At 57.2% G+C, this 57,401-nt stretch carries 54 protein-coding genes, 2 tRNA genes and 1 pseudogene (1 of these 57 cut by a window edge); 18 read left to right on the top strand and 39 right to left on the bottom strand.

Annotated elements, in window-relative coordinates:
* The 6 genes in view from ACP15S_RS00885 to ACP15S_RS00860 are tightly spaced (at most 38 nt apart) and all read right to left on the bottom strand, a layout consistent with a single transcriptional unit that may run on beyond the window.
* Positions 1-101 carry the 5' end (the start) of an HPr family phosphocarrier protein gene (locus tag ACP15S_RS00885; protein WP_425037569.1) on the bottom strand. Its footprint begins 178 nt before the window's first position, so the window shows 101 of its 279 coding nt (coding positions 1-101); its start codon is at positions 99-101; its stop codon lies beyond the left edge, outside the window.
* Positions 102-109: 8 nt separating this feature from the next.
* Positions 110-502 carry a PTS sugar transporter subunit IIA gene (locus tag ACP15S_RS00880; protein WP_425037567.1) on the bottom strand — a complete coding sequence of 131 codons (393 nt, stop codon included), beginning with the start codon at positions 500-502 and terminating at the stop codon, positions 110-112.
* Complete coding sequence (gene rapZ, locus ACP15S_RS00875; RefSeq protein WP_425037565.1) at positions 499-1,422, bottom strand: RNase adapter RapZ; 924 nt, start codon at positions 1,420-1,422, stop codon at positions 499-501. The genes ACP15S_RS00880 and rapZ overlap by 4 nt, the downstream gene beginning before the upstream one ends.
* A 17-nt stretch (positions 1,423-1,439) precedes the next feature.
* Positions 1,440-1,871 (bottom strand): HPr kinase/phosphorylase, encoded by a 432-nt coding sequence (locus tag ACP15S_RS00870; protein ID WP_425037563.1) that lies wholly within the window; start codon positions 1,869-1,871, stop codon positions 1,440-1,442.
* A 4-nt stretch (positions 1,872-1,875) separates the two neighbouring features.
* Entirely contained in the window at positions 1,876-3,546 is a 1,671-nt protein-coding gene (locus tag ACP15S_RS00865) for a sensor histidine kinase (protein ID WP_425037561.1), read from the bottom strand.
* Between the two features lie 38 nt (positions 3,547-3,584).
* Positions 3,585-4,286 carry a response regulator transcription factor gene (locus ACP15S_RS00860; RefSeq protein WP_425037559.1) on the bottom strand — a complete coding sequence of 234 codons (702 nt, stop codon included), beginning with the start codon at positions 4,284-4,286 and terminating at the stop codon, positions 3,585-3,587.
* A 341-nt stretch (positions 4,287-4,627) separates the two neighbouring features.
* Here ACP15S_RS00860 and ACP15S_RS00855 point away from each other — a divergent pair, with 341 nt between their 5' ends.
* Positions 4,628-6,226: a phosphoenolpyruvate carboxykinase gene (locus ACP15S_RS00855; RefSeq protein ID WP_425037557.1), complete on the top strand. Its 1,599-nt coding sequence runs from the start codon at positions 4,628-4,630 to the stop codon at positions 6,224-6,226.
* 52 nt (positions 6,227-6,278) lie between these two features.
* Here ACP15S_RS00855 and ACP15S_RS00850 read toward each other — a convergent pair whose 3' ends face one another.
* The 19 genes and pseudogenes from ACP15S_RS00850 to ACP15S_RS00760 form a co-directional block, all read right to left on the bottom strand.
* Positions 6,279-6,587 carry an H-NS family nucleoid-associated regulatory protein gene (locus ACP15S_RS00850; protein ID WP_425037555.1) on the bottom strand — a complete coding sequence of 103 codons (309 nt, stop codon included), beginning with the start codon at positions 6,585-6,587 and terminating at the stop codon, positions 6,279-6,281.
* 192 nt (positions 6,588-6,779) lie between these two features.
* Positions 6,780-7,568 carry an inositol monophosphatase family protein gene (locus ACP15S_RS00845; RefSeq protein WP_425037553.1) on the bottom strand — a complete coding sequence of 263 codons (789 nt, stop codon included), beginning with the start codon at positions 7,566-7,568 and terminating at the stop codon, positions 6,780-6,782.
* A 93-nt stretch (positions 7,569-7,661) separates the two neighbouring features.
* The gene (locus ACP15S_RS00840) at positions 7,662-7,919 is read right to left on the bottom strand and encodes a hypothetical protein (protein WP_425037551.1); all 258 of its coding nucleotides are present in this window, start codon (positions 7,917-7,919) and stop codon (positions 7,662-7,664) included.
* A gap of 115 nt (positions 7,920-8,034) precedes the next feature.
* Complete coding sequence (locus ACP15S_RS00835) at positions 8,035-8,211, bottom strand: DNA gyrase inhibitor YacG (protein ID WP_425037549.1); 177 nt, start codon at positions 8,209-8,211, stop codon at positions 8,035-8,037.
* Positions 8,208-9,206, bottom strand: a complete 999-nt coding sequence (locus tag ACP15S_RS00830) for a ribonuclease E/G (protein WP_425037547.1) — start codon at positions 9,204-9,206, stop codon at positions 8,208-8,210. Before ACP15S_RS00830 ends, ACP15S_RS00835 begins: the two co-directional genes overlap by 4 nt.
* Positions 9,203-9,790, bottom strand: a complete 588-nt coding sequence (locus ACP15S_RS00825) for a Maf family protein (protein WP_425037545.1) — start codon at positions 9,788-9,790, stop codon at positions 9,203-9,205. Before ACP15S_RS00825 ends, ACP15S_RS00830 begins: the two co-directional genes overlap by 4 nt.
* A gap of 84 nt (positions 9,791-9,874) precedes the next feature.
* A complete protein-coding gene (gene infA, locus ACP15S_RS00820) occupies positions 9,875-10,093 on the bottom strand; it encodes a translation initiation factor IF-1 (RefSeq protein WP_008186030.1) in 219 nt (72 codons plus the stop codon).
* Positions 10,094-10,161: 68 nt separating this feature from the next.
* A complete protein-coding gene (locus tag ACP15S_RS00815) occupies positions 10,162-11,052 on the bottom strand; it encodes a carbon-nitrogen hydrolase family protein (RefSeq protein ID WP_425037542.1) in 891 nt (296 codons plus the stop codon).
* Between the two features lie 61 nt (positions 11,053-11,113).
* On the bottom strand, positions 11,114-12,121 hold the full coding sequence (locus ACP15S_RS00810) for an endonuclease/exonuclease/phosphatase family protein (RefSeq protein ID WP_425037540.1): 1,008 nt from the start codon (positions 12,119-12,121) through the stop codon (positions 11,114-11,116).
* Between the two features lie 12 nt (positions 12,122-12,133).
* A complete protein-coding gene (locus ACP15S_RS00805) occupies positions 12,134-12,823 on the bottom strand; it encodes a TerB family tellurite resistance protein (protein ID WP_425037538.1) in 690 nt (229 codons plus the stop codon).
* Between the two features lie 75 nt (positions 12,824-12,898).
* Positions 12,899-13,378, bottom strand: coding sequence for an N-acetyltransferase family protein (locus ACP15S_RS00800; protein WP_425037536.1), 480 nt, complete (start codon positions 13,376-13,378; stop codon positions 12,899-12,901).
* Positions 13,375-13,980: a VOC family protein gene (locus tag ACP15S_RS00795; protein WP_425037534.1), complete on the bottom strand. Its 606-nt coding sequence runs from the start codon at positions 13,978-13,980 to the stop codon at positions 13,375-13,377. The genes ACP15S_RS00800 and ACP15S_RS00795 overlap by 4 nt, the downstream gene beginning before the upstream one ends.
* A gap of 65 nt (positions 13,981-14,045) precedes the next feature.
* Positions 14,046-14,753: an urea ABC transporter ATP-binding subunit UrtE gene (gene urtE / locus ACP15S_RS00790; protein WP_425037532.1), complete on the bottom strand. Its 708-nt coding sequence runs from the start codon at positions 14,751-14,753 to the stop codon at positions 14,046-14,048.
* Positions 14,743-15,483: an urea ABC transporter ATP-binding protein UrtD gene (gene urtD / locus ACP15S_RS00785; protein WP_425037530.1), complete on the bottom strand. Its 741-nt coding sequence runs from the start codon at positions 15,481-15,483 to the stop codon at positions 14,743-14,745. The genes urtE and urtD overlap by 11 nt, the downstream gene beginning before the upstream one ends.
* Positions 15,480-16,814 (bottom strand): urea ABC transporter permease subunit UrtC, encoded by a 1,335-nt coding sequence (gene urtC, locus ACP15S_RS00780; RefSeq protein WP_425037528.1) that lies wholly within the window; start codon positions 16,812-16,814, stop codon positions 15,480-15,482. Before urtC ends, urtD begins: the two co-directional genes overlap by 4 nt.
* 4 nt (positions 16,815-16,818) lie before the next feature.
* Positions 16,819-18,780 (bottom strand): urea ABC transporter permease subunit UrtB, encoded by a 1,962-nt coding sequence (gene urtB / locus ACP15S_RS00775; RefSeq protein WP_425037526.1) that lies wholly within the window; start codon positions 18,778-18,780, stop codon positions 16,819-16,821.
* Positions 18,781-18,854: 74 nt separating this feature from the next.
* Positions 18,855-20,132 carry an urea ABC transporter substrate-binding protein gene (urtA, locus tag ACP15S_RS00770; RefSeq protein WP_425039623.1) on the bottom strand — a complete coding sequence of 426 codons (1,278 nt, stop codon included), beginning with the start codon at positions 20,130-20,132 and terminating at the stop codon, positions 18,855-18,857.
* 314 nt (positions 20,133-20,446) lie between these two features.
* Positions 20,447-20,824: a hypothetical protein gene (locus ACP15S_RS00765; RefSeq protein WP_425037524.1), complete on the bottom strand. Its 378-nt coding sequence runs from the start codon at positions 20,822-20,824 to the stop codon at positions 20,447-20,449.
* Positions 20,825-20,937: 113 nt separating this feature from the next.
* Positions 20,938-22,449, bottom strand: a pseudogene (locus ACP15S_RS00760) (trimethylamine methyltransferase family protein).
* A 96-nt stretch (positions 22,450-22,545) separates the two neighbouring features.
* Between ACP15S_RS00760 and ACP15S_RS00755 the strand changes: the two are divergent.
* Together ACP15S_RS00755 and ACP15S_RS00750 are read left to right on the top strand one after the other, a co-directional pair.
* A complete protein-coding gene (locus ACP15S_RS00755; RefSeq protein WP_425037522.1) occupies positions 22,546-24,981 on the top strand; it encodes an FAD-dependent oxidoreductase in 2,436 nt (811 codons plus the stop codon).
* Positions 24,982-25,123: 142 nt separating this feature from the next.
* The gene (locus tag ACP15S_RS00750) at positions 25,124-27,133 is read left to right on the top strand and encodes a DEAD/DEAH box helicase (protein ID WP_425037520.1); all 2,010 of its coding nucleotides are present in this window, start codon (positions 25,124-25,126) and stop codon (positions 27,131-27,133) included.
* Positions 27,134-27,411: 278 nt separating this feature from the next.
* On the opposite strand, the gene ACP15S_RS00745 is transcribed toward ACP15S_RS00750, so the two are convergent.
* The 5 genes from ACP15S_RS00745 to ACP15S_RS00725 form a co-directional block, all read right to left on the bottom strand.
* Positions 27,412-27,486: transfer RNA gene (locus ACP15S_RS00745), tRNA-Gly, on the bottom strand.
* 166 nt (positions 27,487-27,652) lie between these two features.
* Positions 27,653-28,462 carry a phosphodiesterase gene (locus ACP15S_RS00740; RefSeq protein WP_425037518.1) on the bottom strand — a complete coding sequence of 270 codons (810 nt, stop codon included), beginning with the start codon at positions 28,460-28,462 and terminating at the stop codon, positions 27,653-27,655.
* A gap of 255 nt (positions 28,463-28,717) precedes the next feature.
* Positions 28,718-29,392 (bottom strand): SH3 domain-containing protein, encoded by a 675-nt coding sequence (locus tag ACP15S_RS00735; RefSeq protein ID WP_425037516.1) that lies wholly within the window; start codon positions 29,390-29,392, stop codon positions 28,718-28,720.
* 180 nt (positions 29,393-29,572) lie between these two features.
* Positions 29,573-33,016, bottom strand: coding sequence for a pyruvate carboxylase (locus ACP15S_RS00730; RefSeq protein ID WP_425037514.1), 3,444 nt, complete (start codon positions 33,014-33,016; stop codon positions 29,573-29,575).
* A 129-nt stretch (positions 33,017-33,145) separates the two neighbouring features.
* Complete coding sequence (locus ACP15S_RS00725) at positions 33,146-33,967, bottom strand: hypothetical protein (RefSeq protein ID WP_425037512.1); 822 nt, start codon at positions 33,965-33,967, stop codon at positions 33,146-33,148.
* 186 nt (positions 33,968-34,153) lie between these two features.
* Here ACP15S_RS00725 and ACP15S_RS00720 point away from each other — a divergent pair.
* From ACP15S_RS00720 to ACP15S_RS00690, 7 genes are all read left to right on the top strand, one after another.
* A tRNA-Thr gene (locus ACP15S_RS00720) sits at positions 34,154-34,229 on the top strand.
* Between the two features lie 222 nt (positions 34,230-34,451).
* The gene (locus tag ACP15S_RS00715; RefSeq protein WP_425039622.1) at positions 34,452-34,649 is read left to right on the top strand and encodes a helix-turn-helix transcriptional regulator; all 198 of its coding nucleotides are present in this window, start codon (positions 34,452-34,454) and stop codon (positions 34,647-34,649) included.
* Positions 34,650-34,751: 102 nt separating this feature from the next.
* Positions 34,752-36,341, top strand: coding sequence for an ATP-dependent nuclease (locus ACP15S_RS00710; RefSeq protein WP_425037510.1), 1,590 nt, complete (start codon positions 34,752-34,754; stop codon positions 36,339-36,341).
* Positions 36,328-37,419 (top strand): UvrD-helicase domain-containing protein, encoded by a 1,092-nt coding sequence (locus ACP15S_RS00705; RefSeq protein ID WP_425037508.1) that lies wholly within the window; start codon positions 36,328-36,330, stop codon positions 37,417-37,419. The genes ACP15S_RS00710 and ACP15S_RS00705 overlap by 14 nt, the downstream gene beginning before the upstream one ends.
* 229 nt (positions 37,420-37,648) lie before the next feature.
* A complete protein-coding gene (locus tag ACP15S_RS00700) occupies positions 37,649-38,158 on the top strand; it encodes a hypothetical protein (protein WP_425037506.1) in 510 nt (169 codons plus the stop codon).
* A 1-nt stretch (position 38,159) separates the two neighbouring features.
* A complete protein-coding gene (locus tag ACP15S_RS00695) occupies positions 38,160-40,304 on the top strand; it encodes a type IV secretory system conjugative DNA transfer family protein (RefSeq protein WP_425037504.1) in 2,145 nt (714 codons plus the stop codon).
* On the top strand, positions 40,301-41,254 hold the full coding sequence (locus tag ACP15S_RS00690) for a replication-relaxation family protein (protein WP_425037502.1): 954 nt from the start codon (positions 40,301-40,303) through the stop codon (positions 41,252-41,254). Before ACP15S_RS00695 ends, ACP15S_RS00690 begins: the two co-directional genes overlap by 4 nt.
* On the opposite strand, the gene ACP15S_RS00685 is transcribed toward ACP15S_RS00690, so the two are convergent.
* Positions 41,251-41,736, bottom strand: a complete 486-nt coding sequence (locus ACP15S_RS00685; RefSeq protein ID WP_425037501.1) for a hypothetical protein — start codon at positions 41,734-41,736, stop codon at positions 41,251-41,253. The genes ACP15S_RS00690 and ACP15S_RS00685 overlap by 4 nt on opposite strands.
* Positions 41,723-42,070 (bottom strand): helix-turn-helix transcriptional regulator, encoded by a 348-nt coding sequence (locus tag ACP15S_RS00680; RefSeq protein WP_425037499.1) that lies wholly within the window; start codon positions 42,068-42,070, stop codon positions 41,723-41,725. The genes ACP15S_RS00685 and ACP15S_RS00680 overlap by 14 nt, the downstream gene beginning before the upstream one ends.
* A 457-nt stretch (positions 42,071-42,527) precedes the next feature.
* Here ACP15S_RS00680 and ACP15S_RS00675 point away from each other — a divergent pair, with 457 nt between their 5' ends.
* Complete coding sequence (locus ACP15S_RS00675; RefSeq protein ID WP_425037497.1) at positions 42,528-43,403, top strand: exonuclease domain-containing protein; 876 nt, start codon at positions 42,528-42,530, stop codon at positions 43,401-43,403.
* A 41-nt stretch (positions 43,404-43,444) separates the two neighbouring features.
* Here the strand turns inward: ACP15S_RS00675 and ACP15S_RS00670 are convergent, their stop codons facing one another.
* Entirely contained in the window at positions 43,445-43,975 is a 531-nt protein-coding gene (locus ACP15S_RS00670; protein WP_425037495.1) for a DUF3768 domain-containing protein, read from the bottom strand.
* A gap of 235 nt (positions 43,976-44,210) precedes the next feature.
* Here ACP15S_RS00670 and ACP15S_RS00665 point away from each other — a divergent pair, with 235 nt between their 5' ends.
* From ACP15S_RS00665 to ACP15S_RS00650, 4 genes are all read left to right on the top strand, one after another.
* Positions 44,211-45,326, top strand: coding sequence for a type IV secretory system conjugative DNA transfer family protein (locus ACP15S_RS00665; RefSeq protein ID WP_425037493.1), 1,116 nt, complete (start codon positions 44,211-44,213; stop codon positions 45,324-45,326).
* Positions 45,327-45,370: 44 nt separating this feature from the next.
* Positions 45,371-45,517, top strand: a complete 147-nt coding sequence (locus tag ACP15S_RS00660; protein WP_425037491.1) for a hypothetical protein — start codon at positions 45,371-45,373, stop codon at positions 45,515-45,517.
* On the top strand, positions 45,514-47,007 hold the full coding sequence (locus ACP15S_RS00655; protein ID WP_425037490.1) for a recombinase family protein: 1,494 nt from the start codon (positions 45,514-45,516) through the stop codon (positions 47,005-47,007). The genes ACP15S_RS00660 and ACP15S_RS00655 overlap by 4 nt, the downstream gene beginning before the upstream one ends.
* Positions 47,008-47,117: 110 nt before the next feature.
* On the top strand, positions 47,118-48,053 hold the full coding sequence (locus ACP15S_RS00650; RefSeq protein WP_425037489.1) for a 5'-nucleotidase: 936 nt from the start codon (positions 47,118-47,120) through the stop codon (positions 48,051-48,053).
* A gap of 27 nt (positions 48,054-48,080) precedes the next feature.
* On the opposite strand, the gene ACP15S_RS00645 is transcribed toward ACP15S_RS00650, so the two are convergent.
* The gene (locus ACP15S_RS00645; protein WP_425037487.1) at positions 48,081-49,073 is read right to left on the bottom strand and encodes a four-carbon acid sugar kinase family protein; all 993 of its coding nucleotides are present in this window, start codon (positions 49,071-49,073) and stop codon (positions 48,081-48,083) included.
* 42 nt (positions 49,074-49,115) lie between these two features.
* On the opposite strand from ACP15S_RS00645, the gene ACP15S_RS00640 reads away from it, so the two are divergent.
* The 3 genes from ACP15S_RS00640 to ACP15S_RS00630 are packed head-to-tail and all read left to right on the top strand — an operon-like array spanning position 49,116 to position 51,224.
* A complete protein-coding gene (locus ACP15S_RS00640) occupies positions 49,116-49,898 on the top strand; it encodes a hypothetical protein (protein WP_425037485.1) in 783 nt (260 codons plus the stop codon).
* 4 nt (positions 49,899-49,902) lie between these two features.
* Positions 49,903-50,499 carry a dTMP kinase gene (gene tmk, locus ACP15S_RS00635; protein ID WP_425037483.1) on the top strand — a complete coding sequence of 199 codons (597 nt, stop codon included), beginning with the start codon at positions 49,903-49,905 and terminating at the stop codon, positions 50,497-50,499.
* On the top strand, positions 50,478-51,224 hold the full coding sequence (locus tag ACP15S_RS00630; RefSeq protein ID WP_425037481.1) for an NTP transferase domain-containing protein: 747 nt from the start codon (positions 50,478-50,480) through the stop codon (positions 51,222-51,224). The genes tmk and ACP15S_RS00630 overlap by 22 nt, the downstream gene beginning before the upstream one ends.
* Before the next feature lie 7 nt (positions 51,225-51,231).
* On the opposite strand, the gene ACP15S_RS00625 is transcribed toward ACP15S_RS00630, so the two are convergent.
* The 5 genes from ACP15S_RS00625 to ACP15S_RS00605 form a co-directional block, all read right to left on the bottom strand.
* Positions 51,232-52,149: a radical SAM protein gene (locus tag ACP15S_RS00625; protein WP_425037479.1), complete on the bottom strand. Its 918-nt coding sequence runs from the start codon at positions 52,147-52,149 to the stop codon at positions 51,232-51,234.
* Positions 52,130-53,296, bottom strand: coding sequence for a tyrosine-type recombinase/integrase (locus tag ACP15S_RS00620; RefSeq protein ID WP_425037478.1), 1,167 nt, complete (start codon positions 53,294-53,296; stop codon positions 52,130-52,132). Before ACP15S_RS00620 ends, ACP15S_RS00625 begins: the two co-directional genes overlap by 20 nt.
* 391 nt (positions 53,297-53,687) lie before the next feature.
* Complete coding sequence (locus tag ACP15S_RS00615; RefSeq protein ID WP_425037476.1) at positions 53,688-54,761, bottom strand: DUF1513 domain-containing protein; 1,074 nt, start codon at positions 54,759-54,761, stop codon at positions 53,688-53,690.
* Between the two features lies 1 nt (position 54,762).
* Complete coding sequence (locus ACP15S_RS00610) at positions 54,763-55,770, bottom strand: imelysin family protein (RefSeq protein ID WP_425037474.1); 1,008 nt, start codon at positions 55,768-55,770, stop codon at positions 54,763-54,765.
* Entirely contained in the window at positions 55,767-57,320 is a 1,554-nt protein-coding gene (locus tag ACP15S_RS00605) for a di-heme oxidoredictase family protein (protein ID WP_425037472.1), read from the bottom strand. The genes ACP15S_RS00610 and ACP15S_RS00605 overlap by 4 nt, the downstream gene beginning before the upstream one ends.
* Between the last annotated feature and the right edge of the window lie 81 nt (positions 57,321-57,401).

The raw sequence follows: 57,401 nt of genomic DNA, 5'->3' as shown, positions 1-57,401 counted from the left end.
GCATCAAAACCTTCTACAACTTCCACAAGTTTTGCGGATGCGCGCGCGTGCAAACCCTTCTCATTCACGATGGGCAATGTGCGGTGTGTTGTCTCGGACATTGGCAAACTCACTCCGGGGCCACGTTTTGGCTGTCGATATATTTGCGGCCAGCTTCGATCGCTACGCGTGCGGCATCGGGCACGCTCATCTTGCGGCTCTTGGCGAGCTTGATCAGCATGGGCAGGTTTGCCCCGTAAAGAATGCGGCGATCATCGGGACGACACGCCTGCAGAGATAAATTGGACGGCGAGCCGCCGAACATGTCCGTGACAATCACGACGCCCTGCCCATCGTCGACCCCGTCGGCGGCTTGGCAAATTTCGGATTGCTTTGAAGCGCGATCATGATCCGGCTCAATCGAAACGGCCACGACACCCAATTGTGCCCCCACAACGTGCTCTATGGCAGCAAGGTATTCCTGCGCCAATTGCCCGTGAGCCACAATTACAATGCCGATCACTCTGCGGCACTCCCCTGAACTTCCGGTGCGTGGTCGCTGAGTTCCGCGCGCCGGTCCAATTCACGATGCCTAATTGACACGCGCCAGCCCGCATTCGCAAGAGCGGACCCCGCCGCTTCCGCAACGGCAACCGAGCGGTGTTTGCCGCCGGTGCATCCAAATGCGACCAGCGCATGAGCCTTGCCCTCATCCATCATGGCCGGAAACTGGAACAGCAGAAGGTCCGTCACTTTTTCCAGAAACGGGCGGTAGTGGTCATCTGTCGCGATGTAGGACACGACATCTTCGTTCTGTCCGGTAAAGGCGCGCAGTTCCTCCTGCCAATGGGGGTTGAGCAGGAAACGGCAATCAAACACCAGATCCGCACCGCGCGGCAGGCCGCGCTTGTAGGAAAAACTGTTTATTGAGATCACCAAAGGCTGGTCAGAGGCGATGCCGAACGCGGCTTGTATTTCTGACCGCAAGTCATGGGGCGAGAGATCATTTGTCTCAATCAGGCGAGACGCCATGGCCCGCAAGGGCGCCAGAAGTTCCATCTCTCGTTCGATACCGCTTTGCGGTGAACCATCCGGCGCGAGAGGGTGTCTTCGGCGCGTTTCAGAGTACCGCCGCAACAAGACATCCATCGGCGCATCCAGATAGAGCAATTCGGGCCCGTAGCCCTCGGAATTGGCCAGATCGACCATCACGGCAGACAGGGTATCAACGCTGAAGTCGCGATTTCTGACATCAATGCCAAGCGCGAGCGACCCAATCTGAGCCCCGCGATCAAACAAGCGCGGGATCAATCTGAGGGGGATATTGTCGATCGCTTCAAATCCCAGATCTTCCAACGCGTTGAGCGCAGTAGACCGCCCCGCGCCGGAAGGGCCGGTCACCAAAACCAGTCGCGGATGGTCGGAGGGTAGGAGAAGTGACATTTATCCGGCGGTCTCAATCAGTCGTCTCTACAGCCATCGAGATAGGCCCAAATCGCCATCGGAAAATACTCTTGTTCCACCTTGTGAAGCAATGGGACCTTGTGTCCGAGAAACACGCGCGTTTTTTCGCGGGGGAGCCGGTCTGTTTCAACGTGATCCATGTCGATCACCAAACGCAACGGCACGCCCCCTTTCATCACAGGCACGGGGATCAATCCTACGCCACGGGCTTCCAAGCGCGGCGGCAAAGATTCGGGGCGAGACAGCAAGAGACCTCCTTTTGAAAGGCGAAGCTCGGTTTGATCATCTGCAATCAAAGTGCCTCCAAGCGCGATGAGCCGCCAGGCAAGGGTTGATTTTCCTGTTCCAGAGGCGCCGCAAATCAGAACGGCTACCGCACCACATGCAACAGACGTGGCATGCAGAATTTCGCTTTCCGATTTGGGCATTGTGCTAAAGCGGCAGACCCACGACAAACCGCGCACCGAGCGGCTCTGACGTGATGTCAGCCTCTGTCGGGCGAATATTCTCGGCCCAGATTACACCGCCGTGGGCCTCCACAATCTGCTTGGAGATCGCAAGACCGAGGCCCGAGTTGTTGCCAAAATCGCTTTCGGGGCGATGCGAATAGAAGCGCTTGAAGATTTTGCCCAACGCTTCTTCGGGAATGCCAGGCCCGGTATCCTCGACCACAACCAACACGCGCGTTTCGCGTTGCCGTGCCCAGATGCGGATCGCATCTCCATCCTGACCGAAAGATATTGCGTTTGTGATCAGATTGACGAAGACCTGCGCCAAACGCGCCTCGAGTCCATGAACATGGATCGGGTCTGAAGGCAGGTCGGTAATGAATTCGATACCACGTTTTCGAGCGTCTTCCCCCAAAAACTGCCCGAGATTGTCGAGCATATTGAGCAGGTTGAACTCAGTTTGCTCTTCTTTGACGAGCTCGCTGTCCAGACGCGAAGCATTGGAAATATCGCTGACTAACCGATCGAGGCGACGCACGTCATGCTCGATCACGTTCAAGAGCTTTTCGCGCTGATCCTCACGTTTGGCGACACGCATCGTGCCCACAGCGGACCTCAATGATGCAAGCGGGTTTTTGATTTCATGCGCCACGTCCGCCGCAAATTGCTCATTGGCATCAATCCGGTCGTACAAGGCGTTGACCATGCCGCGCAGAGCACCGGACAATCGCCCTATTTCATCAGGGCGCGCGGTCAAATCAGGAATGCGGACCCGTCCACCGTTGGCTTTTCCGCGGTCACGATCTCGGCCCAGCTCCGCGGCATCCGCCAAATCGGAAATCGGGTTCGATATCGTAGAGGCAAGCACCAAAGACAAACCTATCGATACGATGGTCGCGATCACAAACATCTGCAAAACGCGTTCGCGCTCGGATCGTACGAGCTTGTCAATTTCACCCGCGGCCGAAACGAGAGCTACAGCACCAACAACATCGCCATTTTGCCACACCGGGGTAGAAACAGAGAACACGGTTGACCCGTCCACCGCCTCACCGGTTTCAACCCGGGTATCGCCGTTCAGGCTGACACTCACCAGCTTCTCGATGTCTTTCACAAAGCGCTGTTCGGGGTCTATGGCCTCCCCGCGCAGCATTGTGGTCAATCCATTCCAAACTGCACTCAGAAAGTCAGTTATCAGCGTCGGCGAGGCTTCCTCGTCGTCTGCCTGTGGCTCGGATGCGCGAATGGCGCCCACCTGGTTTCGGGAAACATCGTAGACGAAGACATCCACACCAGATCGCAAATCAAGTCCGGACAGGGTCTGGCCGACATCGATTCCGTCACCGGTTGCAAAGCTAACTGGGGCCCCGACGGGCAGTTGAGCTTCAAAGACATCGGCGATGAGCTCAGCCTCGCCCACCAATGCCGTCGCGCGTTGCGTCGCCAGACCGTCCCGAGAGCTGTTGAGATATAAGATCCCAGCAACGAGAATGTTCAGCGCAATCAGATTGAACGTGATGATCTTGCGCGTCAGGGGCGAGCGACGCAAAGGGATCCAGCCCCGCCGCGCACGGCTGGCCTGGAGTTCCTTTTCAACGGTGCCATTGGGCGCAACCCAGTCGTCTCCCAAGACGACATCGCCGTTACGCCGCATGCCGGTGTCCGTCACGCGTCAGCCCTCAATTCGAGCAGTTACTCTTCGTTATACCTGTAACCGATGCCGTACAGGGTTTCGATCGCCGAGAATTCAGAATCCACAGTGCGCATTTTCTTGCGCAAGCGTTTGATGTGACTGTCGATGGTCCGGTCATCAACGTAGACCTGATCATCGTAGGCGACATCCATCAGCTGATCGCGGCTTTTTACAAAACCGGGCCGCTGAGCGAGCGCTTGCAGGAGAAGAAACTCCGTGACCGTCAGTGAGACTTCCTGCCCCTTCCAGCTTACGGAATGGCGCAGCGGATCCATGCGCAACTCGCCGCGCTCCATGATCTTCGTTTCTTCGGTATCACCAACTTCGTCGCCGGCGACCGCATCTTGCCTGCGCAAGAGCGCACGAATGCGCTCTACCAGCAAACGCTGTGAAAAGGGCTTTTTGACGTAATCGTCGGCGCCCATGCGCAACCCCAAGACCTCATCGATTTCATCATCCTTCGACGTCAGGAAGATGACGGGCATCGATGTTTTCTGGCGAAGCCTCTGGAGCAAATCCATGCCGTCCATACGCGGCATCTTGATATCCAGCACGGCCATGTCAGGCAGTTTGCGATTAAACGCATCCAAAGCCTGCTGGCCATCATTATAGGTTTCAACCTCAAAGCCTTCCGCTTCGAGGGTCATTGCTACGGATGTCAGAATATTTCTGTCATCGTCCACAAGGGCGATCTTAGACATTTTGCTGTCCTTATACTACTCGGCTGCCTTATTTTTAGGCCACACTCACCTCTTTTTCCGGGGCAATCAATACCCAACCACGAATCGCGCCGCCGATCCGTGACCAGAAAACCTCAAAAGTACGAACGAATGCCTAAAAACAGGCCGCGCCAGAACACATGAGAACAGCGGGCGAACATGATTGCGCTAAACTTGTTGGTGGTGGCGCTAACTGTGCGTTTGCGTCCTATTCATGCCACAAAACGGCATGATAAGACCGGCAAATCAGGCGACATCGCTAAAGCCGAATTCTCGGTGCCTGAAGGTTCAATCGCGCAGAGCGCACCTTAGGAGACATCACAATGACACTTGGACGGGTAAACCCGAATTTCCGGCTTGAAGATCAGGGGATCAAAGGTCTGGGCCAAGTCTATTACAACTTGATGGAACCGAGCCTGATCGAAGAAGCCCTGCGGCGCGACGAAGGGACTTTGGGCAATGGAGGCGCCTTTCTGGTGTCTACTGGCAAATATACAGGCCGCTCTCCCAAGGACAAACACGTCGTCAAAACCGCTTCTGTCGCCGACAATATCTGGTGGGAGAACAATGCCGCGATGAGCCCCGAGGGCTTTGATGCGCTTTACGAGGATATGCTGGCGCATATGCAGGGGCGCGATTATTTCGTGCAAGACCTGATTGGCGGCGCCGATCCCGCGCATGCTATTGACGTTCGGGTTATCACTGAATTGGCTTGGCACGGGCTTTTCATTCGCCACATGCTGCGCCGTCCTGACCGCGAAGAGCTCAACGAATTCACAGCCGATTTCACGGTCATCAATTGCCCGACCTTTAAGGCAGACCCGGAGCGTCATAATTGCCGGTCGGATACCGTGATTGCGATGAATTTTGATCGCAAGCTCATCTTGATTGGCGGGACGGAATATGCCGGTGAGAACAAGAAGTCTGTCTTTACTCTTCTGAACTATCTCTTGCCCGAGAAAGGCATCATGCCGATGCATTGCTCGGCCAATCACGCTGTTGGCAATCCCGTCGATACCGCGATTTTCTTTGGCTTGTCCGGGACCGGCAAAACGACATTGTCTGCCGATCCTGCCCGTATCTTGATCGGTGACGACGAGCACGGCTGGTCAGATCGCGGGACGTTCAATTTTGAGGGTGGCTGTTACGCCAAGACAATCAATCTCAATCCCGAAGCAGAGCCAGAGATCTTTGCAACGACATCCAAGTTCGGCACTGTCATCGAAAACATGGTTTTCGACGAAGAGACGAAAGAACTGGATTTCGAGGATGACAGTCTGACGGCCAATATGCGCTGCGCTTATCCGCTGGAAAACATTTCCAACGCGTCAACCTCTGCCTTGGGCGGGCACCCGAAAAACATCATCATGCTGACATGTGATGCCTTCGGTGTTCTGCCTCCCATTGCACGCCTGACGCCTGCACAGGCCATGTACCACTTCCTGTCCGGTTTCACCTCGAAGGTCGCCGGGACAGAGCGCGGTGTCACGGAGCCGGAACCCACGTTCTCGACCTGCTTTGGCGCGCCTTTCATGCCCCGCAGACCGGAAGCCTATGGTCGATTGCTGCGGGAGAAAATCGCAAAACACGGTGCGACCTGCTGGCTGGTCAATACCGGCTGGACAGGGGGCGCATACGGGCAAGGATCCCGGATGCCAATCAAGGCAACGCGCGCACTTCTGACAGCTGCATTGGATGGATCCCTGGCAGAAGCCGCCTTTCGCAAAGACGCCAATTTTGGTTTTGATGTACCGGTCGATGTTCCGGGTGTGCCGGATGTTCTGCTGGATCCGCGCCGAACTTGGGAAGACAAGGCGGCTTATGATGTACAGGCTGGAAAGCTGGTGCAAATGTTTGCGGACAACTTCGAACAATACCTGCCGTATATTGACGAAGACGTCAAAGCCGCAGCCATTGGCTGAGCCGATAGCATAGCTTTAGAAAAAAGCCCCGCTGAGCGGGGCTTTTTTTAATTCAGGCGATCAACAAGTCTTCCGCAGATTGACCAGATTCAAGAGCGTTCTTGAACCAGACCGGTTGCCTGCCCCGGCCCGACCAGGTCTGCGACGCATCATCGGGATTTCGATACTTGGGCGCCGATGCGCTCCGCGTGGATTTGCCGGTCAGTTCCGACAAGGAAAAACCCATCTCGCTCGCTTTGGCTTCCAAAGCCGCAAGGGCTTCCTTCCGCTTGCGCGCCTCAAAACTCACGATAGCTTTGTCGACATCTTTGCGAAGTTTCTTGAGCTCCGCGAGATCCATTGAATTCAGGTCCATCATCATTTTCCCCAGTTGTCTGGCGAACGCTAAATGCGATTGCGCAGCTTCAGTCAATAGGACACCAAAAACTGGTTAATGAATTGGCGATCTTTCGCGGAATGAGGTTAATAAATCCTTAATAAGTGACGCAATATAGCGCCAATTCAATCGATACGTTAATTGAAATTCTCAAAGCGCGTTTAAGTCGAAAACGACTTAATTGTTTCTCAGCACCTTTGCGAAATTCGTGAAAATCGCTTCATTGGCGCCAACAACCTCACCGTCTTCAAGGATATCGCCGTCCGGATTCATGGGCTCGATCAGGCCTCCGGCTTCCTTGAGGATGATGACACCTGCCGCAATATCCCAAGGCTGAACACGGCGCTCCCAGTAGCCCTCATAGCGGCCCGCAGCCACATAGGCCAAATCGAGAGCTGCCGCCCCCCAACGCCGTACCCCGGCGCAGGCCGGCATCAGGCGTGCGAGATCCTGCAAGGTCTCGGGCAGATCAGAGCGGCCACCAAACGGCAGCCCCGTCGCAAAGATCGACTCAATCATGCGCGATCGCCCGGATACGCGCAGACGCGATTCATTCATCCACGCGCCTTCCCCTTTTTCGGCGAAGAACATCTCGTCTTTTGCAGGATCAAACACAACGCCGGCCACGACTTTGCCCTTATGCTCGAGGGCAATGGAAACGGCCCAGTGTGGCAGGCCATGCAAAAAGTTTGTCGTGCCGTCCAACGGGTCGACGATCCAGCGGCGCGTGGGATCTTCACCATCTTCGGCGCTGCTTTCTTCGGCCAGCCACCCATAGGTCGGACGTGCGCCGCGCAGCTCTTCGCGCAGGATCTCTTCAGCCGCCAGATCCGCCCGGCTTACGAAATCGCCCGCGCCCTTCATGGACACCTGCAGGTTTTCCACCTCCCGGAAGTCCTTGACCAACGAGCGCCCGGCTTTGCGAGCAGCTTTCATCATGATGTTGAGATTTGCACTGCCGACCATGACAAGACCCTTTTCAAACGAAATCAGGCCGCGCGTATACGCGGCCCGCTCAGGCTTGCCAATAGGGTATTCAGCCCCGACTGGCCACCGGTTTCAGTGGGTTTTGGTCTTACCCTTCTTGGGCATGGACATTTGAACGGGCTGATCCGCCGTCCCGCAACAAATCACACCGCCCATAACGATCGGCTGCAAACCGGCCGGACAGTAATTCGGCCCGTGATACGCCTGCACGGGCATCGAGTTCGGATTGTTTTCCGTTTGATCGCCCATGTACATGTCGCCCCATGCCATGGCTTGCGTTGCGCCCAGAGCAAGTACCCCTGCCAAACCGGCTGCTTTGAGAATCTTCATGAGCGTCCCCGCGTTCTGTGTTCATTAACCTTGTTACAAAGCTACGCGCGAGTGAAGTCATGTCAATGAAAAGCCGCAAGAGATGCGAAGTTTCAAAGTGGCGTATCGGTAAACTTTAATGCTTTCGCGTTTGATCCAGCTCATCCATCGCGCGCTCGGCATCCTCGGGATCGGTCGACGGCACAGCGTAGGACCCTGACATCCACTTCGCCAAATCAACATCGGCACAGCGTTTCGAGCAAAAGGGCCGGTAGTCTTTTTGAGTGTCCTTGGCGCAGATCGGGCAGCTCATAGTACCTCCGAAAGCGGGACGCGCAGACGCGCGCGGTTCAGTTCAAAATGTCCCATAGTTGTCCAGCCGACAAGGGTCGTCTCAACGGGATCGGCGCGGAAAGCGGAGCGCAACGCGCTCTCAACGGCGCGACGATCTTTCTTGGGCATGGGCGCAAAATCCACGACAATTTGCCCCCCCAGCCCGCGCAACCGGAGCTGCCGGGCAAGACCCCGCGCGCAGGCGAGATTTGCCTTGAGACCTGCGGCGGGCGAGCTGTCGCCCCCGGTGTTCACGTCCACGGCTACAAATGCGCGCGTGGGCTCAATAAACATCGCGCCTGCCTTGGCCCGCTGGAGCGCGTCGATCTCTTCGAGGACACCATGCTCGGCAAATGAGCCCGGCTCCGTGATCACTTCATCCGCCTGCCATTCGCGCCATGCCAGCGCATGAGGGCCATCGCCTTCTACCAGAAGATCTGGCGCGCCCGACGTATCCTGGCTCACATTCTGCGCCAGATCGCGCATAGCGAGAACGTCATCGGCAATGTCATCTGCATCGGCCTCTGCGCAGGAAGAGCGCAGAATGAGCCCCATCGCGCTGCCCTCCATCGCGTCATGGGCAATCTCGAGCAGAGTATCTCGCAGCGCTTCATCCTTGATTTGCCGCGAGATATTCAAGCCCGGCGCGTCAGGCGTCACAATGGCATAGCGTGATTTGAAGAGGACCTTTTGCGTTACCGCGGGTGCTTTGCCGGGTTCCGGCCGCGCATTGACCTGCACCAAAAGCGTCTCACCCTGCTTCAAGCCCTTGATCTGACGCAAAAACAACGGCCCGTCCGGCGCACTCAAAAAGACACCACCCTGCCCTTTCATGGGACGATCCGCCTTCGCGCGGTAGATAGCCCCGGGGCGCACGTCCACGCCATCGAGCAAGAGGTCTTCCAGCCTGCCATTCACGAGCAAAGCCGCGGCTTCAACCTCGCCCAGATGATCCAATAGCACTTGCCGGGTCATGCCTGTCTCCACATCGGATAGCCCGCTGCTGCGAGCAATTGCGCCGTTTCCGCCAGAGGCAGGCCCATGATGGCGGGGTAAGATCCCTCGATCCATGGAATAAAGGCGCCTGCGGGCCCCTGAATACCGTAGCCGCCTGCCTTTCCCTGCCAGTCGCCGCTGGCGAGATAGGCGTTAATTTCCAGATCAGACAGGCGTTTCATCCGCACCGTAGAGACCACATCCCGAAACCAGACCTGATCCCCACGCCGCACCGCAACGGCGGTGATGACCTTATGGCGGCGCCCCGAAAGCATGTGAAGAAACTGCGCGGCTTCTCCGGCATCGGCAGGTTTGCCCATGATGCGTCGTCCAAGCGCCACAGTTGTGTCTGCGCAAAGCACGATCTCATCATCCGTAAGCGACATGGCCTGCGCCTTTTCGCGGGCGATGCGCGCGCAATAGGCCCTCGGCAGCTCGCGCGGGTGCGGGTCTTCGTCAATGTCGGGAGGGCGCACCTCTGAGATCGCAACACCCAGAACACCCAATAATTCGCGCCTGCGCGGACTGCCGGAGCCGAGCACGAGTTTTGGTTGGGATGTCATGTGCGTCCCCTGACCTTCAGCGCCGTCATGCCTTTGCCGCAACGCCTCGGGCGCTCCAATGCAATGGATTGGAGCGCAAACAGCTTATTTGAATCGATAGTTGATGCGACCCTTGGTCAGGTCATACGGTGTCATTTCCACCTGAACCTTGTCACCCGCCAAAACGCGGATCCGGTTCTTACGCATCTTACCTGCCGTATGAGCGATGATCGTATGGCCGTTTTCCAGCTCGACCAGGAATGTCGCGTTCGGCAGGAGTTCCTTTACGACACCGGGGAATTCGAGCAGTTCTTCCTTGGCCATGGTCTCTCCTTGGTTACAGTTGCGCCAATCAGGCGCGTGCGCCTAAGTGAGCGCTTGGCGCCCGGTTTTCAAGGCTTTTGTGGCGTCATGGGCACAATTGTGACCTCACCGTCACGCCCCTGTTGTTCTGTCCAATGCGCGCGCCCGGCCACCGCGCCATGACGGCGAACCGCTGCAATCGCCTCCGGATCAATCTCGGCATAGGTCCAGCCCGGCACATTCAGCGCACCCTCTGCGAGAACGCCCGTTTCCGGAAAGCCGAGATCAGGCGGCCCAAACACGCCGCCTGCGCCTGAATTCAAATCAACCGATTCCGACCACGGACATGCCCCGACGGTCGATGCCATAACCGAGACGCATTGGCTCTCCAACGCACGTGCCATCGCGCCAATGCGCACACGCCAATACCCCGAGAGCGCTTCGGTACAGGAGGGGACAAGCAACAGGTCCGCTTCTTTTAGCGCGCGGCCCAGCAGGGGGAATTCACTGTCATAACAAATCAAAATGCCAATGCGGCCCAAGGACGTTTCGAAAAGGCGCAGCGGACCACCGGCTTCAATGCCCCAGGGGTCGCGCTCAAACTTGGTCATGATCTGTTTGTCTTGCACACCAACAGCGCCCTCGGGCGTGATCAATCGCGCACGGTTGACCGGGCGCTTGCCCCCGTCAAACACAGGCGCAGACGCCGCAAGGATATGCACGCCGTATTCCATGGCCAGCATGACATGCAGGGCGTCCACCTCCGGGACACGGTCGCTCACAACATGGAGGCTACGCTCAAGATCCAGCGCTGCCTCGCGCCCGTCAAGCGTGGCCAGCTCCATGGCACCATATTCGGGAAATACCAGAAGCTCCGCCCCGGCCTCCGCAGCCTCGCGGACATGCGACGACAGCTTGTCCTCGTACGCGTTCCACGATCCCAGAAAATCCATTTTATAGGCCGCTGTGGCGACTTTCATGGCCATTGTCCTCTTGTCTGATACTCACGGCGCGCGCCGTTGCAGAGCGGCCCGGGCAGCGTCATACGTCTATGTCCAAAGTGACCGGAAAGTGATCCGACGCTGTCAGCAAAGCCTCGCGCAGCTCTGGCGTGCGCCAGCATCCGGGATCATCAAACGGATGCCAAACTCTCCACGTGCCGCCAAGACCCTTCAGATCAGGAGACACGAAAACATAGTCCAACAAAGCCTGAAGATAGCGCTCTTCTTCGCGAATGTAGAACCGCGCGGTGGTGGGCTGTGCGGCCAGACGTCTTTGCAAGGCACGGGCCGCGTGGGGGTCGTACAAGAGACTGGCGTCGTCGGTCTCTCCGCGCACAATCTCGACAGAAGAGCGACCAAACAAGGCCTCATACTCATCAAGCCCAGGACCATCGTTCAGATCCCCCATCACCATGAGGGGTCGCTTGGCATTCAGATGTGATGTGATCCTGCGGCGCAGCCAGATCGCCTGAGCCAATTGCTTGCGCCGATTGGCAATGGCCGCGCGCATGACCTGATCTCGCGTACGCGCGCCATGGGGGGCTTTGGATTTGAGATGCGCGCCAATCAGATGCATCTCCGTGCCTTTGGCGGTGGTGACCGCCAGCTCCAGAGGGGGTTTTGAGAAGGTGACCTTGTCCTGTCTCGCGTCCACATCGAGATCGATGGCAAATGTCCCGTCAAACCGGGGGGCATCCGCGCTCTCAAGCGGTGTGTGCCTGACGCTGATCGCATCGGGATCGTAGAGCAGCATGATTTCCTGCTGCGTCGTGTTCTCGAACCCGAGGATAGCGCGGCGCGCGCGCAAATCGACCGCGGCCGCGAAGGTCTCAAGCGCTTTCACGCCGTCACGCGTGCGGTGTGTGTCCGGCGCTTCGATAATCATGATGGCATCCGCATCCAGCGCGGTGAACACGATCCCCAGCGCCTCTGTTTGGGCCGCCCGGGTCACGTCATGGCGCGCAGACCACGTGTCGTCATTGTGCAATTGACCTGCATCATCGAAGAGCGCGTCGAACCACTCGACGTTATAAGTGGCAAATCGCACGCGCCCTTTGCCTCACGCAGGTTCTGAATGGCGCGCGGAAATCTCTTCCCAGGCCTGATTGATATCCTGCATGCGCCGCTCCGCCATCTGAACAGCCTCTTCCGGAACGCCGCGGGCCAGCATGCGGTCGGGATGACTTTCCTTGACCGCTTCGCGCCAGACTTTGCGAATATCGCTGAGCGCCATGTCAGGGCGCACGCCAAGAACCGTGTAGGGATCCTTGGGCGCATCGGGCACGAAACGGGCGCGCAAGGCCATGAACTCCGCATCTGGCAGGCCGAAGATCTCGGCCACACGTTCCAAAAACGCATCTTCGTTGGGGTGATACACCCCATCGGCCACCGCGATGTGAAACAGCCCCTCCATCAGATCGCAGATCGCCGGGCCACCCTGATCATACATCGCGCGAATGCGCCGCGCATAATCCTCGAACCCGGCCACGTCCTGCCGCGCCAGATTGAATACGCGCGCGGCCTGCGGCTCATCCTCCTGCGCGATCCGGAACACCTCCCGGAACGCCGTCACCTCATCCCGGGTCACGAGGCCATCGGCCTTGGCCATTTTCGCCCCAAGTGCGATCACCGCAATGGTAAAGGCCACGCTGCGCTCAGGCGGCGTGCGCAACCGCTCAAAGACGGCTGACAGGCTTTCACCGCTCGTCAGAGCGGAAAGAGCATCCGATATCCGGGTCCAAAGTGACATGGGGACAGTATAAGACGTCGGTGCAGGCTTGTCAGAGACAATTTCTTACTGAGGAGACAAGGACCACGCTCCGGCCTACAGGAATTTCTGCATGAGGATCAGATCCATCCAGCGATCAAACTTGCGCCCGACCTGCGGCAAGCGCCCTATCTCCTGAAATCCGATGCTGGCGTGAAACGCGACGCCGGCCGGATTTTCCCCTGAAACACCCGCAAAGAGAGAATGCACGCCGGCACCCCGCGCATGCGCTTCAAGCGCTGCCATCAAAGCGCGCCCGGCACCATGACCGCGGGCCTCGGGTGCCAAAACGATGGAATGCTCTTTAGTATGGGCATAGCCCGGCCCGTTGCGAAACGGAAAATAGCAAGCGTAGCCAACAACTTGCCCATGCAGCTCGACCACGTGATAGCTGCTCCCGGGCGCGTCAATGGCTTGGGCGAGGCTCTCCGGATTTTTCTCTTCGGTCGTGAACGTGATGCTGGTGTCCCGGACAACGGGATTTATCAGCGCTGCAATGGCCGCGGCATCTGCGACCCGGGCCTGACGCACGATCATCGCAAGGTGACCTTGCCCTGTGGCGTCTCGAAATCCGCCTCAAGCCGGGCCGGACCCGGCAGAAATTCAATGAGCGGCGCGTTGAGCCAGGGCTGCAACGCCTGAGCAATCTCACTGACTTGCGGATGGAAAACCCGCAACGCTGTCAGCGCGACCCCTTGTTGCGTCAAACGCGGCGCCGGGTGGGGGCCATCCCATTGGATCAATGCGGGAAACATGCCCTGATAGGGCAACATCCCGTCCTGTGGAACAGCCATGCGCCAGCGCAGATCGCCACGCGTCAAGGCAACGATCTCTCCCGCGTCCGGCAGGGCCGCGACCACTGCTTCGAGATCATCCACGCGGCAGATCCAGTTGGTCAGGCGCGGCTCCCCGGCAAAGGCATCCAGACCGAACCAGCGCGCGTGAGGCAAAGGCGCTGCGGCCGGATCCACGGCAATTGCCTCAAGATAGAGCCCATCCTCCAGCCCGAGCAGCGTGTTGTGCGTTCCGAAATGCGGATGCTCTCCCCCCATTTGCAGCGGCACGCCCAACAACTGCGCCACATGCTGTGTCGCCGCGTCGCGCGTTTGGCCGGAAATTGCGATATGATCGAGTTCCATGGGTCTCTGCCTCGCACTGCTTTCGATGCGGTTTTGGCAAGAAATGTGGGCTATGTCACGGGGTCTTACACAGAGACCGCCTCGAGCAGCTCCTGACGCTTGATCTCACCGGTACGGGCCGAAATCCGTGTTGTGCCGCGCTCCATGACGAGAAACCGATCGCCCAGATCAAAAGCGAAGTCAAAATACTGTTCCACCAGAACAATCGCCATCTCGCCTGCATCGCGGAGCTGGGAGATGACCCGGCCGATTTGCTGGATGATGTTTGGCTGAATGCCTTCGGTCGGTTCATCCAACAGCAATAGTTTGGGTTTTGTGACAAGAGCGCGCGCGATGGCCAATTGCTGTTGTTGCCCCCCCGACAGATCGCCGCCGCGCCGATGGAGGAAGTCCTTCAGGATCGGAAAGAGATCAAACACCTCTTCAGGAACCTTGCGTTCGGGGCGCGGCAAACAAGCAAACCCGGTTTCAAGGTTTTCCTGTACGGTCATGAATGGAAAGATTTCCCGCCCTTGGGGCACATACGCGACGCCTTTCTGGGCCAAAGCGTGGGCGCTGGCTTTTCCGATTTCCTCCCCATCGAGAAGATATCGACCCGACGAGCGCACATGGGTGCCCGATATGGCCTTCAGCAGGCTCGTTTTACCCACACCATTGGTCCCCATGACGCAGGTGACCTCGCCGCGCGCAGCCGCGAGATCAATACCGTGAAGGATTTGGCTTCCGCCGTAGTGAAGCGTGAGCGCTTCGGTCTGCAGGACATTATCTGCCAAGATACACCTCAATGACTTTCTCGTCGGATGTGACGTGATCGATGGATCCTTCGGCAAGGACCGAGCCTTCGTGCAGCACCGTCACCTTGCAATTGAGACGACGCACAAATTCCATGTCATGCTCGACCACAACAACCGCACGTGTCTTGGCTGCCTCCACAAGGATGTCCGTCGTCTGTTCACGTTCCGCAGGTGTCATGCCCGCCGCAGGTTCATCGACGAGCAAAAGCCTCGGCTCTTGCGCGAGCAGCATGCCGATCTCAAGCCATTGCTTTTGACCATGGCTCAACTCACCGGCCTTGCGGCTCAAAGCGGGTGCCAGGCCGATCTCTGCAGCCAGGCTTTCAACGCGCTCGTGATCTTCCGCTGAGGGTTTGAAAAACAAGACAGCCAGCGGGCTGCGGTTCTTCTTCAGCGCCAGCATCAAGTTGTCGGCAACGCTCTGGTCCTCAAAGACCGTGGGGCGTTGGAACTTCCGCCCAACCCCTTGCTGGGCGATTTTGCTTTCGGACATGGCAAGCAGCGACGCCGATTTCTCACCCCAGAGAACACGGCCCTCATCCGGTCGTGTCTTGCCGGTGATGATGTCCATGAAAGTCGTCTTGCCAGCGCCATTGGGCCCAATGACCGCGCGCATTTCCGCGTCGCCTATTTGAAAGGACAGGTTGTTGATCGCGCGGAAGCCGTCAAACGAGACGGAAACACCCGAGACCTCGAGAAGCGTGCTCATTTTTCAGCCTCCTGTTCCTGCAATGCGCCAGCGTCCGGGCCCAGCGGCGCACCGCGCCGTTTAGGGCTTTGCCGATCCGTCCAGAGGTCCACGAGACCGCCTATGCCTTTCGGGGCGAACAACGTCACGGCCACGAAAGAGACCCCGAGCAGGACCGTCCACCAATCAACCCACTTGACCGTGGCAAAGCCCAGATTGAGGTCAGGCGCCTGCCCACCGGTGAACCATGTCGACACAAGACTGACGAAGGCCGCGCCGATAACCGCGCCGTAGAGCCGCCCACGCCCGCCGATGGCCACCCAGACCGCGAGATAGATCGAAGCGATGGGGGCAAGCTCGGCAGGGTTGATGATGCCCGCTTGCGGATAATAGAGCGCGCCGGCGATGGCAGCGATCACGGCGGTCAGCGTGAACACAACAAGTTTGTAGGCCTCGACGGGATAGCCCAGAAAGCGCGCGCGGGTCTCGTCATCGCGGATGGCGCGGATGACGGAGCCGAATTTCCCCGAGACCAGCCAGACACAGAGCAAATAGCCCAGCCCCAGAGCAAGCGCGGAGCCCCAGAAGAACCACATCGACACGGTGGATTGTGGTACGGCATCAAGCCCGGGCAGGTTTTGCAGGCCGGACAGGCCGTTGTTGCCGCGCAGGCCTGAATCGTTCTGGAAGAGGTAGAGGGCCAGCGCGAGTGTCATGGCCTGGCTCAGGATTGAGAGATAGACGCCTGTGACCCTGCTGCGGAAAGCCAGCCATCCAAAGACAAAGGCCAGCAGGCCCGGGACAAGCACCACTGCGGCCAGTTGCAGCGGGAGCGAGTGGGCCACCGCCCAGATGGGCGGAAACTCAGATGCGCCCACGACCCCGAAGATCTGTCCAGCGATCCCGTCCGAGATTTCCTGAACGGTGGGGGGCAGCGGCGCGTTGGCGAGGTTCTCCAAAACGATCAATTCGGTGCGGGCATACATGAGCCACATGCCGATGGCGTAACCACCGAGCCCAAAGAAGGCCATGTGTCCGAGGCTGAGGATGCCGCAATAGCCCCAAACCAGATCCATCGCGAGGGCCACGAGGCAGAGGCAGAGAGTCTTGCCCAGGGTTTTGACGAAGGAGGTGGAGATCACGCCGATGCCGACGCCTTCGGCCAAAACAGTGATGGTGAGCGTGAAAACGGCAAGGCAAGCGATGAAGATCAGCAACGAGGGGTGGCGCAGTACGAAGGGTTGGGTTGCGCCGCCTCCGGCGTCGCCTGGAAGGGGGGCCAGCCCCCCCGCGCGCTGAGGCGCGCTCCCCCCCGGAGTTTTTTTGGCAAGATGAAGGGTGGTGTCGGTCATGGGATCAGGCCTCCGCCGCGCGGCCCTTGAGGGCGATGATGCCTTTGGGGCGGAACTGGATGAAGAGGATGATGAAGAGGATCATGTAGGTTTGTGCGGCCAGCGTATTGGAGGGGTTGAGCCATTCGATGCCTTTTTGCAGGCTGCCCACCATGGTGGCGCCCAGCAGCGTGCCCCAGATGTTGCCGACGCCGCCGACGACCACGGTCATGAAGCTTTGCACGATGTAGTCCGCGCCCATCTCTGAGGTCACTTTCGCATAGAGCCCGATGGCCACTCCTGCGATACCGGCGATGCCCGAGCCGAAGCCAAAGGTGAGCATGTTGATCTTGTCAGGGTTGATCCCCATCGACGCCGCCATACGGGGGTTTTGCGTCACGGCGCGGACCTCGAGGCCCAGCCGTGTGCGGTTCATCACGAAGAGGAAAAGCGCGAGGAAAAGCAGCGCGAGGACGAAGATCGCGATGCGGATGTAGCTGATCGAGACGATATCGTTTATCACCCATGAGCCATCAAGCCAGCCCGGGGCGGTCAGCGGGCGGGCCTGCGTCCCAAAGATGTTCTTGGCGATTTGCTGCAGCGCGATAGAAACGCCGAAGGTCGCCAGCAGCGTTTCCAGCGGGCGGTGGTAGAGCCAGCGGATGACCGTGCGCTCCAGCAACACGCCTGCGGCGAAGGTCACCATAAAGGCCAGCGGGATCGCGAGCAGGATTGACAGCGTATAATCGGGCACGAAAAGCTGCACGACATAGCCCGTGTAGGCGCCCATCATGATGAACTCACCATGGGCCATGTTGATCACACCCATCACGCCGAAGGTTATGGCGAGGCCAATTGCTGCGAGAAAGTAGATCGAAGCGAGGGACAGTGCGTCAAGAGCGAGATCTGCGGTTTGGTTCAGGGCGACGGCGGCTTCGATGTCCTGCAGAACGACTTGTGCGGCCAATGCGACGGGCACTGGCGCACTCGTGAACACCTCAAAAAAGCTGTAGGCGTCGAGCGTTTCGCTCACGTCTGCCTCTGTCACAAGCGGTGGGGCGAGGCCCTGCTCTGCCAGCGCCGCATAGGCAAGGGCACGCGCCTCATCGGTGTTCAAGCTGGCGACCTGTATGCCCGCAACGCTTGTCCCGTCGATATGCGCAACGAGGGTCTCCTTGACGGCATCATTGTGCAACAGGGCGGGCGCCACGCCATCTTCGACCAGCAGATTGTAGGCCTCCATGCGCGGCAATCGCTCAGAGCCAGGCTCTACGGCCACTGCGCCCTCCGGCAACGTCTCCGCAAATGCGACACGCGTCGCCACCAGCGGATTGAGCACAGCGCGGACATCTACGCCCAGATCTCCCGCAAATCCCTCAATCGCGGCAATGCGCACGGCATCATCGGGATCGAAGCGAATGGTCAGGAGACGCTCCAGGCGGCGCTTGCGCTCGGCCAGCGCCGGATCCGTTTCCCCATCAATCGCGGCGCGCAACGCCGCGAGATGGCTGGCCTTTGCATCGCGTTCAATCGCATCGAGCGCGATGCTGCGCTCTTCAGGATCGGGCGCTCTCAGTTGAAATTGCACCAGCGCGGCAGCGATCATCCCACGGATGCCGGAGTTGGGCTTGAGCTGTTTGAATGATCTGTCGGGGACAGGCCCGATCTCGACCCCGGTGGCGACGTCAAAGATGCGGATCGTATCCCGGTCAATCTCCTCGGCAAAGACAAAGAGGCCTGTGTCTTTCTCGAACCACATTTCCTTGGCCTGCCAACGCTCCAGAACGATCTGAGCTTCGGGCAAACCGCTTGCCGTCAGCCCCTCGATGGCGGGTCCGATCGTACGGCGGGATGACTTCGCGATGATCTCGCCATATTCCTGCAACAACAGCTGTATCGGTGCATCGCTTTTTTGGGCATGCACGGGCTGGATCAGCGTCAGGCACGACACAAGGATTGCCAAAGAGGCACGAATGAAGAAGCGCATGGGAGGCTCGATTTGGGACGGGAACGGGTCAAGTGTCTGCGCGGGTTTGGCCCCGCGCAGACATGTCTGTCAGATCAATAGTTGGATTTGATCTGCACGCAGCTTTCGGTCTGGGTGTTGTACATCCCGCAACCAAGCTCTTTCCAATCGGAGACCAGAACCGCCGATTCAGGAAGGAAATCCGTCCATGCGTCGCCTGGGACTTCCTCGGTCTGGCTGATGATGTCGAACTGACCATCATCCTGAATTTCACCGATGAGAACAGGCTTGGCGAGGTGATGGTTCGGCAGCATGACCGCAGTCCCGCCTGTAAGGTTCGGGAATTCCTGACCGTACATCGCCGTGCGCACAGCATCGACATCTGTCGTGCCGGCTTCTGTCGCGGCGTTCACCCACATGTTGAAGCCAATGTAATGGGCCTCCATCGGGTCATTGGTCACACGGTCCTCTCCCATACGGGCCTTCCAGGCCTCGACCCAGGCCTCGTTGGCCTCGGAGTCGGCAGATTGGAAATAGTTCCAGGCTGCGAGATGGCCGACGAGGTTGGTCGTATCCAGCCCGGCAAGCTCTTCTTCTCCAACCGAGAAGGCCACGACCGGAATATCATCCGCAGACACACCCGCGGCCGCGAGCTCTTTGTAGAAGCCGACATTCGCATCACCGTTGATCGTCGAGATCACACCAACCTTCTTGCCATCCGCCCCAAGCGCCACGACATCCGCCACAATCTTGGACCAGTCGGAATGGCCGAAGGGGGTGTAGTTCACGAAGATATCTTCCTTGGCGATGCCCTTTTGCTGGAGATAGCTTTCGAGAATGTTGTTCGTGGTGCGCGGGTAGACATAATCGGTCCCCAGAAGCGCGAATTTCTCAACGCCCAGCTCCTCTAGGAAGTAATCTGTGGCTGGGATTGCTTGCTGGTTCGGCGCAGCGCCGGTGTAGAAGACGTTTTTGGAGCTTTCCTCGCCCTCATATTGGACCGGGTAGAACAGAAGACCGTTCAGTTCTTCAATCACGGGGAGCACGGATTTGCGGCTGACGGATGTCCAATTGCCAAAGATCACGTCAACTTCATGCACGCTCAGCAACTCGCGGGCCTTCTCGGCAAAGAGCGGCCAATCAGACGCTGGATCGACGACCACAGCTTCCAACTCACAACCCAGCACGCCGCCCTTTTCATTTTGCTGTTCGACCAGCATTTCCATGGTGTCTTTCAACGTGGTTTCCGAGATCGCCATCGTGCCGGAGAGCGAATGCAGCACCCCAACCTTGATGGGGCAATCCGCCGCCTGTGCTGTCATGGGGAGCAAGCCCGCGAGCAGAGCCGCCGCGGCTGTTGAGTGAAGTAGCATCTTGGTCATCGCAATTCCCTTTGCGGTACGTCGCGTGAGCCGTTGCGAAATGGTCCTTGCAGTCCCATATGACGCTCACGCAATCTTGTTGCGGAGTACGGTGGTGAGTGGAGTTCCAGGCCAGCACCATCGCACGGTCAAAACAGGCAGCAGTGCCCGTCGGGTCACCATTGGCGCAATCTGTGGGCAGCGCGAGAATGCCCGCCGGCAAATACCCCTCAATCGCTGATCGTCTGCAAAGATATTCATCGCTTTTGGGACGTTCGCCCAAGAATTGATCAATCAGAAGGCGATTTCGGTGGCCTTAGCGCGACTCACTGACCAAGAAGCATGCTGCCGCAGGCCTCGATTTGCGATGTCGCACGCGCGCTTGCCCAAACGGCCCGCGCGGGATCGCCAGAGAACGAAATGGTCGAGAGAAGGTCCGCATGGGCCACCTTGGCCTCAATCCGCAGATTGAGTGCTTCGGGCCGCATGTCCTCCGTGACCACGGCGTCGAGCATGGCAAGAAACTGCGCCCGCTGGGCTTCAAGGGGGGTGCTGTCCGCGCCGATGACCCAGGCATGTGTCACTTCAGCCGACAATTGCCCGGAACAGATTGCAAAGGTCTGCGCCAAAGGCGGGAGCGCCACGGCGGGCGGCGCCCAAAGCACAATCAAGACACCTGCAAGATATGTTCTTATGCCGCTCATATTTTGATCAAAACGGCAAATTTTGCGCCGATCAAGTGTGCAGCGTGAAAATTTTGAGGCAGATTGGACGAATACGCAGGTCTCAGCGGCGCTGCAATATCGTGATGCTGGCTCTATTTTATCGGAAACGCGGCGCGAATGCCTGCCTCTTGAGCGGCGCTGAGATAGGTTGGCCGATGGGATGCCAGAATGTCCCTCGCGCGCGCCCGCGCCCGATCCCACGCTTCTTTCGCGCCCGCCTCTTCCCAGGCGCGCGGCGGGTCCCTGTCGGCGATGCGGGGATAAAAATAGTCCCGCTCCATGGCATCTTGCGTTTGGGTTGCCCCCAGAAAGTGGCCATCTCCCAGAACCGAGGCAGCAATCGCCGCGACGTTCAAAGCTTCATCATTGACCTCGATGCCGCGCAGCACACGGTAGCTATGGGCGTGCATTTCATCATCCAGCACAAACCCCTCAAAGGACGCGCCCAGGAGCGCCGCAGTCATGCCCGAGCTCTCGTAGATCAGGTTTGCGCCCGAGAGCGCGGCGGCCAGCGACGTCATGGCCTTCTCGCTTCCGTATTGGGCATCAATGGCTTTGGCATCCGTCATGGACGCTGCCACGCCAGAGGGCAGATTGAGCCAGTTCGACAGTTGAGCAGAGGCGGCATTGAGCAGCGCAGTCTCGCCACCGCCACCGCTGAACGCGCCTGTGCGCAAGTCAATCACGAAGGGCCAGTTGGAAAACACCATCGGATGGCCAGGACGGATTGCATGCACCATCAAAAGACTTGCCAGCGTTTCGGCCAATGATTGCGCCAGAAAGCCTGCCAGTGTGGCAGGTGCGGTTGCGCCGGCTTGGGCCGCGGTTATGCACGACAGGGGAATGTTATGTGCGATGGCTGCGTAGACCACGTCCACAGCATCCTCACCGTAGCGCATGGGCGAGATAACGGGGCTGATATGCGCCTTGAGAAAGGGGCGTTTGGCAAATGCCCCCATGCCGCCTGCCACGATATCGAGCATATGCACAATTGGCGCGACATGGGCCGCCAGCGTAAAGGACGTGCCCACAGGCTTTGTTGTCCCCCGCACAAGCGCATGGACGGTATTCACATCCAGCTCAAAGACATCCGGCACATCGGTGGCCACACAACAGCGGGTAAACCATGCCACATTGTCTTAAGCGTCTTGCAGCCGCGTAAAATCGTGCAGATCGGCGAGCGTGGACGGTCGGTAGCGCCCGGTCTCAAGATCAAGCGTCTGAACCGCAGCCCCTCCGGTTCCGAAATAGACGCGATCGCCGCCCACTTCGATGGATCGTGCCTCGTCGCGGCCATGCAGGACAAAGCGTTGTGCCGCACCTGCTATGGCATCTTCTGTCAAAGCGCATGGAAAGCTGAGACGACCGTCCTGGCGGAGGTCCGCGCCGCAGGCCAAAAGATCGTCTCGCAACCGCGCAGGCACGTCGCCCATGCCCAGATCTTCGAGCAAGCGCAACGCCGTGTCATAAATCCTGCGCAGATCCGCCTCAGACAATGGCCGATAAGTCCCGCCCGGCGCTCCCGGCGGCGCCGGATGCACCGCCAGAGGGGCCGCCCGCTGTGCCAGCCGCTCCTGGCGGCCGCCGCGTTTTCGTACAGTCACAACGCCTCCGATCCGTCGCTTTTGGACCAGAGTTGGACAGGCTGAGCGCGGATGCTGTTCCGCAAACGACATGTGCGACAGAACGGGGCAACACGGATGAAATCGAGAACAAAGGTGGCCGTCATCGGAGGCGGCATTGCGGGATGCTCCACGCTCTACCATCTGACGCAGGAAGGCTGGACGGACGTTGTGCTGATCGAGCGCGATGAACTCACCTCCGGGACCACGTGGCATTCGGCAGCTCAGGTCACGAATTTCGGCATGAACCAGACGATGGTCGGCCTCAAGAGCCACTCGATTGCTCTCTATCAGAAACTGCGTGACGATCCGGACTACCCTGTGGGCTATCACCATGGCGATGGCGGCATCCGGCTGGCCAATACTGAGGCGCAAATGGAGGGCTACCGCCATTTTGCCTCTATGGCGCGGGGCATGGGGGTCACCTATGAGGTCATCGACGCCGAGGAATGCGCACGCCGACATCCGCTGATCTCGACGGACAATCTTCTGGGCGGGCTATGGGACGGCGAGGATGGTGACATCGATCCCGCACAGCTCTGTCAGGCGCTGGCCTTCCATGCGCGGCGGGCCGGCGCAGAAGTGTACCGGCAGACGGCCGTCACTGACCTCACCCAGCATTCCGACGACACCTGGACCGTGCATACAACACAAGGCGATATCGACGCGGATATCGTCGTGAATGCCTGCGGGTACAGGGTCAATGAGGTGGGCGCAATGATGGGCGTCAGCCACCCTGTCGCGTCCATGGAGCACCAGTATTTCGTGACAGATGACATCCCCGCGATTGTCGGGGCTGGCCACCGTATGCCGCTTCTGCGCTGCCCGATCTCGGATTATTATGCGCGACAGGAAAAGAATGGCCTGCTCGTGGGTTTTTATGAGCAGGACTGCCGGACCTGGGGCATGGATGGAATATCGCCGGACTTCTCGAATGATCTGTGCCCGGATGATCTGGAGCGCGTCATGGACGTTCTGGAGGGAGCCTTTGCGCGCATGCCTGCCTTGGCGGAGGCCGGGATCAAGCGGATCGTGAACGGCCCGATCACCTACACAATTGACGGAGCCCCCCTCGTCGGGCCCATTCCGGGCAAACGTAATGCCTTTTGCATCATCGGGTTGCGAGCGGGGCTCGGCGAAGGCGGCGGCCACGGCTGGTTGCTGGCCCAACAGATCGTGCATGGCGAGGCCTGCCATGACACCTGGGTCATTGATCCGCGACGCTTCACCGGCCACGCCACGGTCGAGCTCACGTCCCTCAAGGCGATTGAGGATTATCAAAACGAATTCCGCTTTCACTTCCCCAATGAACACCGCCCGGCAGCCCGCATGGCCAAGACAACGCCGCTCACCCCCGTGCTCGCTGCGGAAGGCGCTGCATGCACCGTCGTGAACGGATGGGAGCGCGCGGAGTTTTTCAAACCCGCGCCGGAATTTCGCGTCACCCATGGGTTCGGTTTTGATGAAAGCTTCGATCTTGTTGCGCGCGAAGTGCACGCCGTGCAATCGGGCGTTGGGCTGGCGGAAATCAACGGGTTCAATCGCATCGAAATAGCTGGCCCCGACCGACACAGTTTTCTGGACAGGCTCACCTGCGGACGCCTTCAAACAGCCGCCGGGCGTGTCGGCCTGTCGTATCTGCTCACCCCACAGGGCATGCTGAAAACCGAGGCCACGATTGCCAACTTGCCTGCATCCGCACGCGGGCCTGAACGGGTCTGGTTCGGCTCGGCCGCCGCGGCGGAGTATCATGACATGGACTGGCTCACCGCGCATTTGAGCCCGCACGAAGATGTGCAGCTGCGCAGTCTAACCAACGATCAAACGATCCTTCTTCTGGCCGGGCCGCAATCGCGCGACGTGCTGAGCGCCTGTGCGCGCGGCGATTGGTCCAGTGAGGCATTCCCCTGGCTGTCCGTTCGCGAATGCTGTGTGGGATTTGTGCCCGCCACTGTTATGAGCGTCAGCTTCTCCGGCGAACTGGCCTATGAGATCCACGTCCCCAATGCACATCTCTATGCCGCCTATACGGCGCTGCGGGCCGCCGGTGCGCCCCATGGGCTCAAACTCTTCGGCGCCCATGCCATCGAGTCCATGCGGATGGAGAAGGGGTTCTTGCACTGGAAGGCTGACATCCTGACGGAGTTTGATCCCTTTGAGACAGGGCTCAGTCGCTTTGTGCAGATGGACAAGGGCGCCTTCGTGGGGCGGGAGGCTTTGGCGCAGCGCGCACAGGCTGCCCCCAAAAATCGCCGCGTGAGCCTGCTGATCCATGACAGCACAGCACCTGCGCACCCTGGCGCGTCTCTCATGGACGGGACAAACGTGATCGGAACGATCACATCTGGCGCTTGGGGGCACCGCACAGGCAAGAACCTCGCTTATGCCTTTGTGCAAGCCAGCGAGAGCGCCATTGGCACGCAAATGATGCTCGATCTCTGCGGCAAGATGGTGCCCGCCACGGTCATCAAGGACGCACCATACGACCCCGAATTGCGCCTGCCGCGCGGCTGAGCGGGACACCACGACGCCATGTCGCAAGACGTGCGGACTATACAAGGCCCCTATTCTCCCCTATCACCCCGCGCTTGTGCCCACCGCGCCTGCAGCGGGGCAATACTGGCCACCCTCCGGCCCCGAGAGAAAAGACCACGCCTTGAAAAAACTTCTGCAAGATGCCCTCGACGCCAAGGGTTACACCGAGTTGACGCCCGTCCAATCCGCAGTTCTCGCTCCAGAGCTTGAAGGACGCGATCTCCTTGTCTCGGCGCAAACGGGCTCGGGCAAAACCGTGGGCTTTGGCTTGGCCATCGCGCCGCAACTGCTCAGCGATGACGCGGGCTTTGGCCGTGCTGATGCCCCACTGGGCCTCGTCATCGCGCCAACGCGGGAGCTGGCACTGCAGGTCAAACGCGAGCTGAGCTGGCTCTATGGCAAGGCCAATGCCGTCCTCGCGTCTTGCGTCGGCGGCATGGACATGCGGGACGAACGGCGCGCGCTGGAGCGTGGGGCGCATATCGTGGCCGCAACGCCCGGGCGTCTGCGCGATCACATCATGCGCGGCTCGATTGACCTGTCGCAGCTGCGCGCCGTCGTGCTCGATGAGGCGGACGAAATGCTGGATCTGGGGTTCCGCGAGGACCTTGAGTTCATTCTCTCCGAAGCACCTGAGGACCGGCAGACCCTGCTCTTCTCCGCAACCGTGCCCAAATCAATCTCGCAGCTGGCAAAGCAATATCAAAAGGATGCCGAGCGCGTCATCGCCAAATCCGAGACTCAGCAGCACGCCGACATCACCTACAAAGCCATGCATGTGGCTGAGCACGACACTGACAAGGCCGTGATCAACACCTTGCTCTATCACCGCGCGCCCAATGCGATTGTCTTCGCCAATACCCGCGCCATGGTCGCCCGGCTGACGGCGCGGCTGTCCAATCGGGGCTTCAATGTGGTCTCACTGTCGGGCGAGCTGTCTCAGAATGAGCGTACCCATGCGCTGCAAGCCATGCGCGATGGACGCGCACAGGTCTGTGTGGCCACGGATGTCGCCGCGCGGGGGATCGACCTGCCCAATCTCGACCTCGTCGTGCATGCGGAGCTGCCCTCGAACCACGAGACCTTGCTGCACCGCTCCGGGCGCACAGGCCGCGCAGGCCGCAAGGGCGTCAGCGCGCTCATCGTGACAAAGCGCAGCCGAAAGAAAGCCGAGCGCATTTTGCACATGGCCAAGCTCAAAGCGGAGTGGGGCGATGCTCCTTCAGCGGACGCGGTAAACGGGCGCGAGCAAGAACGCATGTTTGCCGATGAAACCTGGGCAACGGAGATCGAAAACTCCGAGGCGGAGATCGTTGAACAGCTGACCGCGCAATTCACGGCAGACCAACTGGCCGCGGCCTACCTGCGGCTCTATCGCGCGGCGCGCTCTGTGCCTGAGGAACTCTCCGATGTGGATGCGCAGCCCAAACCGCGCGTAGAGTTCGGGCCAAGCGTCTGGTTTTCCCTGTCCGGCGGGCGCAATGCAGGCGCGGAGCCGCGCCGTATCCTGCCCATGCTGTGCAAAGCGGGCGGCCTGACGAAGGACGACATTGGCGCCATTCGGATCCAACATGAGCACTCCTTTGTTCAGATAAAAGAGACGAGCGTTCCTGGGTTTCTGGCGCAGATCGGCGAGGGCATGGTCGTCGAAGATGGTCAGGTGCTCACACAGCTGGCCGAAGCGCCTGATCTGAGCCACAGCGCTGGCAAGCCCCCGCGCAAAGGCCCACCCAAAGGACGACCCGGCGACGCGCGCAAACCGCAAGGCTCCTTCGAGCGTGCACCGCGCGACGACAAACCCCGCAAGCCGCGCAACGAGGATCGCCGGTCGGACAAACCCGCGTCTTCCGCCAAACCTGCTCCCAAAGGCGATGCCAAACCCGCGCGCAAACCGCGCGACCCGGCCACGCACAACAAGGCGGCACCACGGCGCGACGCAACCGCGCGCACTGCGGCCCGTGACCCTGCAAAACGGGGTGGTGACGCACGGCCCACCAAACCGGGCAAGCCCAAGGGGCCCAAACCTCCTGTTGGCAAGCCCAACAGCAAAAAGAACAAGGCGCGCGCAGCTGCCAAGGCCCTGTCGGCAAAGGGAAAAGGAAAACCGGGCAAGCGCGGTTCCAAAGACTAGGAGCGCATTTGCGTGCCTTGCAGCGCCACACACTTAGAGACGTGCCCCCAAAAAAATCCCTACCGCATGGCGACATGAGACGCGCCATGCAGCAAGCAGCCGTTGCAACCCGTAGGGCGCGCCAACATCACAGGTCTCACGATTTCGGTTGCGATGATCAAAGAAATGGAATCACCGCCAGACGCATTTGCGCCTTTGGCACTCTTTCATGCGCGTCTGAAATTAAAAAACCAAAGCCCAGTTGGTTCAAGTCAACCAACTGAAAAGCTTTGGATAATTGGAGCGGGCGAGGCGATTCGAACGCCCGACCCTAACCTTGGCAAGGTTATGCTCTACCCCTGAGCTACGCCCGCTTCCTTGGGTGGGGTGGATTTAGGCCCTAGCGCTGCAGGCTGCAAGAGGAAAGTTGGGGAAGAGAGCGGTTTTTTTGTACCATCCCGACTTTGGGCGACCAAAACCTGCGGCACAGCTCAAGAAAGGCCCTACGCTGTGCGCGCCTATCCCGCCGCTCGCGCGATGTCAGCTCCCGGAAGACGAATCCTCTGAGGGCTGATCGGCACTCAGGCCCACGTCCTCGCTGTGCACAATGATCTGCTTTTCTCCCAATAAAACAATCCCATAGGCGCCCGGCTCATCAACAGACAACGCCGAACTGCCCTCCCCCAGAACCATCGGCATCTGATGGCACGGGCTTTTGAAGATCGAGTAGGACACCCCTTGCGCCACGCCGGAGATCGTGCGGTGCACATGGCCGCAGATCAGGTGATCCACGCCAGCATGGGCCAAAATCGCCAGCTCCTCAGAGCCATTGTCGAGCGCGATGGCGTCCATGCCGTCAAAACCCTGTGGCATTGGCGGATGGTGCTGAATCACCAGCGTGGAGGCCGTCCCTGCCGCGTCCAGCGCCTTGCGCAAAAAGGTCATGCGATCCGCGCAGAGATGGCCCCCATGATAGGGTTCCGTCTCGGGATGCAACGTATCCAATCCGATCACGTTCCAAGACCCAAACTCCTGAATTGATTGAGAGAAACCAGTCTCGGCGCAAAGCTGATCGGCAAACACCTTTGCAAAATTGGCCCGATTGTCGTGATTTCCCAACAACAGGGTGACAGGCAGGGGCACGCCGTCGAGATGCTCCTTGAGACGTGCGTATTCTTCCGGGCGTCCATGATGGGTCAGGTCTCCGGCGATGAAGATTGCCTGAGCATCCCCGTGATGGGCAAGGGCGTGATCCAGAGCAGCGACAAACCGGGCGGAGGGATCGAGGCCGATGATGGTCTCGCCTTCAGCGACAATATGGATATCCGTGAAGATGAGAATCTTGTGCATGAGCGCCTCCCCCTCGCGAAAAAAGCGCGTCTGCCGGGCCAGCGCAAGGGGAGCTTCGTGCGCGGGCGCATCGTTGGCGACAGGGGGCTTTTGTGCGATTTCCCCCTCAAATCGAACAAATTGGGTGTTGCGCTGCGATGCGGCGCGCACGGTGGGTGCGCAACAGGCGTTTGACCGGCTCAAACCCGAGTGACGCGCATGGGCAACATCCATCCAATCCGGACAAACACACTTCCGCGCGCTGAGCGCCACGCCTTAAAGCGGCTCCAGATACCGGGCGAACATCCACCCCTCCTGCCCTGCAATACTCAGGCGCCACCACGCGCCCTCCTGCTCCAGAACAGTGACAAGGGTGCCTGTGTCGAACGACCCAATTTCCGCGGCACCCACATTTGGCGCCACACGCAGGCGCACGAAATCGCCGGTGAGCCGCGCCATGAGCGGTGCGGGCACCGGTGTGGCCCCGGGATCGAGCCCGGGCGACGTCGCGCGGGATGTGGGCTGCGCCAGCGGCGCGGTGGCAGGCCATCTGTCCGGCGCTGTGAAGATCAACCTGTCCGGGCTCGGAGCCGCGCCGATCTGCGCCAATTGGACCTGCGCGCGCAGGGCGCCCGGGGCTTGCGCCACGGTCCGGATCTCCTGCACGACGGGCGGGGCCAACGGGGCCATCTCGTCCACCGCGGCCAAAGCCACCGCGCGGTCCTCAAAGCCTACGGGTTTTGGCGCGACCATTTCCACGCTCGCGGGCAAAGCCTCCTGCGCCTCATCCAGCCGCACATCGGCCATGGTCACTTGTGGATTGGCGTAGATGATCTCGGGATCGCCCTGCGTGATCAAGGCAAGCACGGAGAGCCCGATGAACAGCGTGGCCCCCATGCCCGCGCCGCCCGCAGAGGCACTTGCCGATGTCGTTTCCGCCGTCGCAGTCACACGCTCTCTCCCCGCAGCATCCCGCGCAAAGTCTACCACCGCAGGACAGCAGAGGCCACCGGGTCAGAGACGCAACACGCGCTGCACAGGATGCAAAAAGGCCCCGGCATCATGCGGGGCCTTTGCCTTGCGAGAAGAGCTCAGCACAGTGGTCAAGACCGCGCAGCCGGGGCCCCTGGATCACTCCAGTTCGATCAGCAGATCCTTTGCATCGATCTGGCCGCCCGCCTGAATATGGACAGCAGCCACGACCGCATCGCGTTCGGCGTGTATCCCTGTTTCCATCTTCATGGCTTCGATGGTCAGCAGCATGTCGCCTTCCTTGACCTTGTCGCCCGACTTGACCGCAACTGTCGCCACAACGCCGGGCATCGGCGCACCGATGTGATTGGCATTGCCCGCTTCGGCCTTGGCGCGTTTGGGCGCATTGGCCTGGGCCTTGCGATCAGGGACACGGATCGTGCGGGGCTGGCCGTTGAGCTCGAAGAAGACACGCACTTCGCCATCGTCCTGCGTCTCACCCACGGCGATGAGGCGAATCTCCAGCGTCTTGCCGGGATCGATCTCGGCGGTGATCTGCTCGCCCTGTTGCATCCCGTAGAAGAAGGTCTTGGTGGGCAGGGTGCGCACGGGGCCATAGGTCCGGTGGCGGCCCATGTAATCGAGGAAGACCTTGGGATACATGAGATAGCCCGCAAGGTCCTCATCATCGACGGCCTTGCCTTCCATCTGTGCCATGACATCGGCGCGTGTGGCTTCCAGATCGACCGGTTCGAGATGTTTGCCGGGTCGCTCGGTATTGGGGCTTTCGCCCTTGAGGACCTTGGCCACGATCGTCTCGGGGAAGCCGCCCGGAGGCTGGCCCAGATCGCCGCGCATCATGCCGACGACAGAATCGGGGAAAGAGACATCCGTGTCGGGGTCCTCGACCTCCGCGCGGGTGAGGCCCTGGGAGACCATCATCAGCGCCATGTCGCCCACGACCTTGGAGCTTGGCGTGACCTTCACGATATCGCCGAACATCTGGTTTACATCGGCATAGGTCTGGGCGACCTCGTGCCAACGCTCCTCAAGGCCGAGGCTGCGGGCCTGCGCCTTGAGATTGGTGAACTGGCCGCCGGGCATCTCATGGAGATAGACCTCGGAGGCGGGCGCCTGCTGGCCCGTCTCGAAGGCCGCATATTGCGCGCGCACGCCTTCCCAATAGTTGGAGATCTCGCGGATCGCGGCAGGGTCCAGCCCGGTGTCGCGCTCGGTATTGCGCAGGGCTTCGACGATGGAGCCCAGCGTGGGTTGCGAAGTATTGCCCGAGAGCGCGTCCATCGCACCATCGACGGCATCAACACCTGCCTCTGCAGCGGCCATGATCGTGGCAATCGCGGCACCAGAGGTGTCATGGGTGTGGAAGTGGATGGGCAGGCCCACCTCTTCCTTGAGCGCTTTGATCAGGGGCCGCGCGGCAGAGGCCTTCAAGAGCCCCGCCATATCCTTGAGGCCCAGCACATGCGCGCCCGCCGCTTTGAGGTCCTTGCCCATGGCGACGTAATATTTCAGGTCATATTTCGCGCGGTCGGGATCGAGAATATCGCCAGTGTAGCAGATCGCGGCTTCGCAGACCTTGTCGGCCTCGATCACCGCATCCATGGCCACGCGCATGTTCTCGACCCAATTGAGGCTGTCAAACACACGGAAGACATCGACGCCGCTCTCGGCGGCCTGACGCACGAAGAACTGCACCACATTGTCGGGGTAGTTGGTGTAGCCCACACCGTTGGAGGCGCGCAGCAGCATTTGCGTCATGACATTGGGCATGGCCTTGCGCAGATCGCGCAGGCGCTGCCAGGGGCATTCCTGCAAGAAGCGGTAGGCCACGTCGAAGGTCGCCCCGCCCCAGCACTCGACGGAGAAGAGCTGGGAGAGGTTCGCGGCGTAGGTGGGGGCCACGTTGATCATGTCGATGGAGCGCATGCGGGTGGCGAGCAGGCTTTGGTGCCCGTCGCGCATGGCGGTATCGGTGATCAGGAGCTGCTTTTGCGCCGCCATCCAATCGGCCACGGCTTGCGGGCCCTTGGCGTCGAGCAGCGTCTTGGTGCCCGCAGGCGGCGTCTCGACCTTGCGCGCGGGCGCTTTGGCGGGCTTGAGATCAGGGTGCGGCTTGGGCCGGCCCTGTACCTCGGGGTGCCCGTTTACCGTGATGTCAGCGATATAGGTGAGCACCTTGGTGCCCCGGTCCCTGCGGCGGCGGAACTGGAAGAGCTCCGGCGTCTCATCGATGAACTTGGTGTGGTATTGATTGTTGAGGAAGGTCGGATGCTTGAGCAGGTTTTCGACGAAGGAAATGTTCGTCGAGACGCCCCGCACCCGGAACTCGCGCAGGGCGCGGTCCATCCGGGCGATGGCCTTCTCGGGGGTCTGCGCCCATGCCGTCACCTTCGTGAGCAGTGAATCGTAGTACCGCGTGATGACGCCGCCCGCGTAGGCCGTGCCGCCATCGAGGCGGATGCCCATGCCCGTGGCCGAGCGATAGGCGGTGATGCGACCGTAATCGGGGATGAAGTTGTTCTGCGGGTCTTCCGTCGTGACCCGGGTCTGGAGCGCATGACCGTTGAGGCGGATGTCGTACTGGCTGGCTTTGCCGGTGGCCTCGGCGAGCGACTTGCCTTCGGCGATCATGATCTGGGCCTGCACGATGTCGATGCCGGTGACTTCTTCCGTCACCGTATGCTCGACCTGCACGCGGGGGTTCACCTCGATGAAGTAGAACTTGCCGGTCTCCATATCCATCAGGAACTCGACGGTGCCCGCGCATTCATAATTCACATGGGCGCAGATCTTGCGGCCAAGCTCGCAGAGCTCTTCGCGTTGTGCCTCGGACAGGTAAGGCGCGGGCGCGCGCTCGACGACCTTCTGGTTGCGGCGCTGAACCGAGCAATCACGCTCGTAGAGGTGGTAGATATTCCCATGGCTGTCGCCCAGGATCTGCACCTCGACATGGCGCGCGCGCACGATCATCTTCTCCAGGAAGCCCTCGCCATTGCCGAAGGCGGCCTCTGCCTCACGACGGCCTTCAAGGACCTTTTCCTTCAGCTCATCTGGCCCATGGATCGGCCGCATGCCCCGGCCCCCGCCGCCCCAGGAGGCCTTGAGCATGAAAGGATAGCCAATGGCCTCGGCCTCCTTGGCAATCGCGTCCCAATCATCGCCCAGCACCTCGGTGGCGGGAATGACGGGCACGCCCGCCTCCTCGGCCACCTTGCGCGCGCTGGCCTTGTCGCCCAGCATGCGCATCGTCTCGGCCTTGGGGCCGATGAAGGTGATGCCATTGGCGGCGCAGGCATCGACGAAATCGGGATTCTCGGAGAGCAGACCGTAGCCGGGGTGGATCGCATCCGCCCCGCATTCCTTGGCCACGCGAATGATCTCATCAATGGAGAGGTAAGCCGCCACAGGGCCCATCCCCTCGCCAATCCGGTAAGCCTCGTCCGATTTGAACCGATGCAGCCCCAGCTTGTCTTCCTCGGCAAAGACGGCGACCGTCTTCTTGCCCATCTCGTTGGCCGCGCGCATGATGCGGATCGCGATCTCGCCACGGTTGGCGACAAGGATTTTCTTGAAGTCTGTCATAAGCACTGTCCCGGGTGGTGCGTGTTTGGAGGCCTTGTAGGGCTTTTCCCATACTTGGTAAATTCGTGGAAATGGGTAGTCATGTCAGCGCAAAATGCGGCCATAGGGCGCATCGGTGCGCAGGACGGATCAAGGCTGGATGACGCTCACACCCGGAATGCGGGAAAGCTGGTAGATGTCCTCGTCATAGGCATTGGTGATCCAATCGACGTATTCATCGGTCCAGCCGGGGATATCGAGCTCCTCCTCGACCGCTTCTTCGAGGGCGAACTTGTCAAGGAAGGCCACCATGACCCGGCGCTTTTGCACTTCCGTCAAAGTCTGGTGCTTGTGCAGATAGGCGCGAAAGCGCTTCATCCCGTCCGCGCTCATGATCTCCGTCAGCAGATCAAACGCGCCCTTGATCTTGACGCCGGGGTCCAGACCCATGAGCTCACGCGCGATCTGCCCCCAGATCAGGGGCGTATCCTCGTTGCACCAGACCGTGATGGGCACATCAGGGGCATCCATGCGCAAGCGCTGGATCATTTCCGACCAGCGCAGCTGCGCGGCATCACAACCATTCAGAAACTCGGCAAAGTTGTCATGCGGCGTCGCATCGAAGACCGCGGGCAACCACGTGGCCGGGTTGCGCAAACCGATGAAGAGCTCGATCCGATCGCCGGGAAAGAGCCGCTGCAGGTCCGCCAGCCGTGCGCCTGCGCGCGGGTAGATCACACCAGAGCCAAGCGCCATCTTGGGCACTGTGAAAAAGCTCTCATGGCTCAGCACGAGCCGGTCCACACCCGGCCCTACAGAGCCCAGAATCGCATCCAGCAAAACCTCACGCGCATCGGGCGCAGGATCCGCGGCCGCAATCGCATTGACCGCTGAGGACAGTAATTTGCGGTAGCTGGAGGGCTTTGGCATGACCACACCTGCATCCGCGACATCTTCTGTGTTTTTGAACAACGTGCGAAGAAGCCTGTCGTCGTCAGTGCAATGGGCGCCAGCATGTAAAATGATCTGCATAACGTGGGGTTAGCACCGATCCCGGCGCGCGGCACGCCCTGACTTTTGAAAACTTCAAAAACATCGTCAAAATTTGACATTTTTGCACTTGCCGTAGCGCCCCTGTGCGATTAAACCCCGCCGCGTGCCCCTATAGCTCAGTTGGTAGAGCAACTGATTTGTAATCAGTAGGTCCGCGGTTCGAGTCCGTGTGGGGGCACCATAAAATCCCATATATAATTGATTTTAAAAGATAAAATGGTGTCACAAATTTACGGACCCCCGTCTAGTCCACCCTTTTTGTTGCGATGGCATGCGCCCTTATGTTCCGCCAGGCGTATGTTGATTGAATCAGAGGAAGGTTTTGACCTAGCATACAGAGCTCTTGGGAGACTTGTCGAAACCTGAGGGCATCGCGTTGCTCTCCAATCATGGAGACTTCGTGATGAGGATACTTTCAAAACGTCAGGTGAAGGAGCTTGTTCTGTACTCACCACAACACATAGCCCGGCTGGAAAAGGCAGGCCAATTCCCCAAGCGGGTACCGCTGGGCCCGAACCGGGTGGGCTGGGTTGAGAGTGAAGTGCTAGACTGGCTTCAAGAACGCTTGGCGCAGCGTGAAGTGCCAAACCGACACTCCTGATTTCAGGAGCTGGGTGGTCGGGGTTGCAAACCCGGCCATCCTTTCAATTTTTGGTGGCAAGAGTATGCTGTAGTTAACAACCTATTTTGGATTAAGAATTTTATGATTGAGCGCCTAGTTGTCAAAAATTTCAAAGCTTTGAGAGACACTGATATTGAATTCAAAACCGGATTCAATGTTCTCGTGGGTGACAATGAGTGCGGAAAATCCACAGTGCTGGAAGCCATTAACTTGTGCTTGACTGGGCAGTTACAAAAACGACCTGCGGCATACGAACTTCATCCTTTTTTGTTCAACCTGGGAGCCACCCAAGACTTTCTGAATGCTGTCCTGGCTGGGGAGAAACCGGATGCGCCAGAAATCTTGATTGAGCTCTACCTCAGCAATACTGCGCCAGCCGACTATCGCGGCACACACAACTCTTTGGGTTTGGATCGTTCGGGTATTTCACTGCGAATTTGCTTGGATGATGCCTGTGCCGAACAGTATGCCTCGTTCTTGGATCAAAAAGATCGCGTTTCGCTCATTCCGACAGAGTTCTACCACGTCGACTGGACACGCTTTGATGGCAACATGGTCAACCCGCGTGCACAACCGGTCAAATCTGTTCTGATTGATCCTAGCGCCATTCGAGACACTCATGGGGCCAATCGGTACGTTGTCGATACGGCACGCGATGTCCTTACCAAAAAGCAGCAAGCGGAGATATCAGTATCGTACCGATACATGCGTCACCTGTTTCAAGACGACGAAAACGTGAAGGCCATCAATTCCAAACTGAAGGAACGGGTCGCAGAAATCACGCAACGCGATATTTCGGTAGGTTTGGACATGACTGCTCGCGGCAACTGGGATTCGAATGTGCTGCCTCACATAGACCAGGTGCCACTCTCCCAGATAGGTAAGGGTGAGCAGAACGCCATCAAAATCAAGTTGGCAATGGTTGCAGGTGAAGAGATACCCATCGTCCTTTTGGAAGAGCCAGAGAACCATCTATCGCATTCAAAGCTGAGCGCTCTCATTGACGCTGTGGTGGCTGGACTTGGTGAACGGCAACTGATTGCCGCTACCCACAGCAGCTTCGTATTGAACAAGTTTGGCGTGGACCGCACGTTGCTTTTCAACGGATCGAACGCGACCAGGATCAACGAATTGTCTCCAGGTACGCGCGACTATTTTCTCAAGCTGCCCGGCCACGACACTTTGCGAATGGTTTTGGCTCGCCGAACCATTCTGGTTGAGGGTCCTTCGGACGAACTGTTTGTCCAACGTGCGTACGCTCAGGTCCATGGCAAATCGCCACTTGAGGATGGGGTGGAAATCATCACGGTGAACTCTTTGGCTTTCAAGCGCTTTCTAGAGATCGCTGAGAAGCTGAAGCTGGATGTGGCGGTGGTTACCGACAACGACGGTGATGTGGACGCGGTCAGGAAGAAATATGAAGCCTATGATGCTGTACCTTCAGTGCGGATTTGTTTCGACCAGGGCGATGAGGGTCTAAAGACCTTGGAGCCCCAGATTCATGCTGTGAATGGGCGCGAGAAACTGAACCGCATCCTCAACAAGAACTTTGCCACCGACGATGAACTCCTAGCTTTTATGGAGAACAACAAAACATCTGTGGCACTACAGCTGTTCGAGGCAAACGAAGTGCTGGATATTCCTAAGTACATTTCTGATGCCGTCGCCTAACCGGATCACTGTGGCATGCGCCGGTTCAGGAAAGACGACCGGTATAGCTTTCGAAGCTTGTGCCAACGACAAGACACGCCAAGCGTTGGTAACCTACACCATCAACGGTGCACGCGAGCTCCGAGAGAAAGTAGTTGAACAACACGGCTACGTGCCGGAGCATATCGAGATATTCACCTGGTTCACGTTCTTGATGCGACACTTTGTGCGCCCCTATCAACGGGCCATGTTCGATGCCAGACCGGTGCGTCGTTTAACTTGGGTGAACAGACAATCGACAAGGGGTATTCCCAAGTCTGCGACCGAGCGTTTCTATTTCTCAAGCCCCACCGGCATATACAGCGACAAAGTTTCGCAGTTCGCCTGTGATGTCATTTCAGTGGCAAAAAATGCCCCGCTGGACCGGATCGCTGAAATCTACGGGTCAATCCACATTGACGAGGCGCAAGACCTAGCTGGATACGATCTCGACCTAGTTGAACTTCTCTTGAAGTCTTCGATCAATCTTTCTTTGGTGGGCGATGTTCGGCAAGGCACCTACAAGACGAACCATTCTGCACGGAACAAACAATATTCTGGTGCTGCCATTGTCGGCAAGTTTGAAGAGTGGAATAAAGCCGAGCTTTGCACCCTAAATTACTCTTCAATTTCTCACCGATGCGTCCAATCGATTTGCAACGTAGCCGACCAGCTGTATCCAGACCTGCCCAGCGCAACTTCCAAGAACGAAACAGTCACTGGGCACGAGGGCGTCTATGCAGTTCGTGAATCTGACGTGCCGACTTACATAGCGAAGTATGCGCCACAGCCCATGCGACTGGACGCGAAAACAAAAACCAGCCTTGATGGAGTGCTCAACTACGGAGCCGCGAAAGGGATGACTTTCGAACGTACGTTGTTGTTTCCTCATGGGGCATTTCGCAAGGCTGTATCATCTGGTGACTTCGCTGCCCTCGGTGAGGCTGCACTAACCATTGCGAAAGTATACGTTGGTCTTACCCGCGCCAGACAAAGCGTCGCGATTGTCTTTCCAGACAATTTACAGCCCAAGCTCGTACCTATTTGGCAACCAGATTAAGCCGAAACCCCTATCCCCATAAACCGCCAACCCCAATCCCCAGCTATACCGTCTCATACCTCCAAAAGGCGTCACACAATCCAAGACCATTTCGAACGACTTCATACACTTAGAGCGATTGAAAATCGCGCAGACCCTAAACAACCCCCACCACAATCGTTCTTGACCCGCCCCCACCAGAACGCTTTGATACCGCTGTTATTTTATTGTCATTTAAGGGTGGGGATTTATGGACCTTCTTTTCAATCGTGAGCAGAGCAATGCTGCTTCTGGCGGTGTTAATTTCAAGCTCTGGGGCAAGATCGAGCTGGATGAAGACGAGAAGTCTATCGTTTCAAAATACAAGTTCGATCAGGCCATTCTGATCTTTGCTGATCAACCAGGTCTGCTACGAAAATCCGTTTTCATCGGCATTGGAGCCATGGTTGCTGCGATGGTCTTGCTCAACCAGATGGGCATGATGGGAGCGCTGATCGCGCTCGCTGCCGGAATCGGTGCTGGATACTGGTGGTACCACCAGAAGCGCGAAACGATATACGTCAAAGACCTCCTGCATGGTCGGCATTTCAACTGTGACAGCGTGGTTGAACTGGCCCGCAAAGAAGCGTGGCTCGGGACCGTTGTTTCATTCCTGCGCCAAGTGATGGAGAGCGCCAAGCACTGGGATGGAACCGAGCGACACACTGTCGAACCACTTTCCAAGGATGAAGCGCGGCAGGTTATCATAAAAGGCCTCTGAGGTGCCGGTTCATCTGCCACAACGGATGCATGCCTTTGTGCATGGCCTGTTTCGGTCCAGTGATGAGACCGAGACCCGCGAGCTGTATGCGCAGGTCAAAGCGCTGTTTGGCCGTGCTGGGCTCGACCCCTTGTCTGCCCAGTTGGATGTCGCGGAGATGGCTGCAAATCGAGCAGCCGAAGCCCTTGGAATACCGCCCGGTCATCCGCAGCATGGTGTGGTCAGAAAGCTGGCAATCGACCTACTGGCTGCCGAGGGACATTTCACGCTGCCGGACATCGACTGGACCGAACGTCGATCAATCACCGCGTGGTGGGAATTGCGCGATGAGCTTAATGCACAGCGCCCGCTCTTGAAGAACTTCGAGCAAACCGTTGATCTTATCACTGACGCGCTGGTGTTTGTCTTTCGTCCGCTGCTCGATGGCTGCCCAGCCTTGTTGGAAACCTCACCAGAAACGGGCGGGATCAGGGTGCCGACCAATCTCCTCCATAGCCACACCGACCTTCCAGGCGTACTTGAACACTGCCTGCAAGTTGGCCTCGATGAGGACATCAAAGAAGCCGGGTTGTTCCCGAAACTCACGGATCGTCTTGAGCGCAATCTGGTGGCCGCATCCGGCGGCAATCCTGCTGACCCCGGTTCGTTCACTCGGCAACCGAAGACCCCATCACAATCGGAAGAGAAAGACCCAGCCCGGCTCGTGCAGTCGTACCTGGCTGGAACGCCGCTCTCTGCCATCTTCGATCAGACTGTGACCTATACCATCCCGCAGTCAGTACGCTTTGAACATCACCACCTTGTCGCTGGGAGCGGACACGGCAAAACCCAGACTTTGCAGTATCTGATTGCTAACGATCTTGAGGCTGTAGCGGCAGGCGAACAAAGCGTTGTTGTGCTCGACAGCCAGGGTGATTTGATCCGCAATATTGCTGGTCTGAAGGAATTCGCGCCTGGCGGACCATTGCATGACCGTGTGGTCATCATCGACCCGACCGACGTTGAATATCCGGTGTCGCTCAATTTGTTTGATGTGGGACTGGAGCGGCTGCAGGAGTATCCGCTGTTGGAGCGTGAACGTCTTACCAACTCGATCCTGGAGCTCTATGACTTCGTACTCGGCACGCTCCTAGACGCCCAGATGACGCAAAAGCAGAACGTCATCTTCCGATATGTCACGCGGCTCATGCTGCATATCCCTGACGCCACCATTCATACGCTGCGCGAGCTGATGGAACCGGGCAGTGAGGTGAAGTTCGCGGGTAACATCGCCAAGCTTGAAGGCACGGCTAAACACTTCTTTGAAACCGAGTTTTCGGGCCGAGAATTTGAACAGACTAAGAAGCAGGTTTTGCGTCGTCTTTGGGGCATACTCGAAAACCAAACCTTCGAACGAATGTTCAGCCATCCTCGGTCAAAGCTCGACCTCTTTTCCGAACTGAATGCTGGCAAGGTGATCCTGATCAACACCGCCAAAGACTTGCTGAAGGAACAAGGCAGTCAAATTTTTGGCCGGTTCTTCATTGCGCTGATTGCCCAGGCGGCGCAGGAACGCGCTACGCTGAAGGAACGCGACCGCATTCCAACCCTCGTCTATATCGACGAAGCCGCCGACTACTTCGACCGGAACATTGGTCTCATCCTGGCCCAGGCCCGGAAATACAAGGTGGGCATGGTCTTGGCCCACCAATACCTCGGGCAGCTGGAACCCAAACTGCAGGAGGCGTTCGCGGCCAATACGTCAATCAAGTTTGCGGGCGGTGTTTCCGCCAAAGACGCTCGGTCACTCGCCCCGATGCTGTACACCGATGCCAGCCTGATAGAACGCCAACCCAAAGGCAGCTTTGCCGCCTATGCCCGTGGCGTATCGTCTGGTGCGGTGCCGCTGTCATTCCCGCTGGGTTTCCTGGAAGCCAAGGAGCGTATGGATCGCGCGGAAGGCGAGGCGTTGAAAGCCAAAATGCGCGACCGATACGCCGTCCACTACACGAAACTCGCTGAAGAAGATGAAGCGGATCAACCAGAGGAATCTCAAGATGCCGATGACGACAAAGGCGACGCGGAAGAACCTGGCGCGGTTTATGCAAAACCAGAGGACAAGCCCAAAGATGACGGTCCAAGCACAGATGCGAGTGATCAGTGGTGACCGACGCGCTTGGCCGACGCTCGAGCCATGAACGCCAGTCGACTGGCAAGCGGGTGCGGTTGTCTGAACGAGACTTGTTGTGGCTTGAAAAGCTGCACCAGCACGGCCCGCTGCCTACCTCATACCTCCTGGCATACACGGACGCTCTCCGTGCCAGCGACAAGCGCCAGAAAGAACGCCTGGGCGATCTTTTCCACGAAGACAATACAGAACACGGGGGCGCGTATCTCGACCGACCACCGCAGCAATTTGCTACACTGAAGGCCGGATACAACCAACTGGTGCATCAAGTGGCTCCAGCCGGACTGAAGGCGCTCAAGGATGCCGGTCTCGCACACGAATCCAGCGCACACCACGGACCTTGGGTCCATCGACACATGGTGGCATGCACCACTGCGTCCATTGAACTGGCAACGCTGCTACGACCAGATGTTTCCTTCATCCCGCAGCACCAAATTCTAGAACGCGCCAAGACGACGCTGAGTTGCCCGGTGCGGATCAAAGACAGTGTGTCTGGCCAGCTGGTGCGCAAGGACCTCAAACCTGACGCCTTGTTTGGCCTGATCTATCACACGGATGAAGGCGACAAGTTCCGCTTCTTCGTGGTCGAAGCAGACCGTGGGACTGAGCCGGTGACTTCCCGCAACTGGAACCGAAAGAGCTTTGAGCGGCATTTGGCGCAATATGAAGCCTATGTGGCGGGTGAAGAGTACAAAAGGCATCTCAACCTCACCGCCAATCTGCTGGTTCTGAACGTAGTGCCGGACGCCGAGCGCCTTGAGCTCATGCGCCGTCAAACGCTTAAGCAGCTCGGCTCTTGCTCATATCATCTATTTCAGACTTTCGCAGAGTTTGCCGCGCCCTGGCGACCCCCAGAACCAAGCCACGCGCTCCTGAAGAGCGCGTGGTTACGGGTTGGATATTCAGATTTCTTGATTGATGGGGTCTAGCCCATGGCGTCAGCCAGCTTGTCTGGCGGACCATTGATCACTTCTTCGGCCAAAGCCAAAGCATCGAAAACAATCATGTTGCGCGGCTCTGTTTCGAAGAAGCGACGTTTCTTCTCGGGCAAGTACCCAATCAGATCGGGATGCCGCTTCACCGCACTCTCCGCTTCTTCGTACTTCGACTGGAAGATGCGGGGGCGGGATACCGTGACGTCGAGAACATAGTTGTGGCTGGCTAGCTCTGCGATAGAGGCGATGAGCCGCCGAGAACGACCGCCCTTGCGGCATTCTTTGTCGCATTTCTCGGTGACAACGACATCGGGCTTCAGCATGTTGATCAGTTCCTGGACAAAGGCGACCAGGTCGGTGGCTTTGCCAGAGACGGTCGTGGTCACCGCCCAATCAAGCAATTGTGTGCCTTCGAGGAACACGTAGCCGACCCGACCTGATGATACCGCGACCGACAAAACCCTAAGCGCCGCCATGATCCTGGCCCTCAGCCAATCGACGCTTCATACGCGCCAGCGAGCCGGGGCGGTTAAAGGTGCTCATCGCCTTCCGTCCAGGTGCCGGAAGCGTTGAGAGCCGGATTGATAAGTGCTTCTTCCGCTCGGCCATTACCTCCGCAAAGAAGCCTTCGAAGGAACGGCCATAGACGAGCGACAGATCGATGATCTCAATCAGGCTGGGACGGCGTTTGCCGTGTTCCAGCTGTGAGACCACCGTCTGATGGGTATCAAGAAGATGTGCCAGATCATCTTGGGTATAGCCCGCTTTCTTACGTGCCAAACGCAAGTCGAGGGCAAATTGAGAACTCATATATTGTACTTAGTGACTAATCCTCGTGGTGGGAGGATGTTCAGTCTAAGTCGTCGAAGAACCCGTTTCTAGCAGGCAAGATATGGTCTGACGTTATAGGTTCGGCGGGATCGCGTTTTGCAGGACGAACGTATCGTGCGGTGCGGGTGCGCGGAACCGGACCCCTAACGGGTCCGGCTACCAGCGATCGTACGCAACTGCGTGTTCGTCTCTGCCAAAACGAAAGAACAGGGCTCAGCAACATACAGACAATTCAGGAATAGACTTATGCTTCTAAGCCCCGGAGAGCGGCTGAACTAGCCGAGGCTGGATATCTAGTATACGCGTTTGAAACATAATTCTTTCAGCGCAGGACAGATCGGGCTACTTGGCAAGGGTGGGCGCTAGGAGGCAAGAAATAATCGACAATGAAATTTGCGGCCAATACGATGCCCTCATATTTTGAAAGGCAAATTAAATGAGTGAATTTTGGGCACTAGATGTCGAAACGGCAAACACAGACCTGTCTTCAATTTGCCAGATCGGCATGGTGCAATTTCGAGATGGTGAGCTGGTAGACAGCTGGTCGTCGTTGGTCAATCCAGGCTCATATTTTGATCCGTACAATATCAGCATTCATGGAATTACTGAGACCGATGTTGCGGGCGCACCTGTCTTTAGGGATGTGTTTGCCACGCTAACAGAATGTCTTTCCGGTGCCGTGCTCGTGCATCATGGGCACTTTGACCGTACAGCCTTTGCTCGCTGCTACGACCGCTTTCAGCTCAATCCTATCGATTGTGCTTGGCTCGATAACACAAAGGTTGTTCGGCGCACTTGGTCTGAATTTTCACAGCGCGGATATGGTCTGAAGAGTCTAGCGAAGCACTTCGGCATTGAGCTGGATCACCACGACGCGCTGTCTGATGCCAATGCTGCTGCGGAGATCATGGTGCGTGCGATTGCGCACTCTGGCAAAACTATCGAGGAATGGCTTGAGGCGGTTAGATATCGAATTACCAACCCGGATAATCCAAAGGATGTCCGCCGTGACGGAGAAGTTGACGCACCGTTCTTTGGCGAGAAGATCGTTTTCACTGGAGCCTTAGCTGTGAAACGGAGTACGGCGGCTGACGTAGCTCAGAAGCTGGGGTTTGATGTCCAGAATGGCGTGAATAAACAGACTACGTTTCTATGTGTCGGTATTCAGGACACAGCGTTGCTCAACGGGTATGAGAAAAGTTCGAAACATCGCAAAGCAGAGGCGCTCGCTGAAGCTGGGCACGAGATTAGCTTTTTGAGCGAAGACGATTTTTGGTCAATTGCGAAAGCGCATGACACTGGCGAGGTTTAGCAATTTCAACATGAAAACCGCCCTATCAAGGGCGGTGTCGTCTAGTATTCGGAAGCCAGCATGATCGTCAGCAAGCGATGCGTGCAGCCCTCGTTTGCGGGGTTTTCTGAGCCTTGCTGCAGTGAAGGATCGTAGTAGTCGAGCTTGAAAAAGACCTTCTCGCCTTCCAATTCGATGGCTCCAAAGTCATGTTCGCCCCAAGGGTCATTGTCGTCAGAAAATTCGTCGAAATCCCGCACTGCTTTGACCGCCGCGACCGCAAATTCACCGCCTTTTTCCTGGATACCCGAGGTCAACATGATCGAACCACGACCTTGTCCAGTTGTGCGGAACCGGTCATTCAGCTCGCGGATGCGTTGGTTTTGCGGCAGATCTTGATGTGACCAAACCAATTCTGTCGTAGCTTCGCAGCTCTGGCAAAACGCCTGATCGTGGGTTGTCTCAAGTTCCCACAACCCAAACTCCGGGTTCCAGCAGGCCCAGGCATCTTTCACCACCCGTTCCGACCCGCACGCTTTGCAGTGTGGCACGGAACCGATGTCACCAGCGACGTCTTCTTGCAGTATTCCCATGGTTCATCTCCTTCAGCATGGAGCGAGCAGGAGACATTCCTGCACGCTCCGCTGGAGGCGATGGAAAGATCGGTCTGGGGGTATTTTGCCGGTGCCGACGTTCGGCGACTAGCGGTCAAGTTATGCGCTCAGATTATGACGAATATCTTGGCTACTAGCTGAAATCGCACGGTCACCGATACTTTGGGTAATGCGTACTCCTATCATTGGCCTGGCATTCCGCCGGTATCAAGACATGACACCGTTTGGTGTCGGGATTCGTGAACGACTCCTCCATACCTACGCGATTGGCCAAACCGGCACTGGCAAGACGACGCTTCTGCAGAACCTCGCTTGGCAGGACGCCAAATTTGGCAACGGCTTTTGTCTCATCGATCCGCATGGCGACCTTGCCGAAAGCCTGCACCGCCAGATCAAGCAGCCGCACCATTGTTGGGATGTTGCTAACTCAGCCTGCAGTCTTGGATACAATCCGCTCAAACGTGTTGGTGAGCAATACCGCCCGCTGGTCGCCTCCGGCTTGATCGAAACGCTCAAGAAGCAATGGCCGGATGCCTGGGGCGCAAGGATGGAGCATTTGTTGCGCCACGCTGTGTTGGCGCTTCTAGAGCAGCCGCAAGCCGACCTGCGCGACCTGATGCGATTGTTCGTATACAAAGGCTATCGCCGCCAGGTCACCGAAGCTCTGACCGATCCCCAAGTTCGCTTCTTCTGGAAACACGAATTTCCGGCGTTGAACTACCAAACGAGCGTCGACGGTGTGTCACCGATTGCCAACAAATTAGGGGCGTTTTTGGCGCACCCGGCGGTGCGTACAGCGCTGTGTGAACCAGCGGAACCGCTGAGCTTTCGCTCGGTCATGGACAGCGGGCAGATACTTATCGTGAACTTGGCTAAAGGACGTCTGGGGGCGGACGTATCCAACGTTATGGGAGGCCTAATCACGTCCAGTATCATGCAAGCAGCATTCACCCGTCACGGTCTGCCCGAAGCCGCTCGACGCCCATTCTTCCTCTACGTCGATGAGTTTCATAACCTCACCACCAAGACCTTCGCCGGGATGCTCTCAGAGGCTCGCAAGTATGGTCTTGGACTCGTTCTAGCCCACCAGCATCTGTCCCAAATTGATAACGACGTGCGAGACGCCATCATCGGGAACATTGGCAACCAGATTGTCTTTCGGGTTGGTGCCAGTGACGCGCCCTTCTTCGAACGGCAGATGCCGACGTTTTCAGCCTTTGATTTCCAGAACCAACCAAACCACCGAGCTAATGTCTTGCTAACTCATCAGGGCGAACGCCTGAAGCCGTTCACGGCCTCTATGTACCCGCCGTATCATGGCGGTTCATAAGTTGGCTGCTAGGAAGATTTCTTGTGTCGCCTATCATGGGGTTCATGACCGAAGACGAACGCATCGAACGGCATTTGGAAATCTGCCAACGGGTATACGAGCGGCTGGTGGCCGAGGGCAAATGGTTGTGGCCGGATTCGCCAAAATCTGAGGATATGCTAGAGTCCGAAGACCCTAAAACCGACGTATGAAACCGTGCTTTGGATACATTCGAGTATCCACCCAGAAGCAAGGCGAAGGTGTATCACTCGAAGCACAGAAAGACGCCATCACGGTCTTTGCGAGTCGGAACGAGCTCACCATCGCCAAGTGGTTTGAGGAGAAAGAAACTGCTGCCAAATCTGGCCGCCCGGTATTCACCGGAATGCTCAAGCAATTAAAACAGGGCAAAGCACAAGGGGTCATCATCCACAAAATCGACCGCTCAGCCCGCAACCTGCGCGACTGGGCTATGTTCAGCGAACTGCCCGATGCGGGTGTGTCCGTATTCGTCGCCACCGAGAGCCTTGATTTCAACTCGCGTGGCGGACGTCTCACCGCTGACATCCAGGCCGTCATCGCTGCTGACTACATCCGCAACCTTCGCGAGGAATGCATCAAGGGCATCAATGGTCGCTTGAAGCAGGGCTTGTTCCCGTGGGGCGCTCCACCGGGATACCTTAACCAAGGGGGCGGAAAGCCGAAAATCCCATGTCCGAAAACAGCGCCTCTGATCAAACTAGCCTTCGAACTATATGCCAGCCGCCAATACTCATATGAAATGCTGTTAGAGGAACTTCATCGACGCGGATTGCGGAACACGCGCGGCGGCAAGCTTACACTCTGCGGTCTCGGCAACATCCTGCAAAACCCGTTTTACATTGGACTGATGCACGTCAAAAGCTCTGGGAAGACATACCAGGGCATCCATGAACCGATTGTGCCCGTTTCCATTTGGAAGCGCGTCCAGGCAATCCGAAACGAGCGATCAGGCCCCAAATCGACCCGGCACAATCACCTGTTTATGGGGCTTTTTCGCTGTGGGCTTTGCGACAAGCCGATGGTGCCTGAACGGCAGAAGGGTCACGTATACTACCGCTGCAAGCGGCGTGGTTGTGCAACCAAGACAATCCGCGAAGAATTGCTGGATGATGCAATCCGGCAAGAGTTGGGAACATTGGAACTTAACGCAAAGGCGCAGGTTCGAGCACAAAACACTGACAAACCTGAAACCCTCATTGACCTTGAAGAGCAACGGTCTGCTTTGGAACTACGGATCAAGGACGAAGAAAGCCGTTTGGGCCGACTTGAAGACCTGTTGATCGATGGAACACTTAACCGAGAAGCGTTCGCGCGAAAACAGGGTAACATCCAATTGCGTCTTGCAGAACTCAGAGATGAGCTGCTGAAACTGCCTGATGTTGAGGCTTTGGCAGCATACAATCACCAGTTGGCCGAACTACGAAAAAGCCTTGTACTTCTTTACGATATGGCAAATCGAGCCGAAAAGCGCATGATCGTTGAAAACGTCTGGCCGAACCGCACGGTGTCGCGAAACGAGGTATCGTTCAAGCCATATTCTTGGGTGAAGAGGGTGGATTCTGACCCAACCCTCCTAGGTGGTGCCCATGAGCGGGATGCAGGCCGAACGCTCATAAATCTGCTTCATAAGTTGCATACGGGACAACTGGCAGGCATTTAGCACAATAGTCTGGGTCGGGATGATTGTCAGATGCGAATTTGTAGACAAGCGGGTAGAGTGATGGGAATCATCCTGAAAGTTCCACACAGCAAAGAGTTAAAAAGCAGGCCATGGGCTACCCAATTGAAAAGAAGCTGGTGGTCGCAGTATCTTCTACAGCACTTTTTGATTTTTCTGAGGAAGACAGAATTTTCCTCACTCAGGGGTTAGACGCATTCCGTGCGCACCAAGAGACGATGAAAGATTTACCTCCCAACCCCGGTGCAGCATTCCCCTTCATCAGACGGCTTCTTCATCTAAATAGAACGTTGGATGGTCTCGACGGTAATCCTGTCGAGGTGGTTCTTCTTTCGCGGAATCATCCCGATGCTGGCCTAAGAGTCATGAATGCGATCTCGCACTATGGTCTAGACATAACTCGTGCATTCTTCTTGGCAGGCGAAGCACCGTACCCATACATGAAGTCCGTTAATTCAGTCCTTTATCTCAGCACTGATCGGCTGGAAGTGAAAGAAGCGGTTTCTAAAGGATATCCGGCTGGGCACGTACTTCCTTGCTCAGTAGTTGACACCGATGATCTCGACGACACTACATTCCGCATAGCTTTCGACTTTGATGGTGTGATAGTAGATGACGAAGCTGAAGAGGTTTACGCTGACGGCGGCCTTCCACTGTTCCACCACTATGAAAAGGAGAACCGGGAAAGGCCGCTGAACTCCGGTCCACTTTTTCCTCTACTGCAAGGAATTGCTACTTTGCAGAAGATGGAGGAGCTGAGATTAGATACTGTTAACAGCAGCGCCAAGCGGATTAGAGTGGCCATTGTGACCGCTCGAAATGCTCCTGCCCACGAGCGACTAATAACAACACTGAAAAATTACGAAATTGATACAGATGAACTTTTTCTCACGGGCGGAATCGATAAAAAGAATATCCTCGATGTGTTGCAACCGCATATCTTTTTCGACGATCAACTTGGGCACTTAGAGCCGTCGTCCGATGACATACCGTGTGTGCACATTCCATTTGGAATTAGAAATTCGTAGATGTCCCAATTTATAACATATTCTAATTCACAAGATATCACGGATAGTATAGGCATTACCGGAGTTTCCACCTTTTGAAATAAATTCATGTATGTGTCCATCAAGAGCCAACTTCCCTATTGGAAGTGCAGGTGGTAAAGTGCCTAGCATTTCAATTTTTGCTTCGTTCAGTTTGCTAAAAAATACTCTTTGAGTGCTGCCTCCAATGAAAAAAATTGTAGGCTTGTTTTGGCCAGTGTGTTCTTTGATGAATTTTTTTGCGGCTTCAAAGAATGTATCAGGAAATTCCAAAACCTGTTCAAAAACAAAAGAGTCTAAAACTTTATTAGATTGTGACGCATACGCTATTTGACTGTTAGAAAGTTTAGAGCGCGAGCCGGATACGATAAGTAGACTATTGGGCTTTGCCTTATATCCGGAACAACCTACGCTTCCTTTATGTTCTCTTATTAATTGCTTGCATAATCCACTAGCGCCAATAAGCATCTCCTTTCCCCTGTGTCGATCATAGATTTCCTCAAGGTCTTTTTCGATTACACCATCAAGAAAGTTATGGTTTTGATTCAAGTATCGCAAGTTAGAATTTGGGTTTGAGAATTTATCTCCCAATGAATCAACGGAAAACTCACTTTCCAATAAGTGAGAGCCGTTGACAAACACCTGTCCTCCTTCAACAGTTCGTCCGTGCCAAGGTGTGGCGACGCAGACTATGCTTCGCCCGAATCTGTCTGATACATAGTCAACAATTTTTGCCGAGTTTCCGCGAAGGGTGGAATCAATCTTAACGAAGTCGGGCTTGCCACATTCGTTGGACACTTGGTTGAGAGTTCGTTCGAGCTGTTCGTGGGAGCAGTACCTGCAGTCCAAGTCGACTATCTTCACGCACTCTGTAAGTTGGCTCTTGCGTTTGCCGTCTCTCAGGCTAGACGACGAGAGGTAAACATCGGTAGGGATACCAAGTGAAGAAAAATGACCTGCACAGTCAAATGCGCCTGCGAGGTCGTCTGAAATTATGAACACTGTTAGGGCCGTACTCTCTTGAACGAAAATGCACTTTGCACATTGGCTGTTCAGCTGTCCACTTCTCTTTCTCAGGTGGAAGGAGTCGAAGTTATTGTCTTGGATGGGAGCGTCAACACCGGCGAGTCTGTGCTTGGATTGAGTGATATTGATCTAAAAGTGTTCTTTTCCAACAAGGAAGGTGACGCCGTATTTTCCGGTGCACGACAAATTTTGGTAGAAGCCCAAGCCGAGCATAACTTCCCCATTAACGCATGGTTTCTTCCGATGACGGATCATCCCTCGAGAAGTGCCTCAACGTTCGATTTCGTGCGATCTTTTGTCCTAAAGTGCGGGAGCACTTTGTTTGGGGCAGAGCTATCCGGAGATATCCTTCTGCACGAAAGAACTACTGACAAAGACAGATGGGCAACTGAACGAGCGATGCTCGACTTCTCTGTCAGGTTGAGGCGACTTGCCACAAACCCAACGTCCATCTCCGACATCGATAGTGTCAACGGATTGGTTGTCTTGAAACAGGCTATTGCGTATTCGGTTCATGGTCTGAGGTACTTTCGAGCAGCCCACGGCGAAGTGTTGTGCCGGATTTCTGATTGCTGCAACTTTGACGATTGTAGCTTTGATGCAACTATGCTCACACCGCTCTACGATGATGTTGTCGAAGCGCGAGAGCATTGGCCAGATGTTAAGTGCAAGGACTTTGAGAGTGCATCAGCATTTCTTCAGAAGTCGATCCGTGCCCTGGACTGGATGAGGCAAAACCTGCCACAAGAAGACGAAATCTCTCTGAAGTACACCAATCAAGACGGCAGCGTGCTAGGATAGAATTATGCTGATTTGTATTGATGGAATGGATGGAGCTGGAAAAACATCTTTTAGCAAAATTTTGTGCGAACAACTGAAGAAACGGGAAATTTTTCGAGAGCTCGTCTTGGAAGCTGAGCCAACACCGGGGAAGTATGGGCTCCTGGCTAGAGAAGAAATTGGTAAAAGGATTCCTGATGCAAGAAAAACAGTTGATTACCTTCTTCGCGACAGACGAGATCATTGCGTAGGTGTATTGGGGCCAAATCTTCAGGTGTTAGGTCGTTGTGTTTTGCTGGACCGATATTATTACTCAACTGTCTGTTATCAAAGTGGAGACGAATTTTCGCCCCAGCAACTAGCCGATATGCAATCCGAGTTTTGTAAGCCGGATATTTCATTCATTTTGACGCTAGAACCCGAAGTGGCAATGGAACGAATTGTTGCTCGCGGTAAGCCACTTGATGGCTATGAAACGCTAGATCACTTAAGGAGAACAAAAGCAAATTTCTCGAATATGCAAGTTTATTTCCCTGAAGATAATATCATTTTTTTAGATGCCAGTAAGCCACTTGAGGAGCTGGTCAACGAGGCAATGGATTGTATAGAGAAGATTTCTTAGGCGTCGTATTGTGTGGTGGTCGAGGTTCTCGGATGGGTGCGTTAACTGAAAATACACCCAAAGTGCTCTTAGAGTACAAGAATAAACCACTTATTAGCTATAGTTTAGATGCGCTTTTTAGTGCCGGGATATCTGATATCACGCTGGCCACTGGCTATAGATCAAATCAAGTTGTTGAAGCTACTGGAAACCTTCCTTCAATCAATTATGATTGGAGGTACAACACTTTCTATGTTCTGATGGACCTAATTGAGGCTGCTCATAAGAAAGGAAAAAGGTACATAATTCTGACTGATGGTGATACAGCTTTCGGCCCAGATGTCATCGCTACTTACCTGCGTCACGAACTGTCCGTTCCAGAATTTGCTTTAACATGGTGTGCAGGCACAAAGACAAATCAACCGTCTTCATGGGTGTTTGACTCGGATAAGCTTGGAGTTGTTCGATCAATCCATTTGGGACGCGCGAATAGTGCAAGAATCTTCGCGATAATCCGTGTCACAGATTTATATTTCTGTTTTCAGAGGGCCGGCCTATTCGAAAAATTAGGAAAATACAAATTAGAAGATCAGTTCGTTCCTGGTTTTGAGAAGTACTTCTTGGGGTGGGGGCTTCTAGTAGCCCAGGCATTAAGCCTTGATCAGAGTGTTCGTTTTATTGAGAAAGAATCGTCGATTGTTAATTTGAATCGTCCTGATGATCTCTTATTTAATTACTCAAAGTAGTCGTCACCTAATTGGCGGATTTGACCCGATTAATATTTGCGGCTATAACGTGCTCAACAATTTTGGGGCGATCATCGGCTGACACTATGCTGCCCAGGTATTGATCATTCGAATCTTCTGGACGCCACGCCTTGCCTTCTGAATCTATAAACAAATAGATCCCCTCTCGTCCTGCGACGGGAGCTATGCTTATTTTGCCGACGTGCCCAAGTCCAGAAAGGTATTGCTTGGCTTCAAGGGCGCGCTTTGAAAAATCTTGTACGTCAATTTCATAACGCGCGGCAGTTCGTTGAGCGATCGGTCCATTTGGTGAGAATTGAAAAATTTTCCAGTTCAAGTTCTTATCGATCTCATGAATGGTATGTCCAATGCAATTTAGGTGGTTTATGTTGTCTTGTGTTGCTACGGTATGAACGACAACGTTACAGCCAAAGCCGACTAGTAACTTAAGAATTTTTTTCTGTTCATCAAACAACTCGTCTCGCCCCTTCCGGAACTTTAGAGTAACTTCGCTGTTATGGCCGTCCAATGGTATCGCGAAAAGATAGATTGACTCTGCTATGTCACTCAACTTCACGTAAGGAATATCTCCCGAGCCAAAGTATATGGCTTTTGCTGGGGTAATGAGCGCTGTACCAACCGTGTCCAATTTTATTTTGTAGTCGAGAGCGTTGGTGCGGCGAATGAGCTCTACGATGTTTGGGCGGGTGAGGGGGTCGCCGCCACAATAGGTTAGCTTTCGAACTCCTCTCGACGAGGCAAATCTAAGGAAGTCAATAATGTCATCATTAGATATTAAGTCTTGATTTGGTGAAAATCGATTGTAGCAACCCGGACATCTAACAAAGCATGCTCGAGCAACGGCCATATTTATCATTGGCTCAGGCGCTTTTGAGCGCCAATCTTTAGCTCCGGCTGTTGTCATGTTTGTTTGTCTTCAATAGATGTAAAGACCATTTTCGAAGCAACTTATGCCTTTTCTGTATTCTATCGGACCTTTGATAGGCCTGCAAAATTCCTTTATCGACCACATGTCCTAAACATGCTTCCTTAATCTCGAATGGCGCATCGGTACACTCCTCGGCCCACGAGCGAAAGGTTGCACGGAAGCCATGTGGCCGTGCCTCATATCCTTCACGCTCCATAAACCGGCTCATTGTGGCGTCTGAGAGTGGTCTGCCCTTGGCAGACGGAAACAACAGGTTTGACCCTTCAAATTTGTGCGCTTGATCAATCACTCGCAGCGCCTCATCAGTGAGCGGTATCTTATGCTCTCGGTTGGTCTTTGTGTGTTCTGGAGGGATCATAAGCATGTTGCCTTCGATATCATCTCTAGTGGCGAAGCGCACCTCACCTGTTCGGGCGGCGGTGAGCATGAGGAACCGCAGCACAAAGCAAGATTGGTGCGGCTGCTTGCAGAGCCATTGATAGAATGCGGGTGCTTCCTGGTACGGTATTGATGGGACATGCGTGGTTTGGTGCCTCTGCTTTCCGAGAAGAGCGCGAGCTTTCATGGTCGCTTGCAGGTCAACATCAAGGCCAAGGGCTGCCGCGTGTTTGAGGGTGAGATTGATACGATTGAGGCACTTGCGGGCAGTGTCAGCTTTTTCGTGCCAGATAGGTTCAAGAGTGCGTTTTAGAACGTGCTGATCTATTTCTTCGACGGGCAGGGTGCCTATCCTTGGGATGATGTGGACCGTAAGTGGCGACATCCAACGACCTGCGCTTCCGTCGCCCTTAAGTTCCGCTTGTCGAGCTTTGAAGCAGCCGTCTACGGCTTCCTTTAGGGGGAGGCGTTTGCTGGCAAGCTGTATTTTCTGTCGGGCTGCGACAGGATCGGTGCCGTCTCTTAGGGACGCGCGGGCCTCAAGAGCTTTGCTTCTGGCATCGGCAATAGAAACCTCAGGCCACGGCCCTAGGCCCATCTCGCGCCTCTTCCCGGACACTGAAAGGCGTAGAACCCATTTGCCTGCCTGTTGGTTGCGTTTGACCAGCCATAGCCCCTGGCCGTCGGCGTATTTGCCTGCGGCCAAGCTTTTGGCTTTCATAGGATTAAGCGTGTTGTATATCACCGCAGCCCACCTTCTGGTCCACCTTTCCCAGTCCACCCTTTGGTCCACCTTTAGGGGTGCAAAGGGTGGACCAGCTATGTTCAGCTATGAGAAGGGGCTGAATAACTAACTGTATATAAATCAATAAAATGAGAAGCTATGAGAAGCAAGGAAACAGTAGTTCAGTGCCGTGTGGGGGCACCACTTTCATTCTCTTTATTGGCTGCAACGGATCGTAATCCCGACGAGGTTTTTACGTCTGTCCACCCTGGGCTCGGGCTTTCATTTCATCTCAGTAGCCGGTTGGTAGGCACGCGCGCTTGCGTGTTCGGGCATTCCTTTGAGTTTAGCGCGACCGCTCTGGGTCATTTGAATGGTGTCCTATCACCGGATCAACCCCTTGGCGGCCGAGCTAGATGACGACCAGATGATTGTCCCACCGGACACCTCCCTGCCGGATCACCTGTTCACCAGCAGACGCGAGGTGGACAAGATGGCCTGTGCCCGATGTGAGCAGGAAGCCCCCCTTTGCGGGGGCGATGCCACAGACGTCCGGCAGACTGTGGGTGCCAACCAAACGGGACGACGCCACGTCGTAGAATTGGACCAGACCGCCCCGCGGCGACGTTGCGGCAATCGTTTTGTTGTCCTCGGAGAAGGCAAGGCTCCCGATATATCCTCGCATGGTGCGATGCTCGTCTGGCGCGGCGCGCAAGATGTTAAGCTGTCCACCAAAGCGGTGATGTGCCACCAAACCCGGAGGGGTGCCCTCGCCCTGCCACTGCATGCCGCAGGCCACATCGCCACCTTGGCTGAGCGCGAGGTGCCGGATCGAGTTTCTGTGCATCGCGGGTGGCAATGCAACGGTCTGCGCGATACGGCCCTGCTCGATATATGTCAGATTGGGTGTCATGGTCGCGATATTCAGCTTGGTGCGCCCGGAGGCGGGATGTGTGTCGATCCCTCCATTGGCCACAACCAGCCTGTCCGTTCCGGGCAAGCGCCTGATGTCATGGGGGCCGATGCCGCCACTGTCCCATTCATCGATACGGGCATATCCCGCAGCTACATCCCAAACGCCGATACATCCACGGCCCGCCTCGTAGTCGTTCTCGGTTGTGTAGAGCAGGCTTCCCTCTTCGGAGAACGCGCCATGGCCGTAGAAATGGCGGCCTTCAGGGGCCTTCAGCATCGCCTTTTGAACGCCTGTGGTGCAGTCTACAACGCAAGCGAAGGTGCCCGGGCGTCTGGCAAAGGCAACGGCCTCGGGTCGCGTGGGATGGGCCGCCGCCGCGTGGCCCCGCGCCGGGAGCGGCCGTTGGAATGTGATGTTCAGAGCGTCATCAATCCCGCACAAGGCGTAGCGCCCATCGGACAAGGCGGCGGCGGAGAGGAACGCGGGCGAGCCCACATCCGCCCAGGATGGGGTCGGGGCAAGCCCGGTTGCCAAAAGCCCGGCGATAAACTGACGGCGCCCCGCCTGCATGTCAGTCTCCATCCAGAGCATTAAATCCTGCCGCGACGCCCAGCTTTGGCCCCAACTCGGTTTGCACAATGGTGCGGATCGCGCCAATGCTTTGCTGGATCACTTCGATCTTCAGGCGCGCTTGCGGGTCGGCAACGCCTGCGAAGGTGGGGTCCTCAAGCGCCGCGAGCCTGTTGAGAGCCGTCGCGAACTGGCGATCAAGCGCGTCTGACAGAGCGGTATCGGACACGGCAAGAGAGGCGGCGAGGTCCCGTAAGGACGACAGGCTCAGCGCGACATGTGATGCGGAGCGTTGGGACCTGCGGGCCTCGGCCCGTGTTGGTCGCGGACGATCATACGTGCCCAGGGGGCGACCGAGGCGGCTGTCATGGGTGAACTGTAACCCCATGCTCAAGGCGCGCAAAAACTCCTGCAGGACTTCGTCTTCGCTGCGGTAGGTCGCGTTTGGACCGGGCAGCAGGAGGACCTGTGCATGATTGCTCTGCCAGTCCTCGTGGATTGCTCTGGAGGTGGCTGCGATGTCCGCGGCCATGGTTTGGACAAGCGTACAGCGATAGGCCGCTGTGCCCATCTGCATCAGATCGTCATCATAGAGCAGAAACTCCATCGCGTAGAACCCACGGGCCGCGATGGAGACATCGGCATAGGCTGCGGGGTCATGGCCGATGGGATCTTCAGCGGCGATCAGCGCGGCCAGCGCGCGTGGCGTGGCCCCGCGACTGTCAGGCCAGAACGCCAGCGCAAAGGCACGGTCATCGACCTCGGTCGGCCCGAACCGCAAATGCGACGCGGATATCCAGGCATCAAAAGCTGCGCCATAGGCGATGCGCAGACTATCCGAGGTTGGATCACAGGTCTGCATCGCGGCATCCGAGAGCGCCTTTGAGGTAACGGCAAGAGCCTCGAAGCGTGGCAGGATGTGCCCGTCGATAATCTCTGTGATCGAAGGCGCAGCTGCCACGACGACAGGAGCACAGGTCAGGGCCGCTGCAAGGATAATACGTCTCATAGGCTCTCCAGAAAGACCAAAAGCGCTTCACGATCAGCTGTGTCCATTCCCACCACGGCATCGCGCTGCGGCTGGGCTTCGCCCCCATGCCACAAGACCGCCTCCAGAAGCGAGCGCGCGCGGCCGTCATGCAGGAAATAGCTATGGCCGCTGACCTGCTCGGTCAGGCCGATGCCCCAAAGCGGCGGCGTGCGCCACTCCCGGCCCGTCGCGCGGGCCTCGGGGCGGTTATCGGCCAGCCCCGGCCCCATGTCGTGCAGCAGCAGGTCGGTGTAGGGCCAAATAAGCTGGAAGCTCTGTTCGGGCTGATTGTCCAGCCGGTGCGTCACGTAGCTGGGCGTGTGGCAGGAGACACATCCCGTCGTGTAAAACACCTCCTTGCCCCGCAGCACCTGCGGGTCATTCACATCGCGCCGTGCGGGCACACCGAGGTTGCGGCTGTAGAAGGTCACGAGGTCCATGCCTTCGGCGTCAATCTCCGTGCCGCGCGCGGCGTCATTGCCGTGGATCGCGTCCTGACACAGGGCCTGCTTGGCGGTGCATTCGCCCGCGCCCGCCGGAAAGAGCGGATTGGAGATGCCGATATCACCCGCAAAGGCCCCCGCCGATTGTTGCATGATCGTAGGGTTGCCCGCCTTCAGGCCAAAGCGGCCCAGCATGGGTTGGTCATACTCGACCGACCAGACGACATTCGGGCGGCCGGAAATGCCATCGCCGTCCAGATCCTCGGGATCCGCCTGCGCAAGAATGTCAGCGGCGGGAATGGCCTCCAGCAAACCAAGCCCGATCATCTGAGGCGCCACCCGGGGCGAGAGCATCGCGCCCGCAGCGAGGGGGCCGTAGCCGAGATTGTCCGCGGTATAGGTCGGGTGACGCAGGGAGACCTCCGTGCCGTCTGCCAGCGTTACAATTTCTTCTTCGTAGGTGATGCCGAGCGTGTATTCCGACGCATGCCCCTGCACGGCGAAATCCTGCAACTGGGTGCCATAGGTCGGGTCCGGCAGGGTGGCGATGTAATCGGCGATCTCGGCCACGCGCGCATCATCCGGCACGCCATCAGGGTCCATGATCGACACGCGCAGGAACATCGAGATAGCCGTATCATCCTCGTTCTCAGGCGGGTGGCCGCGCCCGTCCTTGATGTGGCAGCGCTGACAGGAGCGCGCATTGAAAAGCGGGCCCAGCCCGTCGGAGGCCAGGGTGGACGCGGGCGAGGACACCCAAAGCTTGCGAAACAGGCCATTGCCGAGCTTGAACTGCAATTCATCCTCGAACGTGACGTTGCCCGAGGGCAGCGAGAAGGCGTTGCTGTCGGAGAGCACGCGCACTGTGGCGGCCCCGGCGGAGCGCTCTTCGAACTTTTGGGCCGCGCTGAAATCGTCGGTCGGGGTCGTGACACGGGCGATGCGGTCGGCTTCCTCGGCGGTGCGGGGCACGATGGAGAGGTGCGGATCGCCCAGATGCGCCCAGGGCGATGGGGTTTCGGCGAAGACGGCGAAGGGGGTGGCACAGGTGGCGGCGAGACCAAGGAGGAGAGATTTGGAGGCCATGGCAACGGCTTTCGAGCAAAGAGAAACGCGGCGATACGCCCCTAAGCACAGGGGCGTATCAGGGTCTTGCGAGGGTGCCGC

It is taken from the genome of Primorskyibacter sp. S187A (genome assembly GCF_049800955.1).
Lineage (GTDB): Bacteria > Pseudomonadota > Alphaproteobacteria > Rhodobacterales > Rhodobacteraceae > JAKVBH01.
Note: the sequence above shows the minus strand (reverse complement) of the source record. Positions and strands in the feature narration are given on the sequence as shown.

Excerpts from the sequence above, each read along its gene's own strand:
- rapZ (WP_425037565.1), bottom strand. The coding sequence starts at position 1,422 with ATGTCACTTCTCCTACCCTCCGACCATCCGCGACTGGTTTTGGTGACC.
- ACP15S_RS00870 (WP_425037563.1), bottom strand. The coding sequence starts at position 1,871 with ATGCCCAAATCGGAAAGCGAAATTCTGCATGCCACGTCTGTTGCATGT.
- ACP15S_RS00865 (WP_425037561.1), bottom strand. The coding sequence starts at position 3,546 with ATGCGGCGTAACGGCGATGTCGTCTTGGGAGACGACTGGGTTGCGCCC.
- ACP15S_RS00860 (WP_425037559.1), bottom strand. The coding sequence starts at position 4,286 with ATGTCTAAGATCGCCCTTGTGGACGATGACAGAAATATTCTGACATCC.
- ACP15S_RS00855 (WP_425037557.1), top strand. The coding sequence starts at position 4,628 with ATGACACTTGGACGGGTAAACCCGAATTTCCGGCTTGAAGATCAGGGG.
- ACP15S_RS00850 (WP_425037555.1), bottom strand. The coding sequence starts at position 6,587 with ATGATGATGGACCTGAATTCAATGGATCTCGCGGAGCTCAAGAAACTT.
- ACP15S_RS00845 (WP_425037553.1), bottom strand. The coding sequence starts at position 7,568 with ATGGTCGGCAGTGCAAATCTCAACATCATGATGAAAGCTGCTCGCAAA.
- ACP15S_RS00840 (WP_425037551.1), bottom strand. The coding sequence starts at position 7,919 with ATGAAGATTCTCAAAGCAGCCGGTTTGGCAGGGGTACTTGCTCTGGGC.
- ACP15S_RS00835 (WP_425037549.1), bottom strand. The coding sequence starts at position 8,211 with ATGAGCTGCCCGATCTGCGCCAAGGACACTCAAAAAGACTACCGGCCC.
- ACP15S_RS00830 (WP_425037547.1), bottom strand. The coding sequence starts at position 9,206 with ATGACCCGGCAAGTGCTATTGGATCATCTGGGCGAGGTTGAAGCCGCG.
- ACP15S_RS00825 (WP_425037545.1), bottom strand. The coding sequence starts at position 9,790 with ATGACATCCCAACCAAAACTCGTGCTCGGCTCCGGCAGTCCGCGCAGG.
- infA (WP_008186030.1), bottom strand. The coding sequence starts at position 10,093 with ATGGCCAAGGAAGAACTGCTCGAATTCCCCGGTGTCGTAAAGGAACTC.
- ACP15S_RS00815 (WP_425037542.1), bottom strand. The coding sequence starts at position 11,052 with ATGAAAGTCGCCACAGCGGCCTATAAAATGGATTTTCTGGGATCGTGG.
- ACP15S_RS00805 (WP_425037538.1), bottom strand. The coding sequence starts at position 12,823 with ATGTCACTTTGGACCCGGATATCGGATGCTCTTTCCGCTCTGACGAGC.
- ACP15S_RS00800 (WP_425037536.1), bottom strand. The coding sequence starts at position 13,378 with ATGATCGTGCGTCAGGCCCGGGTCGCAGATGCCGCGGCCATTGCAGCG.
- ACP15S_RS00795 (WP_425037534.1), bottom strand. The coding sequence starts at position 13,980 with ATGGAACTCGATCATATCGCAATTTCCGGCCAAACGCGCGACGCGGCG.
- urtD (WP_425037530.1), bottom strand. The coding sequence starts at position 15,483 with ATGAGCACGCTTCTCGAGGTCTCGGGTGTTTCCGTCTCGTTTGACGGC.
- urtC (WP_425037528.1), bottom strand. The coding sequence starts at position 16,814 with ATGACCGACACCACCCTTCATCTTGCCAAAAAAACTCCGGGGGGGAGC.
- urtB (WP_425037526.1), bottom strand. The coding sequence starts at position 18,780 with ATGCGCTTCTTCATTCGTGCCTCTTTGGCAATCCTTGTGTCGTGCCTG.
- urtA (WP_425039623.1), bottom strand. The coding sequence starts at position 20,132 with ATGCTACTTCACTCAACAGCCGCGGCGGCTCTGCTCGCGGGCTTGCTC.
- ACP15S_RS00765 (WP_425037524.1), bottom strand. The coding sequence starts at position 20,824 with ATGAGCGGCATAAGAACATATCTTGCAGGTGTCTTGATTGTGCTTTGG.
- ACP15S_RS00755 (WP_425037522.1), top strand. The coding sequence starts at position 22,546 with ATGAAATCGAGAACAAAGGTGGCCGTCATCGGAGGCGGCATTGCGGGA.
- ACP15S_RS00740 (WP_425037518.1), bottom strand. The coding sequence starts at position 28,462 with ATGCACAAGATTCTCATCTTCACGGATATCCATATTGTCGCTGAAGGC.
- ACP15S_RS00730 (WP_425037514.1), bottom strand. The coding sequence starts at position 33,016 with ATGACAGACTTCAAGAAAATCCTTGTCGCCAACCGTGGCGAGATCGCG.
- ACP15S_RS00715 (WP_425039622.1), top strand. The coding sequence starts at position 34,452 with ATGAGGATACTTTCAAAACGTCAGGTGAAGGAGCTTGTTCTGTACTCA.
- ACP15S_RS00710 (WP_425037510.1), top strand. The coding sequence starts at position 34,752 with ATGATTGAGCGCCTAGTTGTCAAAAATTTCAAAGCTTTGAGAGACACT.
- ACP15S_RS00705 (WP_425037508.1), top strand. The coding sequence starts at position 36,328 with ATGCCGTCGCCTAACCGGATCACTGTGGCATGCGCCGGTTCAGGAAAG.
- ACP15S_RS00700 (WP_425037506.1), top strand. The coding sequence starts at position 37,649 with ATGGACCTTCTTTTCAATCGTGAGCAGAGCAATGCTGCTTCTGGCGGT.
- ACP15S_RS00685 (WP_425037501.1), bottom strand. The coding sequence starts at position 41,736 with ATGGCGGCGCTTAGGGTTTTGTCGGTCGCGGTATCATCAGGTCGGGTC.
- ACP15S_RS00680 (WP_425037499.1), bottom strand. The coding sequence starts at position 42,070 with ATGAGTTCTCAATTTGCCCTCGACTTGCGTTTGGCACGTAAGAAAGCG.
- ACP15S_RS00675 (WP_425037497.1), top strand. The coding sequence starts at position 42,528 with ATGAGTGAATTTTGGGCACTAGATGTCGAAACGGCAAACACAGACCTG.
- ACP15S_RS00670 (WP_425037495.1), bottom strand. The coding sequence starts at position 43,975 with ATGGGAATACTGCAAGAAGACGTCGCTGGTGACATCGGTTCCGTGCCA.
- ACP15S_RS00665 (WP_425037493.1), top strand. The coding sequence starts at position 44,211 with ATGACACCGTTTGGTGTCGGGATTCGTGAACGACTCCTCCATACCTAC.
- ACP15S_RS00660 (WP_425037491.1), top strand. The coding sequence starts at position 45,371 with ATGACCGAAGACGAACGCATCGAACGGCATTTGGAAATCTGCCAACGG.
- ACP15S_RS00655 (WP_425037490.1), top strand. The coding sequence starts at position 45,514 with ATGAAACCGTGCTTTGGATACATTCGAGTATCCACCCAGAAGCAAGGC.
- ACP15S_RS00650 (WP_425037489.1), top strand. The coding sequence starts at position 47,118 with ATGGGCTACCCAATTGAAAAGAAGCTGGTGGTCGCAGTATCTTCTACA.
- tmk (WP_425037483.1), top strand. The coding sequence starts at position 49,903 with ATGCTGATTTGTATTGATGGAATGGATGGAGCTGGAAAAACATCTTTT.
- ACP15S_RS00625 (WP_425037479.1), bottom strand. The coding sequence starts at position 52,149 with ATGACAACAGCCGGAGCTAAAGATTGGCGCTCAAAAGCGCCTGAGCCA.
- ACP15S_RS00615 (WP_425037476.1), bottom strand. The coding sequence starts at position 54,761 with ATGCAGGCGGGGCGCCGTCAGTTTATCGCCGGGCTTTTGGCAACCGGG.
- ACP15S_RS00610 (WP_425037474.1), bottom strand. The coding sequence starts at position 55,770 with ATGAGACGTATTATCCTTGCAGCGGCCCTGACCTGTGCTCCTGTCGTC.
- ACP15S_RS00605 (WP_425037472.1), bottom strand. The coding sequence starts at position 57,320 with ATGGCCTCCAAATCTCTCCTCCTTGGTCTCGCCGCCACCTGTGCCACC.